The organism is Cyanobacterium sp. T60_A2020_053, from assembly GCA_015272165.1.
In the GTDB taxonomy this organism is placed as follows: Bacteria; Cyanobacteriota; Cyanobacteriia; order Cyanobacteriales; family Cyanobacteriaceae; genus Cyanobacterium.
The window spans coordinates 1-41,728 of the sequence record JACYMF010000092.1; the positions used below are offsets into that span (position 1 = coordinate 1).

35 protein-coding genes and 2 pseudogenes are annotated in these 41,728 nt (G+C 36.2%); 19 read left to right on the forward strand and 18 right to left on the reverse strand.

Annotated features, from left to right (window positions below; all coding sequences use genetic code 11):
• Positions 1 to 19: 19 nt before the first annotated feature.
• Complete coding sequence (locus tag IGQ45_12625; protein ID MBF2058025.1) at positions 20 to 235, reverse strand: hypothetical protein; 216 nt, start codon at positions 233 to 235, stop codon at positions 20 to 22.
• Between IGQ45_12625 and aroA the strand changes: the two genes are divergently transcribed.
• Positions 215 to 1,537 (forward strand): 3-phosphoshikimate 1-carboxyvinyltransferase, encoded by a 1,323-nt coding sequence (gene aroA, locus IGQ45_12630; GenBank protein ID MBF2058026.1) that lies wholly within the window; start codon positions 215 to 217, stop codon positions 1,535 to 1,537. The genes IGQ45_12625 and aroA overlap by 21 nt on opposite strands.
• 90 nt (positions 1,538 to 1,627) lie before the next feature.
• Here aroA and IGQ45_12635 read toward each other — a convergent pair whose 3' ends face one another.
• Together IGQ45_12635 and IGQ45_12640 are read right to left on the reverse strand one after the other, a co-directional pair.
• A complete protein-coding gene (locus IGQ45_12635) occupies positions 1,628 to 2,755 on the reverse strand; it encodes a class I SAM-dependent methyltransferase (GenBank protein MBF2058027.1) in 1,128 nt (375 codons plus the stop codon).
• 186 nt (positions 2,756 to 2,941) lie between these two features.
• Entirely contained in the window at positions 2,942 to 3,127 is a 186-nt protein-coding gene (locus IGQ45_12640) for a cation transporter (GenBank protein ID MBF2058028.1), read from the reverse strand.
• A 218-nt stretch (positions 3,128 to 3,345) separates the two neighbouring features.
• Here IGQ45_12640 and IGQ45_12645 point away from each other — a divergent pair, with 218 nt between their 5' ends.
• Positions 3,346 to 4,809 (forward strand): amidophosphoribosyltransferase, encoded by a 1,464-nt coding sequence (locus IGQ45_12645; GenBank protein MBF2058029.1) that lies wholly within the window; start codon positions 3,346 to 3,348, stop codon positions 4,807 to 4,809.
• 89 nt (positions 4,810 to 4,898) lie between these two features.
• On the opposite strand, the gene IGQ45_12650 is transcribed toward IGQ45_12645, so the two are convergent.
• Positions 4,899 to 5,174, reverse strand: coding sequence for a 4a-hydroxytetrahydrobiopterin dehydratase (locus IGQ45_12650; protein MBF2058030.1), 276 nt, complete (start codon positions 5,172 to 5,174; stop codon positions 4,899 to 4,901).
• Between the two features lie 576 nt (positions 5,175 to 5,750).
• On the opposite strand from IGQ45_12650, the pseudogene IGQ45_12655 reads away from it, so the two are divergent.
• From IGQ45_12655 to IGQ45_12665, 3 genes and pseudogenes are all read left to right on the forward strand, one after another.
• Positions 5,751 to 5,885: pseudogene (locus IGQ45_12655) on the forward strand (DUF2887 domain-containing protein).
• Between the two features lie 392 nt (positions 5,886 to 6,277).
• Positions 6,278 to 7,015 (forward strand): annotated as a pseudogene (locus tag IGQ45_12660) (DUF2887 domain-containing protein).
• Positions 7,016 to 7,102: 87 nt separating this feature from the next.
• Complete coding sequence (locus IGQ45_12665; GenBank protein MBF2058031.1) at positions 7,103 to 8,704, forward strand: peptide chain release factor 3; 1,602 nt, start codon at positions 7,103 to 7,105, stop codon at positions 8,702 to 8,704.
• A 519-nt stretch (positions 8,705 to 9,223) separates the two neighbouring features.
• On the opposite strand, the gene IGQ45_12670 is transcribed toward IGQ45_12665, so the two are convergent.
• Positions 9,224 to 9,754 carry a tetratricopeptide repeat protein gene (locus tag IGQ45_12670; GenBank protein MBF2058032.1) on the reverse strand — a complete coding sequence of 177 codons (531 nt, stop codon included), beginning with the start codon at positions 9,752 to 9,754 and terminating at the stop codon, positions 9,224 to 9,226.
• Between the two features lie 137 nt (positions 9,755 to 9,891).
• On the opposite strand from IGQ45_12670, the gene IGQ45_12675 reads away from it, so the two are divergent.
• Positions 9,892 to 10,797 (forward strand): TIGR04168 family protein, encoded by a 906-nt coding sequence (locus tag IGQ45_12675; GenBank protein ID MBF2058033.1) that lies wholly within the window; start codon positions 9,892 to 9,894, stop codon positions 10,795 to 10,797.
• A gap of 7 nt (positions 10,798 to 10,804) precedes the next feature.
• Here IGQ45_12675 and IGQ45_12680 read toward each other — a convergent pair whose 3' ends face one another.
• A complete protein-coding gene (locus tag IGQ45_12680) occupies positions 10,805 to 12,682 on the reverse strand; it encodes an EAL domain-containing protein (GenBank protein MBF2058034.1) in 1,878 nt (625 codons plus the stop codon).
• Between the two features lie 719 nt (positions 12,683 to 13,401).
• On the opposite strand from IGQ45_12680, the gene IGQ45_12685 reads away from it, so the two are divergent.
• Together IGQ45_12685 and IGQ45_12690 are read left to right on the forward strand one after the other, a co-directional pair.
• Entirely contained in the window at positions 13,402 to 14,805 is a 1,404-nt protein-coding gene (locus IGQ45_12685; protein ID MBF2058035.1) for a GAF domain-containing sensor histidine kinase, read from the forward strand.
• A gap of 507 nt (positions 14,806 to 15,312) precedes the next feature.
• On the forward strand, positions 15,313 to 17,379 hold the full coding sequence (locus IGQ45_12690) for a flotillin family protein (protein MBF2058036.1): 2,067 nt from the start codon (positions 15,313 to 15,315) through the stop codon (positions 17,377 to 17,379).
• Positions 17,380 to 17,511: 132 nt separating this feature from the next.
• Here IGQ45_12690 and IGQ45_12695 read toward each other — a convergent pair whose 3' ends face one another.
• Positions 17,512 to 18,462, reverse strand: a complete 951-nt coding sequence (locus IGQ45_12695) for an undecaprenyl-diphosphate phosphatase (GenBank protein MBF2058037.1) — start codon at positions 18,460 to 18,462, stop codon at positions 17,512 to 17,514.
• Between the two features lie 195 nt (positions 18,463 to 18,657).
• On the opposite strand from IGQ45_12695, the gene IGQ45_12700 reads away from it, so the two are divergent.
• From IGQ45_12700 to IGQ45_12720, 5 genes are all read left to right on the forward strand, one after another.
• Positions 18,658 to 19,053 (forward strand): acyl-CoA thioesterase, encoded by a 396-nt coding sequence (locus IGQ45_12700; GenBank protein ID MBF2058038.1) that lies wholly within the window; start codon positions 18,658 to 18,660, stop codon positions 19,051 to 19,053.
• 298 nt (positions 19,054 to 19,351) lie between these two features.
• On the forward strand, positions 19,352 to 20,533 hold the full coding sequence (locus tag IGQ45_12705; GenBank protein MBF2058039.1) for an aspartate aminotransferase: 1,182 nt from the start codon (positions 19,352 to 19,354) through the stop codon (positions 20,531 to 20,533).
• A 31-nt stretch (positions 20,534 to 20,564) separates the two neighbouring features.
• Positions 20,565 to 20,765, forward strand: coding sequence for a hypothetical protein (locus IGQ45_12710; GenBank protein MBF2058040.1), 201 nt, complete (start codon positions 20,565 to 20,567; stop codon positions 20,763 to 20,765).
• Between the two features lie 37 nt (positions 20,766 to 20,802).
• Entirely contained in the window at positions 20,803 to 22,017 is a 1,215-nt protein-coding gene (gene tnpB / locus IGQ45_12715; GenBank protein MBF2058041.1) for an IS200/IS605 family element transposase accessory protein TnpB, read from the forward strand.
• A gap of 53 nt (positions 22,018 to 22,070) precedes the next feature.
• A complete protein-coding gene (locus tag IGQ45_12720) occupies positions 22,071 to 22,643 on the forward strand; it encodes a Uma2 family endonuclease (GenBank protein ID MBF2058042.1) in 573 nt (190 codons plus the stop codon).
• A gap of 141 nt (positions 22,644 to 22,784) precedes the next feature.
• Here IGQ45_12720 and IGQ45_12725 read toward each other — a convergent pair whose 3' ends face one another.
• Complete coding sequence (locus tag IGQ45_12725; GenBank protein MBF2058043.1) at positions 22,785 to 23,693, reverse strand: protoheme IX farnesyltransferase; 909 nt, start codon at positions 23,691 to 23,693, stop codon at positions 22,785 to 22,787.
• Positions 23,694 to 24,105: 412 nt separating this feature from the next.
• Between IGQ45_12725 and IGQ45_12730 the strand changes: the two genes are divergently transcribed.
• From IGQ45_12730 to IGQ45_12740, 3 genes are all read left to right on the forward strand, one after another.
• The gene (locus IGQ45_12730) at positions 24,106 to 25,767 is read left to right on the forward strand and encodes an RluA family pseudouridine synthase (protein ID MBF2058044.1); all 1,662 of its coding nucleotides are present in this window, start codon (positions 24,106 to 24,108) and stop codon (positions 25,765 to 25,767) included.
• Between the two features lie 173 nt (positions 25,768 to 25,940).
• Positions 25,941 to 28,409 carry a CBS domain-containing protein gene (locus IGQ45_12735; protein MBF2058045.1) on the forward strand — a complete coding sequence of 823 codons (2,469 nt, stop codon included), beginning with the start codon at positions 25,941 to 25,943 and terminating at the stop codon, positions 28,407 to 28,409.
• Between the two features lie 120 nt (positions 28,410 to 28,529).
• On the forward strand, positions 28,530 to 29,222 hold the full coding sequence (locus tag IGQ45_12740; GenBank protein MBF2058046.1) for a hypothetical protein: 693 nt from the start codon (positions 28,530 to 28,532) through the stop codon (positions 29,220 to 29,222).
• A gap of 361 nt (positions 29,223 to 29,583) precedes the next feature.
• Here the strand turns inward: IGQ45_12740 and IGQ45_12745 are convergent, their stop codons facing one another.
• Entirely contained in the window at positions 29,584 to 30,906 is a 1,323-nt protein-coding gene (locus IGQ45_12745) for a serine/threonine protein kinase (protein ID MBF2058047.1), read from the reverse strand.
• Between the two features lie 444 nt (positions 30,907 to 31,350).
• Between IGQ45_12745 and IGQ45_12750 the strand changes: the two genes are divergently transcribed.
• On the forward strand, positions 31,351 to 31,983 hold the full coding sequence (locus IGQ45_12750) for a DUF3038 domain-containing protein (protein ID MBF2058048.1): 633 nt from the start codon (positions 31,351 to 31,353) through the stop codon (positions 31,981 to 31,983).
• 38 nt (positions 31,984 to 32,021) lie between these two features.
• Here IGQ45_12750 and IGQ45_12755 read toward each other — a convergent pair whose 3' ends face one another.
• The 8 genes from IGQ45_12755 to ribE all read right to left on the reverse strand — a co-directional run bounded on the left by IGQ45_12755 (position 32,022) and on the right by ribE (position 38,321).
• The gene (locus IGQ45_12755) at positions 32,022 to 32,366 is read right to left on the reverse strand and encodes a hypothetical protein (GenBank protein ID MBF2058049.1); all 345 of its coding nucleotides are present in this window, start codon (positions 32,364 to 32,366) and stop codon (positions 32,022 to 32,024) included.
• A 579-nt stretch (positions 32,367 to 32,945) separates the two neighbouring features.
• Positions 32,946 to 33,458, reverse strand: coding sequence for a hypothetical protein (locus tag IGQ45_12760; protein ID MBF2058050.1), 513 nt, complete (start codon positions 33,456 to 33,458; stop codon positions 32,946 to 32,948).
• Positions 33,459 to 33,504: 46 nt separating this feature from the next.
• Entirely contained in the window at positions 33,505 to 33,990 is a 486-nt protein-coding gene (locus tag IGQ45_12765; GenBank protein MBF2058051.1) for an allophycocyanin, read from the reverse strand.
• A 366-nt stretch (positions 33,991 to 34,356) separates the two neighbouring features.
• Positions 34,357 to 34,674 (reverse strand): 2Fe-2S iron-sulfur cluster binding domain-containing protein, encoded by a 318-nt coding sequence (locus IGQ45_12770; protein ID MBF2058052.1) that lies wholly within the window; start codon positions 34,672 to 34,674, stop codon positions 34,357 to 34,359.
• Between the two features lie 658 nt (positions 34,675 to 35,332).
• The gene (nadA, locus tag IGQ45_12775) at positions 35,333 to 36,295 is read right to left on the reverse strand and encodes a quinolinate synthase NadA (GenBank protein MBF2058053.1); all 963 of its coding nucleotides are present in this window, start codon (positions 36,293 to 36,295) and stop codon (positions 35,333 to 35,335) included.
• A gap of 128 nt (positions 36,296 to 36,423) precedes the next feature.
• Complete coding sequence (gene msrA, locus IGQ45_12780) at positions 36,424 to 37,017, reverse strand: peptide-methionine (S)-S-oxide reductase MsrA (protein ID MBF2058054.1); 594 nt, start codon at positions 37,015 to 37,017, stop codon at positions 36,424 to 36,426.
• On the reverse strand, positions 37,014 to 37,505 hold the full coding sequence (gene msrB, locus IGQ45_12785) for a peptide-methionine (R)-S-oxide reductase MsrB (GenBank protein MBF2058055.1): 492 nt from the start codon (positions 37,503 to 37,505) through the stop codon (positions 37,014 to 37,016). The genes msrA and msrB overlap by 4 nt, the downstream gene beginning before the upstream one ends.
• 126 nt (positions 37,506 to 37,631) lie before the next feature.
• On the reverse strand, positions 37,632 to 38,321 hold the full coding sequence (gene ribE, locus IGQ45_12790) for a riboflavin synthase (GenBank protein ID MBF2058056.1): 690 nt from the start codon (positions 38,319 to 38,321) through the stop codon (positions 37,632 to 37,634).
• 115 nt (positions 38,322 to 38,436) lie between these two features.
• Between ribE and ureE the strand changes: the two genes are divergently transcribed.
• The gene (gene ureE / locus IGQ45_12795) at positions 38,437 to 38,901 is read left to right on the forward strand and encodes an urease accessory protein UreE (protein ID MBF2058057.1); all 465 of its coding nucleotides are present in this window, start codon (positions 38,437 to 38,439) and stop codon (positions 38,899 to 38,901) included.
• Positions 38,902 to 39,160: 259 nt separating this feature from the next.
• Here the strand turns inward: ureE and murA are convergent, their stop codons facing one another.
• Positions 39,161 to 40,486, reverse strand: a complete 1,326-nt coding sequence (gene murA / locus IGQ45_12800) for a UDP-N-acetylglucosamine 1-carboxyvinyltransferase (GenBank protein ID MBF2058058.1) — start codon at positions 40,484 to 40,486, stop codon at positions 39,161 to 39,163.
• A 490-nt stretch (positions 40,487 to 40,976) separates the two neighbouring features.
• On the opposite strand from murA, the gene IGQ45_12805 reads away from it, so the two are divergent.
• Entirely contained in the window at positions 40,977 to 41,627 is a 651-nt protein-coding gene (locus IGQ45_12805; GenBank protein ID MBF2058059.1) for an HAD hydrolase-like protein, read from the forward strand.
• The last annotated feature ends 101 nt before the right edge of the window (positions 41,628 to 41,728 follow it).

Sequence of the window (41,728 nt, forward strand, 5' to 3'; positions counted from 1 at the left end):
GTGAACCAAGAATCCCCCACTATAACCCGTAGGGTTTAGTGGTGGGAGTGTCAAATTCATTAGAAATTTTTACTAATCCTTTATCTCCAAAATAGCGCCCTCCACCCTTCAAAATCATAGCTACTGTAGAATAGCTGTTTTTTTTGATAAAATTATCTTGAGTTGAAATAATTTTGGTATAATAATCAGCGCCCTCCACCGTATAAATAAAGCTATGATTAGTACCAACACTCAAGATCAATTAATTATTAACCCTCGTAATCCTCATCTGCGAGGGAAAATTACCGTGCCGGGGGATAAATCTATTTCCCATCGTGCCTTGATGTTGGGTGCTATAGCAGAGGGCATAACCACCATTGAAGGGTTATTATTGGGAGAAGATCCTCAAAGCACAGCTAAATGTTTTCAAGGTATGGGTGCCAAAATCTCTCCTCTCAATACCGAAAAAGTCACCGTTGAGGGCATAGGTACAAATGGACTACAAGAGCCAATCAATGTTCTGGATGCAGGAAACTCAGGCACTACCATGCGTTTAATGTTGGGATTATTAGCATCTCAACCGGACAAATTTTTTACCATTACAGGAGATGATTCCTTGCGTAGTCGCCCCATGTCGAGGGTAATTAAGCCTTTACAGCAAATGGGCGCGGTGATTTATGGTCGTCAAAATAATCAAAATGCACCGTTGGCGGTGATGGGGCAAAATTTACAACCCATACATTATCATTCTCCCATCCCCAGCGCCCAAGTCAAATCCTGTGTTTTATTAGCAGGTTTGATGAGTGAGGGCTTGACAACGGTGACAGAACCTGCACTATCACGAGATCACAGCGAAAGAATGTTACGCGCTTTTGGAGCTAATTTGACCATCAATCCTGATACCCATAGCGTCACCATTGAAGGTAAAACGCCCTTGCGTGGGCAACGGGTAATTGTGCCGGGTGATATTAGTTCGGCGGCTTTTTGGTTGGTGGCGGGCGCTATTATTCCTGATTCTGAGTTACTCATCGAAAATGTGGGAGTTAATCCCACTCGCACGGGTATTTTAGAAGCGTTACACATGATGGGCGCTGATATTACCCTCGAAAATAGGCGAGAAATGGCAGGTGAACCGGTGGCGGATTTACGGGTGAAATCCAGTCAGCTCAAAGGTTGTACCATCGAGGGCGACATCATTCCCCGTTTGATTGATGAGATTCCTATTTTAGCGGTAGCCAGTTGTTTTGCTGAGGGCATAACTATTATTAAAGATGCGGAAGAATTGCGCGTCAAAGAAAGTGATCGTTTAGCGGTGATGGCTTTAGAATTGGGCAAGATGGGCGCTAAAATTACGGAATTTGCCGATGGTATGGAAATTGTTGGTAAGGCTAGTTTGAAGGGCGCTGAATGTGATAGTTTTACGGATCATCGTATCGCCATGAGTCTTGCCATCGCAGGGTTGGGGGCTAGGGGGGAAACCGTGATTAATCGTGCTTCAGCCGCTTCCATTTCTTACCCTGCATTTGTTGATACTTTAAAACAAATCATCAACAATTGATAATTGATAATGAAAAACTACTAATTATCTCCCCCTTCTCCTCTGCTTCCCTTTCCTCCCCTGCTTCCCTTTCCTTCCCTTCCCCCCTGCCTAGTGAGAAAAAGAGGAGTAACTCATTTCTTGGGGAGTAAGATTTTTACTTTGTAGCAATACCCCAAAACCGCCTAAGCCTTCGGGATTAATCAATTCATGGAGTTGATTGCGACGATGCCAAATATCAGCGATGGATAAGTCGGGATTTTCTGACAGCGCCCTCAACCTCTCCCCTAATCCCAACGCCATCAAAAAAAGTGCTTGGGAAGTAAAACCAAGATTTTCTAAACCCTTTTTTGTGCCTGTAATTTCTAGGGCAGTGAAATTTACATGGGCAGTAATATCTTGTTTGCCAATATTGACATAAGGATTATTGTGGTGGCGATGCTGATAATAACATTTTAATGTCCCCTGACTGCGTTGGGGATGATAATATTTGGGGGCATGATAGCCATAATCAATGGTTAAAACATAACCTTTCTTTAGTTTTTGACTGATTTTGGTGACGAGGTGGAGGGCGCTGAGATTTACTTCCGTTTCATATCCTTCTGGGTAAGATTCATCTGTTAAATTAATTTTATTTTCTGCGAAATACTCTTTTATTTCTACGGTAGAAATGTGTTCGATTTCTTCTTTTATTTGGTTATCTTGATAAGTAACAAAAATTTCTTTTAATTGACCATCTTTTTTTACCACTTTATGAACAGGTAAAGCATCAAATAATTCGTTACTAAAAAAGCAACCTATGATGGAATTATCTTCTACATCTTCCCACGTCAACCAGCGCACTCCACCATGAGTAATATTTTCCTGTTGTCGCTTAATTAAAACGTTTGATTTTTCAATGATAATATAATTAATTAAACTGTAAATTGTTGGATATTTAGCTTGTAAATAATTTAAAATATTTTGAGCTAAATTGCCATTTCCAGCGCCCATCTCCACTATAGTAAACGGTTGATTAAACAGTTCAATCCACTGCTTAAACTGTTCAGCGATTAACTCCGCAAAATCATCAGCCACAGAAGCGGAAGTGAAAAAATCCCCTTGACTACCGATGTTAAAATCACGAGAATTATAATAACCATATTCAGGGTCATATAAACACATTTCCATATATTCAGCAAATGGTGAAGGGCGCTGGTTTATGGTAGCTAAAATTTTACTATATAAATTATCCGACATAGAAAAAGCATTACTGAATAGGTGGCTTAATGTAGGAAAAAAGAAACCAAATTATTGACTAAAATTAAGTCTTATCACAAATCCACTTGATCATTTACAGATTAGCATTTTAGTTCAATTTATTGAATGATCGGACTATTTGTCCCGTGTAATTCATTCCATGGTGGGTAAATTACAGCCTCTTCTTTAACAAGTATGACCACAGTTGATGATAGCATTTTTGATTTCACTTTCGACAGCGCCCGTCACCACTGACACAGTTTTATCAGCAACATTAACAGTAACTTCCGCTTGGGCATCAACATTTTTAATGGCTTTGGTGATTGTTTCGCCACATACTTCACACGCAATACTAGGAACTTTAATAATCATCAAATTTACCTTAATCGTTTTAGGGAAAGTATATCAAAGTAATGGTCAAAAGGGCAAAGGGCAATGGAGGGAAAAAGTGAAGCAGGGGAGATCATAATTTATAATTCATAACGAGAGTTTAAGAAATTATTAACAATGATTACGAAAGAATGTTAAAATACACTTGCCTTTGGTAATTATTGTGCAACAATCCCTAATCGTTAGCCCTGACAGAAAAAATGACTTCAACCCATCACCAATCAACCTCCTCAGAATTATTCAGCCACGATAAACCAGAGGAAGCCTGTGGCGTATTTGGTATCTATGCACCAAATGAAACAGTCGCCAAACTAACTTACTTTGGACTCTATGCGCTTCAACATCGAGGGCAAGAATCCGCAGGAATTGCCACTTTTGATGGAAATAACTGCTACTCTTATAAAGATATGGGCTTGGTGTCTCAGGTGTTTAGCGAATCTATTTTAGCTAATTTAACGGGTCAAATTGCTGTAGGTCATACTCGTTATTCTACCACTGGTTCTAGCTTACAGGCTAACGCTCAACCTGCTGTCATTGATACTCGTTTAGGGAAACTAGCCTTAGCACACAACGGTAATTTAGTCAACACTGTTGATTTAAGGGCAGAATTAATCAATCGTAATTGTAAATTCATTACCACCACTGACTCGGAAATGATTGCCATTATGATCGGTAATGAAGTGGATCAGGGCAAAGGATGGCTAGAGGCAGCCATCAGTTCTTTTCAATGGTGTAAAGGCGCTTATAGTTTAGTTATTGGCACTCCTGACGGGATTATGGGGGCGCGTGACCCGAATGGTATTCGCCCTTTGGTCATTGGTTGTTTGAATGAGGAGACGGGCGCCCTCCGTTATGTGTTGGCTTCGGAGACTTGCGCTTTGGATATTATCGGCGCTGAATATCTGCGCGATGTAGAACCGGGTGAAGTAGTTTGGATTAATGATACTGGTTTATCTTCCTTCCATTGGGCAAAACCAGATCAAAAATTATGCGTATTTGAAATGATTTATTTTGCTCGTCCTGACAGTATCATGAGCAATGAAAGTTTATACGCCTACCGTTTACGATTAGGAGAGCAATTAGCCAAAGAATCCTTAGTGGATGTAGATTTTGTTATGGGTGTGCCAGATTCTGGTATTCCTGCCGCCATCGGTTACTCTCGCCATAGTGGCATTACTTATCAAGAAGGCTTGATCAAAAATCGCTACGTTGGCAGAACTTTTATTCAGCCCACCCAACACATGAGAGAACATGGTATCAAAATGAAATTAAATCCTCTCAAGGATGTATTAGAAAATAAAAGAATTTTAATCATCGATGATTCTATCGTCAGAGGTACAACTAGCCGAAACATAGTTAAAGCGTTAAGGGATGCGGGCGCTACGGAAGTGCATATGCGTATTTCTTCTCCTCCTGTGACTCATCCTTGTTTTTATGGTATTGATACCGATAGCCAAGACCAATTAATCGGTGCGAAGATGTCTGTAGAAGGAATTAGACAACAAATCGGCGTTGATACCCTTGCCTATCTTTCCGAAGAAGGAATGTTAAAAGTAACAAAAGAAAATCCTGCTCATTTCTGTACAGCTTGTTTTAATGGCAATTACCCTATTACGATTCCCGATGAAGTCAAAAAAGCTAAATTAGTTTTGGAAAGTGTCTAAATAGGGTTTGATAAAAAATAGCCTTTTTTTAACTGTATATCGGGCTTCTAGCCCGAATGAAGATTGTATCCCGGCATTTCGCAACAACTTTAATATAGTGTTTCGATGGAGTGCGCTAAGTCAAAGTCTTTTTGGGTGATACCACCTTCATCATGGGTAGTGAGATGAATGGTAACTCGATTGTAAGAAATATAAATGTCGGGATGGTGGAGGGCGCCCTCCGCTGGTGCCACTAAACGATCAACAAAATCAATAGCTTCTGGAAAATTTTTAAACTCAAAAGTGCGGGTAATGTGATTACCGTTAGTCATCCAGTTAGATAGATTAGCTAACTTCTGTCTGATTTCTACTTCGTTTAAAACCATAAAATCCTCTGTTTTTTTGCTTATGGTTTCATTGTACCTTTATTTTTAAGAGGGAAACTGAATTAAAATTTCTGACGTTGCTAAATTTAGATATGATTTTTCATTGAGATGGGGAATAGTTATCGTGTTTTTACTGCTATATGCTTATAGTAATTCAAAAATATTTCATACTATTATTAAGCAACACTTTACTTTTTATTTGTTAAAAGCGCCCTTCTGATACGTTTATGCAGAATAAAACGGCATATACCGTAATAAACTGCAATAGCATTTGAGTAAAATACTCAAAAGGAGGTATCCCTCAAAGCCTTAAAAAATATTTTTAAGACACTTATGTTATCTGATTTAACAGACTGCTTCACCCACGGAAGCGTTAATAGTATTACTATCCTATTTTTGTAAGGTACTTCCCCAAAAGGGGCAACCAAAATCTCCCTTTATCGTACATCAAATATTACTTTTCTGAAACCGAAATCGAATACTTTCACAAACTTTTTATTTATTTGTCCTTTTATGTCATTTTAGATCCGTTTATATAGAAAATCTAAGATTTAGTAAATCTCTCTATGAAATGCCATGAAAACTGACAAGCTATTTTACCGCATCTTTTTAAACCAACCCTCTTTAATTTCCGAATTATTACCAGAGATTCCCACTGAGTGCCAATTTGACTATAGTGCGCCCGTCGTCAAGGAAAAGGAATTTCGTTTAGCTTCTTCGGCTCTGTTGCCCCACACTGTATTTTTCAACAAAAACACCCACAAAATCAGTGTGGGATGAATTGCCGTCCAGATTTATGATATAATTCTATTAATCGGTGCTAGAGAGATGTAGCCGTAGTCGGCGAACTCCCCGTTGTAGAAAGGCTAGAGACTACCTATCAATTAATTAATTGATAGCCCCAATGCTTCACTGTTCCTCTTGTAAGCAATAAGCGTAAATGAACAAAGGCGGGTGAAAAACTAAAAAATTAAAAGACCTTCGGAACGAGGGATAAAGCCTACCGCCTGAAAGTAAGACTCGTTACTTCTCGGAGTAAAAAGCATTTCTTTGGGTAGGAAGCCTACACCATAATCTTTGATTTGGTGTATGGTAGTTCACATGGATTATTAACTCCCCTAGAGAATGATAATTTACCATTAATATTTTTAGAAGCACAAATGCAAAAAGATACCGATTTTTATAGTCGATATTTTGGGGCAATTTTTATTTATCTCCATCAATATAAAATAGTCAGAGATTGGCGAGGATTATTGATTTTAAATAATCGTAATCAAAATCTAGGTGCAGAATTGCCTTATAAAAACTTATTAGATAGCCAAGTACAAAGATTATTTTTATCAGACTTATTAACATCGGAAAATATCACGGGTAATTTAGCCATATTAAAATTAATTATCACCCCAGAAAATCAAGCTGTATCGGAAGCTCAAAAAATATTAGCAAATACAGAAAACCGAGAAGATTTTAACCTAAAATTAGATTTAGTAGAAGCTATACTGGTAAATAAATTCCCAAAATTGAGCATAGAGGAAATACAAAAGATGATCAACTTGAGAGAAGCAGACATTACCCAAACTCGTTTTTATCAAGAAGTTTTAGAAATCGGGCGCGGTGAAGGGCGCACGGAAGGGCGCACGGAAGGAGTGCAAGAAGGCAGACAATTAGGGGAGGCAAATATTATCATTCGTTTGTTAAATCGCCGTTGTGGTATTCTTAGCAGTTATTTAGAAGAAAAAGTACGAAGTCTTCCGTTGAGTCAATTAGATTTATTAGGAGAAGCCTTACTCGATTTTCAAAATATTGGTGACTTGGAAAACTGGATAATGAATAATGAATAATTAATAATGGACAAATATAAGGATATGTTATGCTAGTAAAGCCGAAATATTAATAATTACAGACTAAATAAATAGAGTCATATTATAATGTCCTTAACTATAGAACAAGAATTATTACAAGCCGTGAGTAAACGGCGCAATTTTGCCATTATTTCTCACCCTGACGCAGGAAAAACTACCCTCACGGAAAAGTTACTACTCTACGGGGGTGCTATTCACGAAGCTGGGGCTGTGAAAGCCAAACGAGAACAACGTAAGGTTACATCCGACTGGATGGAAATGGAAAAGCAAAGAGGTATTTCTATTACCTCTACTGTACTACAATTTGCTTACAAAGATTATCAAATCAACTTATTAGATACTCCGGGCCACCAAGATTTCAGTGAAGACACCTATCGCACCCTAGCGGCGGCGGATAATGCTGTAATGTTAATTGATGCAGCCAAAGGTTTAGAGCCTCAAACCCGTAAATTATTTGAGGTGTGCCAGTTGCGTTCTTTACCTATCTTTACATTTATTAATAAAATGGATCGCTCGGGTCGTGAACCGTTAGAGTTATTAGATGAAATTGAACAGGAATTAGGCTTAAAAACTTTTGCGGTTAATTATCCTGTGGGCATGGGCGATTATTTTAAAGGGGTTTTTAGTCGTCGTCAAAATGCTTACCATTTATTTGATCGAGTGGTGCATGGTAGCCAAGAAGCGCCCGAAATGATTATCCCCTATGGTGATGATAGTATCAAAAAATATTTGGATGAGCAGTTATATCAACAAACTTTAGAAGAATTAGAGTTAATTAAAGAGGTTGCCTCAGAATTTGACCTTGAGGCGATTCGGGCAGGGAAAATGACCCCAGTATTTTTCGGTAGTGCCATGACTAATTTTGGAGTGCGCTTATTTCTCGATGCGTTTTTAGAGTATGCTTTGCCTCCTACCCCCAGAAATTCCAGTTTAGGGGCGTTAGAGCCTACTTACCCTGATTTTAGTGGTTTTGTGTTTAAGTTACAGGCAAATATGGACGCTAGACACCGAGACAGGGTGGCATTTGTCAGGGTTTGTACTGGTAAATTTGAAAAGGATATGTCGGTAAATCATGCGCGCACCGGGAAAAGTATCCGTTTATCTCGTCCGCAAAAGTTGTTTGCCCAAGGGCGAGAATCCATTGAGGAAGCCTATCCGGGCGATGTTATCGGCTTAAATAATCCGGGGATGTTTGCCATCGGTGATACTATCTATTTGGGTAAGAAAATTGAATATGACGGCATTCCTAGTTTTTCCCCTGAGTTATTTGCTTTTCTCAAAAATCCTAATCCTTCCAAGTTTAAGCAATTCCAAAAAGGGGTGCAAGAGTTACAGGAGGAGGGCGCTGTGCAAATTATGTATTCTGTCGATGAGTTTATCAGAGACCCGATTTTGGCGGCTGTAGGACAGTTGCAATTTGAAGTAGTACAACATCGTTTAGAAAATGAGTATAATGTGGAATCTCGTTTAGAACCTATGGCTTACGGTGTCGCGCGCTGGGTGGTTGACGGCTGGGAAGCATTAGAGAAAGTCGGGCGCTTGTTTAACACCATGACGGTTAAGGATGTGCTAGGGCGCCCGGTGCTGTTATTTAAAAATGAATGGAATATCACCCAAGTACAAGGAGACCATCCTGATTTAAAATTGAGTAAAATTGCCTTGCATTAGTGGCAAACTTATAAATTTTTTGCTATATTAGATATATCCCCAATCCCACCCCAACCCCAGCCCTCTTCCTTCGGGAAGGGGGCTCCCTTTTTGCTCAGGGCGTTTTCAACTTCAGGTACAAAATTTATTTGTTTAGCAGAGGAAGCAAGGGAGAAAGGGGAGATTTTTTACTATTAATTAGGGGTTGGTGAAAAAGTATTTTGGTGAGGGGAGGTGTCAGGTTTGGGGTTTCAGGTATCAGGTGAAATACTTATAAATTAAAGAATTAAGCCAAGTAGTTATTTTTCATAAATTGCTCATTTGTATCAATAATTTTGGCTCTCCTACAGTAGTTATAACAAATTAATAAAAAATAATTAATATAAACTTTAATCAGTATGGCTTTGAGTGTTTTAAAAATGCAATTATTATAAGTCAACAGTTTAAATTTAACCTAATACCTGCTACCTGATACCTGAAACCTTTATTTCACCTAACACCCGATACCTGACACCTTTACAGCGCCCTCCACCCTCATATTTAATTAGTAGGAGAAAACCTCTTAGCTAAAGACTCCACTCTCTTTTGAGCAATAATATTTTTATCATCAAAAACTAAAGTTTGTTTATAAACTTCTAAGGCTTGAGCCGTTAATTGTTTCTTCTCATAAACATTACCTAAATTATTCAAAGCGATAGTATATTCAGGATATAACTTGATTGCTTCCTTATAGTTACGAATAGCAATATCATATTGTTCTTGAGAAAAATAAGCGAAACCCATAGCATTATAAATTAGAGCTTTATTTTCTAAGCTAAGATCATTATCTGCTTTAAGCGCTTTTTGTAATAATTGAACAGCTTGAACAAATAACTTTTTATCCAAATAAATACTACCTAATTCATAGTATTCTTGAGCAGTACCTTTTTCTGTGGTTAACTTTTTTTGTAGATTGGAAAAACGACTTTCTATTTTTCTCGTTTTAAGCACTTGTCGAAATAAAAATATCGCCACCACAACGAGTATTCCTAAAAGGATAGAGATATAAGTTAAAGGGAGATTATCAGTCATAAATTATTTTAATTAATGGATTTACTATCATTCAAGGGTTATCGATCTATTTTTCCACATCCTCCGCTCATTGTACAAAAATAAGGTCATCTCAGGAAAAAATCAGTAACAATATTAAGAAAGATAAAGTTAACAGAATGAAAGAAACAATGAAAATCGCTGTGGTGGGAGATGTTCATGATCAATGGTCTGAAAAAGATGAAGAAGCCTTACAATATTTAGGGGTGGATTTAGTGCTATTTGTGGGGGATTTTGGTAACGAATCCATCGAAATCGTCAGTAAAATATCTCGCTTATCTTTACCCAAGGCAGTGATATTAGGTAATCATGATGCTTGGTATAGTGCCACTTCTTGGGGGCGCAAAAAATCACCCTACGATCATAGTAAAGAAAATCGAGTACAACAACAATTAGATTTATTAGGAAATGCTCATGTTGGTTACGGTAAACTAGATTTTCCTGAATTGGGTATATCAGTAGTCGGTAGTCGCCCTTTTAGTTGGGGTGGCTCAAAATGGAAATGTCAAGAGTTTTATCAACAACGATATGGAGTGAGTAGTTTTGAGGAATCCACTGCCAAAATTCTACAGCAAGTAAGTAAAACTACTCAACATAACTTAATATTTGTGGGACATAATGGCCCTTTTGGTTTGGGTAGTAATCCAGAGGATACCTGTGGCAAGGATTGGCAACCTTTGGGAGGCGATTTTGGCGATCCTGATTTTCAACAAGCAATCACTTTAAGTCGTAGTATGGATAAAAGAGTTAGTTTAGTTACTTTTGGGCATATGCACCACCGTTTACGACACACCAAAGAGAGATTAAGGACAATTATCAATCAAGATAACCATAATACTATTTATCTTAATGCAGCCCATACTCCGAGGGTACAGGAAATTTTAGGACAAAAAGCTCGTAATTTTTCCCTAGTTTCACTTTTTCAAGGTGACATTACGGAAATTAGTTTGGTGTGGGTGAGTGAAAAACTAGAAATTTTGACCAGCGCCCTCCTCCTTAGCAATCACCCTTCTGTTATGGCTTAAAATAGTTCTACTCTGCCCTTTTTTGGGCAAATCCTGACTCTCTCTCGTTGTCAATTAACCATTTAGTGAAGGCTTGATAATCCATGGGTTTCGCCCAGTAGTATCCTTGTCCGCTATGACAATTCATTTTTACTAAAAAGTTTTTCTGAATTTCATTTTCAACTCCCTCACAAACAGCATCTAATTCCAAATCATGACACAAATTCAATACAGCTTGAACAAATTGAGCATTGCGGTTATGTTGTAAATCATCCATAAAACTTTTATCTATTTTTAATTGATCGATAGGAAAATTTTTTAATCTAGCTAAAGAAGAATAGCCCGTGCCAAAATCATCAATGGAAATATGAACCCCTAAAAGTCTAATTTTTTGTAAAATATCAGTAGTTTCACTAATATGATTATTAATCACAGTTTCAGTAATTTCTAAACGTAAATTTTGAGGTAATAACTCAGTTATTGCTAACACTTCTTTAACCTGAGTAAAAATCATATCTTGTTGAAATTGTTGCCCAGCAACATTAACACTCATGGTAACTGATGAGCTAATAAGCCCTTGATTTTGCCAATGTTTCAGTTGTTGACAAGCCTTTTTTAAAATGAGACAACCCAGCGCACTCATCAATCCTACTGACTCAGCAAGGGGTAAAAATTGACTAGGAGTAAGTAGTCCTTTTTGGGTATGATGCCACCTAACTAGAGATTCAATACTTGCTAATTTTTTTGTTCGTAAATTAATAATTGGTTGAAAATATAGCTCTAATTTTTCTTGTTTAATAGCTTCCCTTAATTCTTTTTCTAATTGTCGTTTATTAATTACATCAAGATACATTTGATGGTCAAAAACTTGATAACCTGACTTAGTATTATGTTTAATGGTATACATGGCAATATCAGCATCTCGCAATAAATCTAAAGATGATTGATAAGTTTTATTGGTACTTTGATCTTTATTTAAGACAATGCCAATGGAAGCGCCAGTGATAAACTCTTGTTGATTAATATAAAAAGGTGTTTTGACTTTTTGATGAATGCGACGGGCAATATTTTTCGCTTCTGCCACCGACTCGATGGAAGGCAATAAAATGGCAAATTCATCTCCACCTAACCTTGCCACTAAATCACCATTACGCAAACACAACTTAAAACGTTGGGCAATTTCTTGTAAAAATAAATCTCCAGCTAAATGTCCTAAAGTATCGTTGAGGGTTTTAAAATTATCAATGTCGATTAATAATACAGCAAAAGTTTGTTGAGGGTTTTCTTGTGCTTCAGTTAGTAAATCATTGAGAGATTGAAGAAATAAACTACGGTTAGGTAAATCTGTTAAGCTGTCGTAATTAGAGGCTTTGATTAATTTCTCTTCAGCTTGATGTCTGGCGGTAATATCTTGTATTACAGAGACAAAATAACTAGAGTTATTCTCTTTATCTTTGACTAAAGTCATGGTAATACCTAGCCATTTAGTCTCACCATTTTTGGTAAAACAGCGCCCTTCAACCGTAGGCAAAGAATGATTAAGGGCGACACTGGTGTTGAGGTGCGCTTGAATTGCTTCGATGTCGTCAGCACAAATAAAATTAAAATAATTTTGATTGATTAATTCTGCTTCTGAGTAATCTAAAATATCACAAACCGTTTGATTAACCTTCCAAATATTCCCTTGTGTATCTTGAAGTAAAATACCTACGGCAACTTGATTAAAAATGCCTTGTAAAAGTTCTTCTCTCTCTTGAATATTATGGGTCATTTTTCGCAATACCTGAGACATAATTAATCTTTCATCGGGGAATAAATCCTGAGTCATTAACATCGGTTGTTGACTATAATCCCCGTCACCCACCGCTATAGCGTAATCTTTCAGCGCCCTTATCCTTGCGGTCAAAACATGGCTAAACCAATATAGTATAGCTAATATAAAGGGGTAAGATAATAAAAATGAGCAGATCATCCGCAAAGCAATACCTTTTTGAAGTTGACGGATGTAGCTACCCTCAATGTCACCCCCCAACCCAGCGACAATGACTCCCTCACGATTATAAAGAGATTTACTAAATCTTAGATTTTCTATATAAACGGATCTAAAATGACATAAAAGGACAAATAAATAAAAAGTTTGTGAAAGTATTCGATTTCGGTTTCAGAAAAGTAATATTTGATGTACGATAAAGGGAGATTTTGGTTGCCCCTTTTGGGGAAGTACCTTACAAAAATAGGATAGTAATACTATTAACGCTTCCGTGGGTGAAGCAGTCTGTTAAATCAGATAACATAAGTGTCTTAAAAATAGTGGCTGGAATTTTTCCCTTCAGTATAGCAAAGGATAATGAACAACAGACAATTGACAATGGATCATATATTATTGACAATAGATGACAAATGATTATAAATATTTTAAGATAACTTCTCCATGGTATTTATTTAATAATTTAGTAACTGGAATTGAATATAAAAAAAATTGACAATGAAAGTTAATTTTGAGTAGAATAAACTCAAAGGAGTTAATTTTATCAGTCATACTTAAGTATGGTTAACGGTGATTTTTTTCTCAACAATTAATGACTATTTTCTTAAATTTACCACTACCTAAAAATTTATATGGGGATGCTAACACCTTTATTCTGTGATTGGTGTAACGAAACCACTGACACCAGAGAAAATCGTAGTCGCTTAATGCTTAAGCGATTAAAACTAGATCAAGGTAATGTCATTCCCGTTTTTGAAGAAGCGACTCAAACAATTGCTAATTTCGCTCATGCGCCCGTCGCCATTTTAGGGATAATTCGGAATGGAGAATATCATTTTTTATCAGCATTTGGCTTAATGAATTTTGGTTTAAATACTGATTTTGTGTGCAGTCGAAAACTCTCTACAGTTGATACTTTTGCTTTCCATGTTATTACGGCGAAACAAACTCTAGCAATATCGAATACCCTCGCCGATAGTTTTTTTTGTCACCATTTATTAGTACAAAAATATCAAATTAGAGCTTATTTAGGTACACCGTTGATGGGCGCTGAGGGAGAATGTGTGGGATGTTTAGAAATATTTGATTTACAAGAGAGAGAATTTACTGCCCAAGACATCGAATTTGTAGAACTTAGCGCCCGTTGGTGTATGGCAGAATATGAGAGAGGATTATTAAAAGAGGCAAAATCTAATCTTTTCATTGATGATAATAAATTACCAGAAATTAATGTAAATCAAGTCTCTTCATCTACAGAAAATATCAGTGATTATTCGATACTTCATCCTAAAAATTTAACATTAAAATTACTCAATAAATTACTACAAAAAACTACCATTCCTCTCACTTCAATTATTGGTATGTCTAGCGTTTTAAAACAAGGTATTTACGGCAAAATCAACCCCAAACAATTGGAATATCTTAACATTATTTATGATAGTGGACAGGAAATAACCACCCTCTTAGATGAACTTGTTAGTTTAGGGGCGCTGGAAGATAATAAAAATTTTGAACCTACTTCTGTGGATGTAGAAATTCTCGGACAACAAATCATTTCTTCACTGCAAATGATGATACAAAGCAGAGAATGCACCCTGAGATTATCATTAGAGCCGGGTGCCAAATTTTGGTATTTAGACAGAGAAAAATTCAAACAAACTCTTTACTATTTATTAACAACTATTATTGAAAATGTTAGATCAGGAAGCGAATTAAATATTCATATCTCACAAAAAAAACCACCTTTAAATATCAATATTTTTGTCAAGCATCCATGGTTAGGAGATGGTATTCCCTACGAAAAAATCGAAACTTATATCAAAGCAATTAAGCAATATTATCAAATGGATTTAGCTTATGTTTCTCAGGAAGAAATAGACGCTTATTTAAGAAGTCTCAGTAAATATAGTTATGATCTAACCACCTTATTATTTACTTGTTATTTAATTGAATTACAGCAAGGAGAAATTAAATTACAAGGCACACCAGAATTAGGTTATCGATTTTTGCTACATTTACCGTCAAAAATTGGTCAAGAATAGTTATTAAGTATCCAATCATTAAATAATTAATTAACAATTATCATAACTCCCATAAGATTGCTATACTTATTATTAGGAATATTTTATTCTAATTTTCTTGGTTATCTTACTGGGAAGATAATATAGCAATTATTGTGAAGATTAGGCACAACATAATCCTCCTAAATCCTCCTTAAAAAGAGGAGTTGAGAATAATGAATATACCTCACTATCATGAAAAATGCTATAAATTACATCTGTAAAGAGATGTTAAGTTAAATGACAATTGTTAATTTGTAATATTTTAATTTTTGCTTTGTTTCTATCTTTATTAAAGCGATAAAATTATGTTTATTCCTAATAAAATCCCTAAATGAATTATTATTCTAATCCTTCATTAAACAAAAGGAAATATACTACATTTTCCTATTAAAAAAGGAAAACTAATTATAATTTATCACTAATAATTTAAGACGATTGTAATCACCTTATTACTAAAAAATATCCAAAAATCAAGAGGGCAAAACTATGAAATTTTGGTTAAACTTCATTCAGCAATTACCTACCATTGAGTTAGATAAATTAGAATTACAAAAGCCTCAATATTTATCATCATCAAATAATCAAACCACTGCAACAATTCCTATTAATACCGCTCCTACTTTAGCACAGTTAAATATTGGTAATGTGACCTTTTTTGGTGGTTTAATTGCTTTCTTGGTAATGCTCGGTTTAGTAGCAATTTGGGGTTATACCAGAGTTTATACTATTACACCGAATAATGAAGCATTTGTGCGTACTGGTGGCATATTCGCTAAGGATAAAAAGGTTATATTGAATGGAGGTTGTATGGTTATACCGGGCTTCCACGAATTAACAAGAGTGCCTTTGCGTGAAATTTCCATCGATGTTGTCAGACAGGGCAATTTAGCGGTAAGAACAAGAGATTATTTACGCGCTAATATGAGAGTGACATTTTATGTTTGCATTAGTGCAGATAAAGATGCGGTTTTAACAGCGGCCCAAAGATTATCAAAACAAGGAAAAATTTCTGAAGTTGACATCAAGGATGCCTTGGAGAAGCGCGCTGATGATGCCATTCGTGCGGCGGCAAAAAAGAAAAGTATTGCAGAAATTGATTCAGATAAGTTGGGTTTTGCTGATGAAGTTTTAAACCTAATTCAACAAGATTTAAGAAAAGTTGGTTTAACCCTAAATAATATCGCTATTTCTGAAATTGAAGAAAGTGATACTTATGATGAAAATAACTTTTTTGATGCCCAAGGGGTAAGATTGCGCACGGAAACAATTCAAAAATCTATTAAGCAAAAATTAGATGTTGAGTTAGAAACAAAACGAGAAAAAAGAGAGATTGAATTAAACACTCAAGTGGCTATTGAGCAACAAGAATTAGACGCTGAAAAACAATCTTTAAATATTAATAAAGAGAAGGAAGAAGCTAAGTTAACAAAAATGAAAGAAATTGAATTTCTCAAAGCACAAAGAGAAAGGGAAATTCAAGAATCGAGGGATCAAGAACAAGCGAAAATTGAGCGTAATAAAATTTTACAACAACAGGCTATTGAAGAAGAAAGAATCAAGCAACAATTAGCGGTACAACAAAGCCAAATTAACGCTAATATTTCGTTGGAAGAGGATAATAAAAAATTCCGAGTGGCACAAACTCTACAAGAGCAAGAAGCAGAAGTGGCTGAAATCAATCGTCAGCGCACGGTGGAAGCCTCTCGACTATTGGCACAAATTGCAGTAGCGGAAGCGGACCAAAAATCAAAAATCGCTCAACAAGAGGCATCTATTGCTATTACGAATAAGGAGAAAGAAAGATTTTCTGCCGAGGCTCAAAAAGCACAAGCGGAAGAAGGGGTAAAAACTGCCCGTCAGGTAGAAAATGCGGAAAGAGAAAAACAATTATCTTTAATTGTGGCGGAAAGAGAAGCACAGGAAAAACGTATTACCGATCAAAACGTGATTGAAATTGATGTTTTTCGTCGTCGCCGTCAAGCCGAAATTGCTCGTCAAGCGGCGCTGTTGGAGGCTGAATCTATTCGCACTTTAGCCGACGCACAAAAGTATAAATTGATAGCGGAGGCTGAGGGGAAACGGGCGCTGGTTGAGGCTGAAAATGCTCTTAGTAACGCTAATCGTACCGCAGAGATCATAAAGTTCATTTTCCCCGAAATAGCTCCCAAATTGCCTGAAATAATCCAATCCCTAGCACCCCAGCCCGGTATTTTAGGGGATGCAAGGATTTACTCTTTTCCAGGCGCCCTCCGCAATAATGGAGAGAGTAACGGTAATGATATTAATAAATTGTTGTTTTCTACCAGTGGTTTATCTTTGTTAAATACTTTATTGGATGAGGGTAAACTAGGTAATTTATTAGGTCAAATTAAGGGGTTGTTAAATACTGAAAATCAATCCAGCGCCCTCCCCCTTACAAATATTTCTGACACTGTGGATTATCAAGAAGAAATTAATGATAATGAGGAAGAAAATATCAGTAATGATGATGATTTGGATTACTCTCCTTGGGTATCTGATACAACTATTTCAAAACAAGATCAATCAATGTGATCAGACTCTAATCAATTAGACTTCTGGAAAAAATAGCATCTTTCACCGTATTTCGGACTTTTAGACCCAATACGGTGTATTTCTATTCAACTGTCAGTAATATGCCAATCCAAAAGAATTAATTGCTCATTTTTATTGAAAACCCAACACCCCTAAAATTATCATGCCGAATAGAAGACGATACCAAACAAAAACCCAAGTTTTATGTTTTTGTAAATAACGAATTAACCACACAATGGCAAGATAGGAAAAAATTCCCGAAGAAATTGTACCAATTACGATTGGCATTAGAGATTCAGGTGTAAAATCAGCGCTGATAACGTCTTTTAATTCCACTAATCCAGCAATAGTGATAGCAGGAATACCCAAGAGAAAGGAGAAGCGCGCTGCGGTAGAACGTTCTAAATTAATAAATAGCCCTGATGTAATAGTTGAGCCAGACCTTGAAACTCCCGGAATTAAAGCTAGAGTTTGAGCTAATCCCATCAAAACCCCGTCTTGAATGGTGAGAGTATTAAAATCACGCTTGGCTTTACCCCATTTTTCAGCGATTGCTAATAGTATTGACATCACGATAGAAGCAATGGCAATAGCAACTAAACTTCTCAAAGAAGAGTTATCAAAATCGGGGATAAAAATTTTAATGGCAATTCCTGCGATACAAATGGGAATTGTACCAATAATAATTCCCATGCCCATTTTAAACTCTTGGGAGTCATATTTTTTGGTTTGCACGGCTTGTAACATTCCCAATGCTACATTTTTGAGGTCTTGCCAAAAATACCAAATTACCGCCACAATACTACCAAGTTGAATCACTGCCGTAAATGTTACTCCCGGGTCTCCCCATCCTAACGCAACGGGTACGACTTTAAGGTGGGCGCTACTACTAATAGGCAAAAATTCCGTCATTCCCTGCACAAATCCTAAAAATACCGCTTGAAAAAAATTCAAGTCTTGAGATGTCGATTGAATTGGTATATCTTGAGCATGGGCGAAAGAATTAGTTAAAATGACGATCATTAATCCGCCACAAATTCCTGTAATGTAAGTTAATAACGATGATTTAGATTGATTGAACATTTTTGAGGTGTTAGTTACTAGATGTTAGATATTCGCCCTCTTTTGTCACAGGGTTTTTTTGCAGTCAGATTTTAATTTATCTCAAAACTATGATTAATGAAAATTTCAGCAACTTTTTTTTCGTTAGAAAATCTTTCTTGGTTAATTAGACCATTATTTTGGTTAGAAAATACTCGACCATATCTTTTGAAAACTATGATATTTGCTTACCAGCGCCCGATACACTTTGCCGACACAGATAGTGCCGGAGTTGTATATTTTGCAAGATTATTGTCCATCTGTCATGAAGCCTACGAAAATTATTTAACAAAAAAGGGAATTAATTTACGGGAATTTTTTAATAATAATCATACTGCTATTCCCATTATTCATGCTGAAATTGATTTTTTTTATCCTGTTTTTTGTGGTGACATAGTTATAATCAATTCAAAAATAACGAAGATTAATGATAAAGTATTTCAAATTGATTACCTTATCAAAAAAGAAGAAGAAAATATCGGTAAAGGTATGACAAAACATATTTGTATTAATCCGCAAACCAGAAAAACTAAACCTTTTCCGGCTCATTTCTCTGAGCAATTTTTTCATTAGTCTTTTTCAAAAAAAAAGGATTTTTTTATATTATTTTTGCTTTCTATTTAATTGGGTAAACCACACCTTTCAATGGTGAGGGGTGCATCGCCCGATCTTTATAATAAGAATTGTGGTTCATTAATCTGAAAACTGCTGTAAAGTATTAATTTTTTTTCTACACATCAAAGTATTATATAAAAATTTCCTTTTTTAACCACTCATCATCTTTTCATCACCGTCTAAATCTAAGTATAATAATAGACTATGCTTATCGCCAGAACGGTAAGTTTAGTAATGTTAGTGTAAAATAATCTTTATGGAAACAAATTGGATTCATCGTGCTGACCGTTTAAATGCTTTACCCCCTTATGTTTTCGCCCGTTTGGATGAGTTGAAAGCCAAAGCCAGAGAACAAGGTTTGGATTTGATTGATTTAGGCATGGGTAATCCAGACGGTTTCGCACCTGAACCAATTATCGAATCGGCTAAACAGGCTTTATCTGTTAGTCATTATCACGGTTATCCTCCTTTTGAAGGTACGGCAAATTTTCGCACCGCCATTGCTAATTGGTATCAACGCCGTTACAACGTTGAATTAAGCCCAGATAATGAAGCGTTACCCTTATTAGGCTCCAAGGAAGGTTTGTCTCATCTCGCCTTAGCTTATGTTAATCCGGGGGATACTGTTATTGTACCGAGTCCAGCTTATCCCGCGCACTACCGAGGCCCTGCCATTGCTGGGGCTAATATTTATGCCCCTCGTTTAACGGCGGAAAATAACTGGTTAATTGATTTTAGTGCCATTCCTGAAGATGTGGCACGGCGCACGAAAATTATTTATTTTAATTATCCGAATAATCCCACCACTGCCACCGCCCCAAGGGCTTTTTATGAAGAAGCGGTGGCATGGGCGCAACATTATGAAGTTATGTTAGTTCATGATTTAGCTTATGCTGAGTTAGCTTTTGAGGGATATGAGCCCACCAGTTTGCTAGAGGTGAAGGGCGCTAAGGAAATTGGTGTGGAATTTCATACTCTCTCGAAAACCTATAATATGGCAGGTTGGCGCGTGGGTTTTGTGGTAGGCAATAGCGACATTATTCAAGGATTACGCACCCTAAAAACTAACTTAGACTATGGTATTTTTAGTGTGATTCAGGCGGCGGCACAAACAGCTTTAGAATTACCAGATAATTATATCCATGAAGTGCAAAAACGTTATCAAACCCGACGAGATTTTTTCATCAAGGGTATTAAGGAATTAGGTTGGGATGTAAAACCATCTCAAGCCACCATGTATTTATGGATTCCCACTCCCCGTGATTCTAATTCTACGGATTTTGCCCTTGATTTATTGCAAAAAACGGGCGTAGTTGTCACTCCGGGTAATGCTTTTGGGGATGGGGGTGAAGGATATGTACGAGTTAGTTTGATTGCTGATTGTCAGCGTCTTGGTGAGGCTTTAAATCGGTGGAAGGGCGCTGGTATTCATTTTTAATTTCGGCATTGCATTTAAGTTGTGAAGACAAATGGACAATGAACCATGGAAAAGATCGGGCGATGCACCCCTCCGCCGTATTCATATCAATAAAAATATTTTAACAAAAATGTTGCTGAAATTCTCCCGTCAAAATTTTCCTTTTAAAAAACACCCATTAAATTTGACGGGAGATGAAAAGCAACCAGCCAATAATACATCCCTAGGATTCAACACAAATAACAAAATTTAGGTCATAATATATTTATCGTAAACCAACATAACGTGAAATGCTCAAGGCAGTAAAGGTTCAGCTATATCCTAATCATAAACAAGCGGAAAAGCTATCACAAGTGATGGGTTCTGCTAGATGGTTTTGGAATTATGCTCTGAATCTATGCAATGAGACTTATAAACAAACTGGTAAAGGCTTAGGGCGAACGGCAATCAATAAAGAATTACCATTACTCAAAAAAGCAGAAGAAACAGCGTGGCTTGGAGATTGTTACTCTCAGGTTTTGCAATCAGTAACTCTCAATCTCACAAAAGCGTTTATGAACTTTTTTGATAAACGAGCCAAATACCCTCGATTCAAGTCTTATCACGGCAAACAGTCTTGTCAATATCCACAAAATGTCAAGATAGTTGATGGTTGTCTGAAAATTCCTCAGTTGGGATTAGTAAAAGCATCAATTCATCGGATATTTGACGGAGAAATCAAAACTGTAACCGTAAGTAAAACACCCACTGGTAAATACTTTGCTTCTATTCTTTTTGATACTAAACAAGATTTTCCCGAAGTAATAATCACGGGGAAAGTTTGCGGTATCGACTTAGGAATAAAAGATTTTGCTATTGTCCACGATGGCGATAAAACCAGTAGATATAACAATCCTAGACAAATAAAAAAACATGAAAAAAACTTAGCCCGTAAGCAACAAAAATTAGCCCGTAAGAAAAAAGGTTCTCAAAATAGAGAGAAAGCACGAAAGCTAGTAGCTAAAGTACACGAACGCACAAGTAATGCCCGTCATGACTTCCTTCATAAACTTTCCAGAAAGATTGTGAATAATAATCAAGTGGTAGTCGTAGAGAAACTGAATATCAAGGGTATGGTTCGTAATCACTGTTTAGCGAAAGCAATATCTGATGTTGGTTGGGGAACTTTTATCAATTTCTTAGACTATAAACTCAAAGAAAAAGGTGGGTTATTGGTCGAGATTGATCGATGGTTTCCTAGTTCTAAAACTTGTTCTAATTGTCTCTATCAAATGTCAGAAATGCCGTTGGATGTGAGAGAGTGGACTTGCCCTAGTTGTGGTACTCACCATGATAGAGATGAAAATGCGAGTAAGAATATTAGAGCAGAAGGCATTAGATTGATAAAGACGGATGGACTAGCCGTCTCTGCTAAGGTCAGCACAGTAAGACCAAAAGGCGGACGCAAGTCTGTGTTGAGGCATGAGCCTGTGAAGTTAGAAGCTCCCGTTACAGCGTCAGCTTAACGGTGAGTAGTCACGATAAACTAAAACTATTAGAAGATTAGTGGAAAAAGTTGATGATTATTACGGTTCAATCCACAGCGAAAACATCTTTAAGTTTAGAAGAATTTTTGCAACTGCCAGAAACAAAACCCTACAGTGAATATATCGATGGCAAAATAGAAGAAAAACCCATGCCTCAAGGACAACACAGCGTTTTACAAGGTCGTTTAGTTACCATTATCAACGAAAAGGTTTTAGCGAACAAAATTGCTTATGCCTTCCCTGAATTACGATGTACTTTTGGGGGAAAATCTTTAACTCCTGATATATCAGTATTTACTTGGCAACGTATTCCTAAAGATGAAAAAGGTAGAATTGCTAATCGCTTTCAAACTTTTCCTGACTGGGTAATTGAAATTTTATCTCCTGAACAATCAGCGAATAAAGTAATGAGAAAAATTATGTTTTGTCTTAGTCAAGGTACACAATTAGGATGGTTAATTGATACTGAAGATGAATCAGTGATGATATTTGAGCCTAATCAATTTCCAGAAATTAAAGTAGAAAAAGAGGTTTTACCTGTTTTAAATAGTATTAAAATTTTTGAATTATCCGTAGAAGAAATGTTCAGTTGGTTAGCTATTTAGTCGGTGCTGAAAAAGTGCAATCGTGAGAGCAAATTGACAATTGATGATTGAATTATAGCAGTTTCCACCCTATAGTATTTTGTGCTAAAACCCCCAATTTCAAGCAAGGGGTTTAAACCCCTTGTTAAGATGTAAAATATTCTAAATTATGCCTAAACTATCTACCACCATACCTGTACACAATAACATCATATAAAGGATCGAGTATTTAAACATAGATTTTGCTCTTTCCTTCTCCTCTGGCTGTTGTTGTAACTGCCAAGCCTTGATAATGAAGAAAGTACCTAAAACCAGCGCCCCTCCCCCATAAATCACCCCTAAACTATGGAGAGGATAGATGAAAACTAAGCTGAATACCACCGTAATGAGAGTATAGATGAAAATTTGCTTAACCGTTGTCTCAGCGCCCTTCACCACAGGCAACATTGGCACATTTACTTCCGCATAATCATCCTTAATCATTAAAGCTAAAGCCCAAAAATGAGGGGGAGTCCATAAAAAAATCAGGGTAAAAATCGCCCAAGCAGTCAAACTCAACTCTCCCGTGACTGCTGCCCAACCCACCAAAGGCGGAATCGCACCAGCCGCGCCACCAATGACGATATTTTGGGAAGTATGACGTTTTAACCAGTGGGTATAAATCAGCATATAGAAGACAATGCCTGACATTGCCAGTAAAGCCGAGAGTAAATTAACACCCCACGCCAAAATAACGAAAGATGCCAAACCCAATACCATGCCAAAAGTAATAGCATGATTCGAGTCCACTTTGCCCGAAGGTATCGGGCGCTTTCTCGTGCGCTTCATGTCGTAATCAATATCTTGATCATAAACACAGTTAAAAGTCTGTGCGGAAGCAGCCGCCAAAGTCCCTCCTAAGAGGGTTAGCATCAACAGGGAAGCATCCACAGCGCCCTCCCCAGCGATAAACATGGAAGCGGCCGTAGTGATTAACAGAAGAGGAATAATCCTCGGTTTTGTCAGGAAATAATAGCTTTTAATTACTTCCCTAAAATTTTCATGGCGAGGATTTAAACTTGTACCAATCATAATATTTATTTAAGATTTATTTGCGTTTTTTTGTGTTAAAGAAAATTGCGTTTTATTTTCAACATACTTCTATAATCTTACTACTTCATTTATCAAACTGTTCAATTTAATATGATTTGAGTCTCTATGAATAATTAATAATGAATAATTGAAGATGGATATGTAATAGTCATAAATCATTTACAGCTCATTTTAGATGAACAAACCACGTTTTTTGTTTCACGCAAAGGCGCGAAGACGCAAAGGAAATTTTTGTAACAATCTAAAGTTTGGTTTAAAGAAATGAAAATTACACTAGGAGATACAAATTATTAGACAAAATATCGAAGATATTACTACTTTTGCCGGTTGCCTCTTACCTTCTATGATAAAATAATCCTTATTACTTTTAGCTCATTTTCATAATAAATAAATGACTGATTTTTCTCTCAAAACTATATTTCATCCTCTAGCAGATTTTGTAACTAAAGAAGAATTATGGATACTAAATACAGTTACTTATTGGTATGAGGGAATTTCACCGCAAACAGGAGAATTATTAAGATTACCTCGTACTACTTTAGTGGAAAAAGTTGCTTATAAATTGATGGATAATTTAGCTAATAATAATTTTTATAGTAGTGAAAGTAAAATGTATGGCGTGTTATTAGTAGAAAATTTACAGGGAGAAAAAGGAATAATTAAAGCATTTTCAGGATTATGGCAAGGGAATGAACATCTTCAGGGATGGGCGACACAAATTCCAGGGCGTAATAAGCTAATTTTAGCAGAAAAATATACTCTCGAAAAGTTAGATACAATTAAACAAGAAATTATCTCTTTACAGACTTTAGCGGTTAGGAATGAGTATCAAGAGTTAGTAACAGCATTTGAACATAAATGGCAAAATATCAAAACTTTACATCGCCAGAATAAACAACAAAGAAATCAGCAAAGAGAATTTTTTAAGCATAGTTTGAAGGGCGCTGATTTACAAGTTAAATTAGCACAATTAGAGCAAGAAAGTCGCCAAGATGATTGGCAACAGCGCAAGTTTAAACGTTTACGTCAAGATACTTTACAACCTTTATTGGATGCGGTGACGGGCGCTGATAATAAAATCCAAGCATTGAAAAAAGAGCGTAAAAATCTTTCTCGACAATTACAGCTACAGATGGAGGGCGCTTATAGTTTAACTAATTTTGCTGGAGAAACTTTAACTTTATCAGAAGTAGTTAATAAATCATTTATTCCGACAGGTACAGGAGATTGTAGCGCCCCTAAACTGTTACATTATTCTGCAACTAACGGCTTAAAACCTTTGGCTATGGCTGAATTTTGGTGGGGAAAAACTTCTCCTAATGGAGAAAAAAAATCGGGAGAATTTTATCCTGCTTGTATGGAAAGATGTCAACCTATTATGGGCTTTTTATTATCAGGTTTATCCACTGGGATAATTTCCCATAATATTGATCAACTTGAGATTATTTATGAAGATGAATATTTAATTATTGTTAATAAACCTCATGGCTTGTTATCTGTGCCAGGGAGAGGGATTGAAAAATTTGATAGTGCAGAATCTCGTTTAAAAACATCTTTAAAAGATGGCAAAAATATTAAAGCAGTGCATCGTTTAGATCAAGATACATCGGGTTTATTGATCTTAGTAAAAAGTAATAATATTTATACCGAAATAGCTCAACAATTTGCAAAAAAAGAAGTTAAAAAAATTTATGAAGCGATTTTAATAGGCATGGTAAAAGATGATGAAGGGGTGATAAATTTACCATTATGGGGTAATCCAGAAAAGCGCCCTTCACAACAAGTAAACTATGATCATGGTAAACCATCAATTACCCATTATCGAGTTTTGAAAAGGGAAAAAAATCAGACAAGAATTGAATTTTTGCCCATAACCGGGCGCACTCATCAATTACGGGTACATTCGGCTACTGGTTTAAATTGCCCCATTAAAGGCGATAATCTATATAATGATAATCATGATGGGAGATTGTGTCTTCACGCCAGAAAAATTACATTTTGCCATCCTGTCACTAAGGAAAAGTTATTATTTACAACAATGACTCCTTTTTAGGGAAAATATAGGACTCTTTTACTTTGAGTATGTAAATTTTTAGTTAAGGTAGGCAACAGGCAATAGAGAATTATTAAATGATAATTTATAAACTTTTAAATTTTATTTTGCTATAAATGCTTTTGAGTAAGAGTTGTAAGGGTTATTTTTTGTTAATTTATGATAACTAAGGAATGGATATAATTTTATGTCATCAAACTGCTGATTTTGACGCTTTGGGCGCTTCAGTTGGTTTAACCATATTACATCCGGGGGCAAAATTTGTTTTAGTGGGTAGCGCCCATCCCTCTGTTAAAAATTTTCTGGCATTACACCGAGACGAATTGCCCTTAATAGAGTTTCGCAGTGTTAACCCCAAGCTAATTCGCCGTATTTTTATTGTTGACACCCAAAAAAAGGCGCGTTTGGGTAAAGCTCAAGAATGGTTAGAATTACCGCAGTTAGAATCTATTACGGTATATGATCATCACCCTGAAAACGATCCTGATTTACCGACTACTTTTAAATTTATCGAAAATGTGGGGTCAAGTTCAACTATTATCACAGAATTGTTACAAAAAGAAAATATTACCCCGAATCCTATACAAGCAACGGTAATGGCTTTAGGGATTCATGTGGATACTGGCTCATTGACTTTTGAGCAGTCCTGCGCCCGTGATGCCCTTGCCCTCGCTTGGTTGATGGGGAAGGGCGCTAATATTGCCCTCATCGCTGAATATGTCGAACCGAGTTTATCCCCTCAACTACCAGCGCCCGTTACCGCCACCGATTTAATGTCGTCACCGGTGCGCACTATTCCCCCTGATACCAGTATTGAGGAAGCGCAACGGATTTTATTAAGATATGGGCATTCAGGATTATTGGTAATGACGGGAAAAGAATTAACGGGGATAATTTCTCGGCGCGATATTGACATCGCTTTACATCACGGTTTCGCCCATGCGCCCGTCAAAGGTTACATGAGTAAAAATTTACTTACTATCACCACTGACACACCGTTATCGGCAATAGAATCTTTGATGGTTAATAATGATATTGGCAGATTGCCAGTATTAAAACAAGGGGAGTTGGTGGGTATTGTCACCCGTAGCGATATTTTATATCATCTTCGACTGAATGATTATGATCAATTCTCTCGCCAAGGCGCAAAGGCGCAAAGTTTTACAGATACTTTAGTTTCTTGTTTATTGCCTTCTTTTCAACAAAAATTAAATCCTCATTTGTGGGAATTGTTGCAAAAAATCGCCCATTATGCCCAACAACAGGGATGGCATTTGTATTTGGTGGGGGGCGCTGTGCGTGATTTATTATTAAGTGAGGATCAAACTACCGTAAACTTACAAGATATTGATTTAGTGGTGGATGGTTTCCATGGCAGTCACACTTCTGAAGCGGGAGTAATTTTAGCGAAAGCCTTGCAAAAGGATTATCCAGAAGCGCGCCTCAGCGTTCATGGAGAGTTCCAAACAGCAGCGCTATTATGGCATAAGGATGATAATTTTGGTTCATTGTGGCTGGATATTGCCACGGCGCGCACGGAATTTTATCCTTATCCAGCATCTAATCCGCAGGTGGAAGCTAGTAGTATTCGTCAGGATTTATACCGCCGTGATTTTTCTATGAATGCTTTGGCGTTGCGTTTAACTAATCCTCGTCAGGGAGAGTTGTTAGACTTTTTTGGTGGTGTCAGGGATTTGAAAAAGAGATTAATCCGTGTACTTCATGCTAACAGTTTTATTGAAGACCCCACGAGAATTTTTCGGGGAGTGCGCTTTGCGGCGCGCCTCAACTTTACCTTAGAATCTCAAACGGTGGATTATATCAAGTATGCTGTCAATAGTGGCGTATTTGAGCGCATTTCTCTGCAACAAACTTCTATCCCGGCTTTAACTACTCGTTTACGCACAGAATTAATCTACATTCTTCAAGCGGATTATTGGCAATCGGCGTTACGTTTATTGTCGGATTTGGGGGCGCTTTCTTGTTTGCATCCTCAATGCGTTTTAACTCCTTCTCTGTGGTGGCAATTAAGATGTGGAGGGCGCTGGTTACGTTTTTATCAACTGTTACCGCAACGGCAAAAATATGCGGTTTGGTTGATGCGCTTGGAGTTAATTTTAAGCGGTTTAAGTCGTGATGATGGGGTGAAAGTTGCTCAAAATTTAGACCTTCCTCAAGATACTATTAATCGTCTAAAATACTTAGCACAAAATCAGAAAAATGTCAATATTTTTTTAAGTAAAAATATTAATCGTAATGGAAAAATGTCACGCAAAGGCGCAAAGGCGCAAAGTTTTATTTTAAGTGATTCTCCTGATTTGATGTTCAAGAGTTCAGAGGTTTATCTAGGTGCCTTGAAGGTAAGTGAGGTTGTCCAAGAGTTAAGTAAGTATCAGTCGGCTACGTTGATTTTAATTGCCGTTAAAAGTGATAAATATATTCGTAAAGTTATTTGGCAATATCTGTTTAATTGGAGTCAATTAGAACCTATTATTAATGGTAATGATTTAAAGGATTTGGGTTATAAGCCGAGCCCCATTTTTAAGCAAATTCTCACGGAAGTACAGGGTTTATTTTTAGACGGAGAAATACAAGAAAGGGGGAGGGCGCTGGATTTTGTGCAAGAGAATTATCTTTTATAGTGTGGTGGTGGGCGCTGGGAGTGAAATAGACAATAAATTAAAAAGTTTAATTTATTAAACGAAAAATCAATAGCCGTGAAATTTATTACACGGCGATATTAAACGATAGTCTATGAATAAATGATTAACAAAAAATATTTAATTTATCTTGATCTTTGCTGTTTAAATCGTCCTTTTGATGATCAAACACAAACGAGGATCAAACGAGAATCAGAAGCAGTTATAGAAATTATTAATTATTGTAAATTAGGACAATGGGAGTTGGTTAATAGTGCTGTTTTAGAGTTAGAAATTAGCAAAATGTCTGATTCTCTTAAAAAAGATAATATCAAACAATATTTATTCTTAGCAAAGCGTAAAATATTAGTAACAGAAAATATTCTCAACAAAGCCGAAGAATTAACTTTGTTAGGTATTAAAAAGTTTGATGCTTTACATTTAGCTTGTGCTGAAAATAATGTTGATATTTTTCTGACGACAGATGATCGTTTATTGAATAAATGTGTATCTTATAATAGAGCAATTAATGTTAAAGTTTCTAATCCCGTTTCATGGTTAATTGATGTTAGTAATATTGGAGTTTTAAAAATGACCCCTGTTGAATTACAAAGAAAAGGTTTTCAAGTTTTGGTAGATAGTTTAGGAATTGCCGATGCTATTCGTTTTATTAAATTATATGACAATGGTAGTGGCGACTATACAAAAGAACGTCATCAATGGTTAGATAAATTTAGTATGGATGATATTGTCAATGATCTCCAAAAATTTAATGATCAAAATAGTATTGATATTGAAAAAAAAGATTTAACGTAAATATGGGTGAAGGGCGCACGGGTGTGGTGGAGGGTGCTGGATTTTGTGAGGGAAAATTATCCTTTATAACCATACTTTAAAAAAAATATGCAAACATAGCATCAAATAGAATTAGTTCAATATATTTAAGTGAGGAGTCTTAAAATCAATAAAACTCCTGCGATTCAACAAAAATTTATTAATGGTAATAAGTACTGATGCAAAATTAATTGTATGTTTCAGTAATTATTACACTTAAAGAATTAACTAAGCTGTGTTTTTTAATGCAAAAGAAATAGGATTATATAATCAAAGAAAAACTCTTAAATTTTTGTCAAATTCTTTTCTTTCTCTCCCCTTTTTCCCCTTCTCCCATGAAAGGCTAATTCAAAAACTCAGGGACACAAAAAACTCCGGGGGGGCAATCTTCAGGGGGATTGTTTAAATCATTAGTCCATTTATCGACCATAGCTTGAGCCTCCTCATAAAAAGGATTATCGTCAGGGATACCATTAGCAATGCGAATAGCTTCTACTAAATCGGAAGAATCCGCTTTTTGACTAGCATACTGCATACGACACTTTCCTAAATATTCATTTTTTTCCTTGGGAATGGTTTTCATCGCTTTCATGGAAGTAGCAGTTTCGATACATTTTTCAAAATCTTGATTGACTAAGTGGCTTTCTAAAGTGTTAAGAAATTCTTGTTTTTCCTGATTTCTGGCGTAAACCAGCGCCCCTCCCCCCCCCAAAACAATTAAAGAAACCAGAGTTAAACTAATGGGAAGAACATTTTTATTAAAAGGAGAATAGCTCCGATTAACTAAAGTTGCCTCTTGATTACGGTGTAACACATCTTGGGCGGAGGGCGCTGATATGGGTTGCGACTCGACTAATTCACGCCACGATAAATATTTCTGTAAGTCAGCTAACGCTAAATCCGCACTTTTGTAACGTTTAGTATAATTAGAGCGAGTCATCATACCGAGAATATGACGCAAAGAAGGATGAATTTCTCCAAATTGACTCCAGAGAATTTCCCCCGTGTCCTCATCTTCTCTAACATTAATAGGATTAACCCCTGTTAATGCTTGAATCGCAATCATGCCCAACGCATATATATCACTGTTACGGCGAGGGCGCCCTCTGGCTTGTTCTGTGGGCATATAGCCATGGGTGCCAACCGCCACTGTGCGATTAATTACATGACTTTGATCAATGTCGAAATTTTTTACCGCACCAAAATCGATTAAAACCAATTTGCGATCACCATCACGACGAATTAAATTATCTGGTTTTATATCTCGATGTATTACTCCTAAACTATGGATATAATTTAAAATTTCTAAGCCTTCTTGTAATAAAGAAAGGACTTGAGGCTCGGGCCACGGGCGCCCTTCACCCAACTCATGACTGAGAGTATGCCCAACAATATACTCTTGTACAAGATAAAACTCTTCATTAATTACAAAATCATCAATGAGACGGGGTATTTGAGAATGATTTAATTTCTTTAAAATGTCAATTTCTTCTCGAAATAAACGTGTCATCACCTCCACCTTATCAGCATCGGCATTAAGTCTTTTTACCACACAATAGCTACTACTTTGCTGATCTTTTGCCAAATAAACTGTCCCGAAACCCCCTTCTCCTAGTTTTTTGATAATTTCATAACGGGAGTGTAACAGGGATGAATGCTGATTCATCTGAAATAACCCGATGGATAATTGATTAAACTAAATCATAGCTAAAACTGCCTTAAGAATTTCACTTCTACAGACTTTCTTATTATAACCCCATTAATATCAATTTTTTTGGTTCTTCTACCATAGTTAGAAGAGATTAATCTTCAAGGGGAAGGAAAAGAGAAAAGAGAATTTTAGTAGGGACATTCAACGGATATTTGAGCTCAAGTTAGTTTAAGAATAGTCTTCAAATACTTTAGAAATATCCAATAAATAATATTCTATTACCGTTAGTATTTCCTGCTTCTAGGTCGATTTTTAGAGAAGTTTTTTAAATACTATCTTGACAATTTACCTTTGTCTTTTGCCCCTTGTCCTTTGCTCTTTTGATGGTATTCTGGTGACATTATGATAAAATAGACGGAACCCAAAAATTCCAAAAAAGTCTTTATTAAACATATCCAGATGACTCAATCTGTCTCAGTGACATCTACTTCTCCACCAGTGAAGGAAAACAGTATTCCCCCCATTCTCAGCGCCCTCAGCGATGTATCATTACCATCAACACGAGGAATGATGAAACTGCAACAACACTTAGACTTACTGCTGTTGGCAATGGAAGCACTACAGTTGGGAGCATCAGAATATATGTTAGCAACGGCGCACGAATTAGGATTACAATCCATCATTAAAAATCGACTTTCCCTATGGCGTTTACGTTGTAGTAACCCTTGGCGACAATGCTATAACCGAGAAAATTTAACTATGAATGAGGCTAAAGCCTTAGTGTTAATTACGGGTTATTCCGCAAAAAAATTAATGGTGACATTAAGACAGCTACTTTTAGCGGTGCAACAAATGACGGATAAGGAAATGCCCTTGGAAAATAATTTCCGTCTCTCGGAATATTTTACTCGTTTTCGCTCCCATTTCTTAGGGCGTATGAATCCTCGTCGTGCTAAAGTGTCTGTATATCAAAATAATCCAGAAGAATTAAATTTGTTAGCTCTTTCCTTGTTGGAAGAATTATTATTTTGTACTGGCACTAAGGGCATGGAGAGACTATGGATTAGTTTATTTGATGGGGAAGTAGATTAAACTTCCCCACTTTCCACTCCCTACCTTTTCAGCAAAAACTAATTGGGTGCAGAGATATTATTAGATGGTAAGCCTGAAGTCTGAGGGGATGAAAGTTGTTGCCATTTATGGGCATAGCGGAGGGTATAGCCAAACCCCAAACCACCAAAACTAAATATGGTTATGGTAATTACCATTATTTTTAGCCATAGGGGATAATGTTGCCTGTTGTCCGAGATTGATTTTATCTGTTGAGGGTGCTTTTTTTTATTGCTAGACTGTTTATTTTCTACAGATTTTTGATTAATTTTTTTATTAACTATTTTAGTTGATGTTAAGCGCCCTTCCTCTAGGTTTGGAGATTTAGTCAAGGATGAAGGGCGCTGTCCATAAGATTTAGTCATAAATTTAGCTTACCATTTCGGATTTTGAATATACAACAAGGAAGCATTAATTAATAATATCTTCTGATAAGATAGATAATGACTCCCAATTAAGATTATTAAATCTTTAATTTGTCAAATTTTGATACATTATACTGTTATATAACGTTTTTTGGAGATCAGAAAAAAACTTTTCGGCGTTGCTGATTTTGAATATGATTCATATTTAGGTAGTGCTAAAAAAGTATTTTTGTGAGGAGAGGTATCAGGTTTCGGGTGTCGCGGTGAAATGGTTATAAATTAAAGAGTTAACCCAGATAGTCATTTTTCATAAATTGCTCATTTGTATCAATCATTTTTGATTAGTGGAGCAGAAATACAGATTTTTTGGCGAAAAAAGATTATTTTTAGCACTTTTTTAGAGTTTGATTATGCTTAAAACCTTTGTTTTAAAAGGATTTTAATTTATTCAGCAAACCCTATTTATTGGATATTCCTGAATTATTAAACAGTAAGTATTCCAGATTGTTGAGTTTTTATTTTCATACCTTGATTCGGCAACGGCTTCTTTTCCTCTCACATAACCACTTCAGCTTTTCATCAACCCCCAATGATTAAGCCATGGGATAGCATTCCAGCAGTATAAAAAACTATTGCTAATGTTATGGTAATACTGACAATTTGCCAAACATTAACTTTTTTTTTCTTTAAATCGAAGCGAAAAAGGATAGTTGAGGATGTCACCACCAAAATGTCGGCAAAGTAGTCGAAATAGTACAGCATAAAAACCAGTGATAATGACCAGAATAGAATCACTATAAATCCTTTAACATCAGAGTTAATGCTTTCTTCAAAAATAAAAGTCACAATGGAGAGAGGATGTACAAAAATTAGGGACACAGTGATAATTACCCCTAGAGTTAATATTTTAACCAGTAATATTGACCCACCGTAATTTAATTCTAAACTAAAATAGTCCAGTGTTTCGGCAAGGGCGCTGGTTAGTATTTCAGTTCTTTCTGCGGTATTCCAACCTACTGCCCAGTAAATACAGCAGTAAAGTAGAGAGGATAACCAAAGTTTTTTTTCTACCCAAGAAATTTTATTTTCCATACTTGATGGGAGAGGAGGAGGGCACCCTCCTCCTTTCATCTATAAATTAAGACATATATTGAGCCATATAATCAAAATAGGGTGCAGCTTCTTCTGCTTCTTCCTTAGTGAGTAAACCTAAAGATGCCTCTTTTAAGCAACGAATAGACTCCACCATACCTTGTAAAGGCACACCAAGGGAATTATACATTTCCTTTACCCCAATTAAGCCAATGGTTTCAATAGGTTGTTTATCCCCAGCTAAAATTCCGTAAGTAGCCAAGCGAAGATACCAACCAAAATCCCTTAAACACTGATTATACTGTTTTTGTCCCGAAGCATTACCTCCTGAAGCACGGTAGTCAGGGCGCTTTCTAAATAATTCTCGACTAGCCTTTTCAATAATTTTCTTCTCATTTTCTGCTAAAGTTTCGACAATTTTTAACCTTAACATTCCTGAGTCTAAAAAACTTTTAATTCCTTGTAACTCACCGCTACTAGGGTAACGCAGTTCATCATCTGCTTTGAGAATAACTTGACTTACTATGCTCATCTTTATAAATATGGGTATTATTTTTTCTAATTTAAAAAAGAGTATGATTAAATTAAAATCACACAATCCCCCTGTGTTTCATCTGTTATTACTCAATCAGACTACAATCCACAGTAACACTTGACTTTATCTAAGTGTGAGAAATTGTTATCTATTCTAGCTTAATTTGGTGGCTTGATTCCCTTTAAGATTTGTTACGATAGCAAAAGGGCAAAAGTAAATTCAGAGATAGGTTGAATGACTATATTTCTTTGCCCACGTCTTAAAAGACGGAGTTTTAAACTCCTGATTATTCCATAATCTCACTAGCTAATTACTTCAACAAAATTAGATCAGGAAAATCAAATAACATCTTAACTTGTTACGCTAAAAATCTAGTAAACTATCCTCTTGATGAGTCAGAATTTCACAATCAGACTTAACAAAAGTACGACAGGTTAACAAAAATCCGGCTTCCTCTTCTTCCGGTTTGAGGAAGGTATGATCGTGAATGATTGAACCTTTAACTAATTTAGCTGTACAGGTAACACATATTCCTGTATTACAGGAAAGCGGTAAGTCAATACCATTTTCCATTGCCACGTCGCTAATGTATTCATCCTCTCCAATTCTCATGGTTTTTTTGCTACCATCAGGCAAAACCAGAGTCAGCCTGTGGGTACGTTTAGCCAAAGATGCCGTCATAATTTTCTCCTTTAATTGCATTTATTAGAAAGAATTTGTTACTTTCCTAAATTTCTTTTGTTATATTGCAATCAAAATAATAAATCACTACTATTAAAATTTTTCTAAATATATTAAATTAGATTTTTTATATCTATTTTTTCTAAAAAATCTAATATTTAAAATAATATTTAGCAAAAAAGTGTTAAATATTAAATTTTTTGATTTGATAATAGTGACCATGCCTATTTGATATATATAGACTATAAACATATTATTTTTGATACAAAAAGAAACATAGTAAAATATAAATTTTATATTACAATTTGTTTTTAGTTGTTTATAACAATAACTTAATATTAGATTTTAAATAAGAATATTTTAGTTTTCTTAACACAAAAATGATTAGAAGTTAATAATTTTAAACATAAATAAGTAATAATGAATAATTATTGGGAAAACTTAATTCTAAGTAAGTAAGCAAAATTAATGGCACATTTTATTAATCTTAAAGTGACGATAACAAGAGGTTTAAATAAGCTAAGACGCATTTAATCTTCCTTTTTTAAGTTCTGAATCCCTTGCTATAAAAGGCTCTATATTGCCAGATAGGTGCGTCTTAGCTTACCTTAATTCAGCAATGCCAATTTCTGGTTCAAAATCTCCGTTTGATTGGAGATTAGGACATTTCCAGCATTCTTTGAATGGGTTTCAGCGCCCTCCGACTAATATCAAGAGGAATTTCAATGGCGGGAGTTTGGTTTTTTAAGGCTAAATAAACTTTTTCTAAGGTATTTAACCTCATGTAAGGGCATTCATTACAATGACAATTTGAGGTGGAGGGCGCTGGAATAAATAATTTATCGGGGGTTTGTTTCTGCATCTGGTGAATGATACCCGGTTCAGTGGCAATGATAAATTTATTACTAGCGCTATGGTAGGAATATTTTAATAATGCGGTAGTTGAGCCGATAAAATCAGCGTGATTTAGTACAGGGGTTTCACATTCAGGATGAGCAAGAATTTCTGCTTCGGGGTGTTGCATTTTTAGTTCAATGATTCTTTTTTCCGAAAAAGTTTCATGGACAATACAACTACCATCCCATAATAATAAATCTCGCCCTGTTTGTTGCATGACATAGCGCCCGAGGTTTTTATCAGGCGCAAAAATAATGGGGGAGTGCGCTGGGATTTGTTCGACAATTTTCACGGCATTAGAACTGGTGCAAATAATATCACTCAGTGCCTTAATTTCTGCAGTACAATTAATATAAGAAATAACGATATGATCGGGATGTTGTGCTTTAAATTTAGCGAAGGCATCAGGAGGGCAACTGTCGGCAAGAGAACATCCAGCCTCCAAATCAGGCAACAAAACTAATTTATCAGGGTTGAGAATTTTAGCAGTTTCCGCCATAAAATGTACCCCTGCAAATAAAATCACATCTGCGGAGGTATTGGCGGCTTGTTGAGATAAGCCTAAAGAGTCACCAATATAATCGGCAATATCTTGAATGTCTCCTTCTTGATAGTAATGGGCAAGGATAACGGCGTTTAATTCTTGTTTTAATTCATTGATGGCACTAAAAAGATCATCAGGAATATTATTTTCAATCTGCTTCGGGGGGGAGGTGATAAACATAATAAAATCTAACTTCGGGGGAGAATTGTGATCATAAGTTCATCCATTGTAACTAAAAGTCGCGCTGTGAATAATGAATAATTATCTTCCCTTTGCCCTTTTTATCGGCGCGCCACCTCACAAAACTATTAATGACTGGATTTTTTGCCCCAAATTTCTGTTAATCGTTTATCTCTACCACAACCAAAACGATAATATTTATAGAGTAAAGCACTTTTAATGTAATAGTTTTGATGATACTCTTCCGCAGGATAAAACTTTTCTGCTGGGGTTATTTCAGTAAAAATAGTCGTTTTTAATTGTTTTTTCACATCTTGCTTAGTTTTTTCTGCTAGTTCCTTTTGTTGATCGTTATGATAAAAAATACCGCTACGATATTGAGTGCCTACATCGCAAAATTGACGATTTTTAACGGTAGGGTCAATATTACGCCAAAATACTTCTAATAGCTTTTGATAGCTTACTTTTTTAGGGTTATACTCAATTTGTACCGCTTCAGTATGACCTGTTATACCTCGACTCACTTCATGATAGGTAGGGTTAGGAAAATCTCCCCCTGTATAACCGGAAGTGGTAGAAATGACCCCGTCTAGTTCGTCAAAAGGTTGCTCCATACACCAAAAACAACCTCCAGCAAAGGTGGCTTTAGCTATGGTTTGAGCGTTAACAGCGCCCGTCACACTGAGCCAAAAAGTCAAGGAAATAATTAATAATCTTTTCATGTTTGAGGAATGAATTTTAATGCTACACCGTTATTACAATAACGTTTCCCTGTGGGTTTAGGACCATCGCTAAACACATGACCGTGATGACCACCGCAACGGGCGCAATGATACTCCGTACGAGGTAAAATGAGCTTGTAATCCATTTTTGTTTCCAGCATACCGGGAATATAATCAAAAAAACTAGGCCACCCCGTACCACTATCATATTTCATAGATGATTCAAAAAGAGGTAAATCACAGGCAACGCAAACATAAGTACCAGTTCTTTTTTCTTTATTAAGAGGGCTGGTAAAAGGGCGTTCTGTGCCTTCTTCTCGTAAAATGTTATACTGTGCTGGGGTTAGTTTTTTCTGCCATTGTTCATCGGTGATGTTTATTCTCGTAATATCGCTAGTGGCTTGACTGTTTTGGTCTTTTTGGCGAAAAATGCCGAAAACTAGGGCAAGGGCGCCGATACTGGTACTAAAAAAAGTTTTTCTTTTCATGTCTCTAGCTTGTCGACGGAACTAATACGATTATATTATCCATTTATGAATTATGAATTATGAATTATGAATTAATAGATCGGCAAAGAATTAATTATCAATTGTCCATTATCCATTGTCAATTATTCAATAGCCATTTTCGAGGAGAAATTCAAGGGTGACAGGCGCACTCCCCGTGGTTTGATGCCCTAAACGATGACTAATTAAACGATCGACATATTTTCCTAATATATCCCCTTCTAAGTTAACCCAATCACCACTTTTGAGGAGAGATAAATTGGTTTCAGCGTAGGTATGGGGAATGACTGCCACGGTAAACCAGCGCCCTTCGCCGTCACATTCAGCGATGGTTAAACTAATACCATTCACCGCAATACTAGCTTTAGAAACGATGTAGGGCGCTAGATATTCTTGCCATTGACTGGTTAAGGTAGGGGGAGAGGTAAACTTCATTACCCATGATTGCTGATCTTGTCTTGATTCTACCAGACTACCAACACCATCCACATGACCACTGACAAAATGTCCACCGATTTTACTGCCTACGCGCAAAGATGTTTCCAGATTAACCGGTAGTAGGTGGAGGGCGCTATTACCAAGGGAAGTGCGCTGGAGAGTTTCAGGAGATGCCGTTGCCACAAAACCATCATTATTGATTTTTTCTACCGTCAAACAAACCCCATCCACTGCGACACTATCACCAATTTCTAAATCTGTTTTGATAATATGACGATAATTTTGCTCAATGACAACATTGAATAAGTCATTTCCTAACGGCATAACTTTGCCCATTCCTTGTATTAATCCTGTAAACATAATGGTATTTTTCTTTTTTTCATTGTATTTCGAGCTTATAACCCGATCATAGAAGATATATATTATCAATTAGTATGCTAAATTAATCATTTAAAAAAGCAGAGAATTACTAAACATGATCATTTTAAATAAAATCATTGACCAGATACCAACTGAAGGCATTAATTTAACCGTTGCTTTAACTGCTGATGAACGACAAAAACCTAAGCAGAAATTAACTAAAGAAAATGTAACCATCAAACTAGATTTAGCAAGGGGAATGGTGATACAGGAAGGAGATATATTGAGCGATGAAATGGAAACTTTTTTAGTACAAATTACAGCTCAACCAGAAAAAGTAATGACAATAATTAGTAATGACAAGTTAGACTTAATGAAGGCTTGTTATCATCTCGGAAATCGACATATTAGCTTAGAAATTAATGATAGATATTTGCGTTTTTCGGCTGATCATGTTTTACAATCTATGTTAATGAAATTAGGTTTAAATGTAATAGAAGAAACAGCGCCTTTTTATCCGGTGACGGGCGCTGATCATCATCACTCCTCACTAGGGTTTGCTGAAAAATTGCAATCGTGAGGTGAAGGGAAAAGGACAAAGGGCAAGGGGCAAAGGTGTTAAGCAGAATGAAACCCAGAAAAAGTGCCAAAAATAGTCTTTTTTCTCTAAAAATACTGTATTTTTTCCATCCCAATCAAAAATTATTGATACAAGTGAACAATTTATGAAAAATAACTATTTGGCTTAATTCTTTAATCTATAAGCATTTCACCTGAAACCTGACACCCGAAGCCTGACACCTCCCCTCACCAAAATACTTTGTCAGCAATCCCTATTTCTAAACATCAATACAAGGATAATCGTGAATACGGCGAATTTTCGCTCCCAGAGACTGTAATTTTTGCTCAATATTCTCATAACCTCGGTCAAGATGCTGTAAACCTTGTACAATGGTTGTACCTTCAGCCGCTAATCCAGCAATGACAAGGGCTGCAGAAGCTCTCAAATCCGTAGCCATCACAGGCGCACCAGAAAGACGAGGCACACCACGCACCATAGCACAATTTCCCTTAACTTTAATATCAGCGCCCATCCTCTGTAATTCAGCCACATGACGAAGACGATTTTCAAAAACTGTTTCAGTGACTAAACTATTACCCTCACTGACAGTTAATAAAGCCATTAATTGTGCTTGCATATCCGTAGGAAAACCGGGATAAGGTAAAGTTTCAATATCAGTAGCGCGCAACTCTCCGGGGATAATCGTTAAGCTATTAACTGATTCTTTAAAGAAGCGACAACCAATCTCCTCCAATTTAGCAATAACAGGAATCAAATGATCCTCATTAATATGAGTTACAGTAATTTTTGAGCCTGTAATAGCGCCCGCCACCAAGAAAGTTCCAGCTTCGATACGGTCTGGTATGATGGCATAATCGGTAGAATGAAGACTTTTAACCCCTTCAATGATGATAGTATTAGTACCAGCGCCCTTCACCCTAGCTCCCATACTATTACAAAAATTAGCTAAATCGATAATTTCAGGTTCTTTAGCCGCATTTTGAATAATGGTTTCCCCTTCAGCAAGAGTAGCCGCCATCAAAATCGTTTCCGTAGCGCCGACACTAGGATAATCAAGAAAAATATTTGCCCCTTGTAAGCGTTTTTTGTTACCCTTAACGGAAGCGTGGATAACCCCATGATCATTAATTACCTCAGCGCCCATCGCCTGTAACCCATGTAAATGAAGCTCTACAGGGCGCGAACCAATGGCACAACCGCCGGGTAAAGGTACTTGAGCCACCCCTAAACGTGCTAGGATAGGACCGATGACAAAAAACGAAGCGCGTAATTGAGATACTAATTCGTAGGGCGCTTGTGCCATTTTTAGATTAGAATTATCAAACTCCCAACTGTCACCATCAATTTTAGTTTTTACTCCCAACGCTTCTAACACTAAGCCCATACATTCAATGTCTCGTAAACAAGGAACATTGGTTAAACGACAACCATTTTCAGCTAGAATAGTACCAGCCATAATGGCTAAAGCGGAATTTTTCGCACCACTAATCTTCACCGCACCTCCCAAGGGATTTCTACCGATAATTTCTAATACCGATTGATGATTAGTTTCCGATGCCTTCACCGCCGATGTTTGTTCTATTTGAGTGTTAATAACCTTATCCTCCTGCTTCTTGCGCAAATCTAAAATTTTTCGATAATACGCTATGATTTTACCTGATAAATTCTGAAATGTTACTTTTTTCTTAAAATTTCCTTAAATTTTCTGTATAGTTTCCGCATCTATACGCAAATTTTGCAAAATAACTAAGTAGGGCTTGAGGAAACAATGGACAATTGATAATTTACGCATCAACAATTACAGCAGTTTTCATTTCCTTAAACCACACTTTGGATTACTACAAATATTATCTTTGCGTCTTTGCGCCTTTGCGAGACACAAAAAACGTGGTTTATTCATTTGAAATGCGCTGTAAGCATTAAAACTTCATAACTCATAATTCATAAGTCATAATTCATAATTCATAATTCATAACTCATAATTTATAAGTGACGGTAAATGTGTAACAATAAGTAATGAGAGAAAGACGTAAAAAATATTAAATTATTCTTAGGAAAAAAAGAGAGATGAAATGTTAAAACGAGTAATTATTTTTGATTTTGATGGTACTATTGCCGATAGTTTGAGCGCCCTTGTGACCATTGCTAATAACTTGGCGTTAGAATTTGGTTATCCTCAAGTCGATGAAGAGGAAATATTGAGGTTGAGTAAATTAAGTTCCAGCGATATTGTCCAACAATCTCCAGTTCCTTTCCATAAAATTCCGTTTGTGTTAAGGCGAATAAAAAAAGAATTAAATAAAAATATTGCTGATTTACAACCCTTTGCTGGGATGGTGAGGGCGCTGGTAAGTCTTAAAGAAGAAGGTTATATTTTAGGGATTATCACTTCTAATTTAGAAGAAAATGTCTGTCAATTTCTTCATAATAATGATCTACAATCTTGCTTTGATTTTATTTATTCAGGCACAACTTTATTTGGTAAACACAAAATCATTAATAAAGCCATTAAAAAACATAACTTACAATCTAAAGATATTATTTATGTTGGCGACGAAACCAGAGATATTGAAGCGGCACAAAAAAGTAAAATCAAAGTCATAGCTGTTACTTGGGGTTTTAATTCTCCCTTAGTTTTAGCAAAATATGAACCAGATTTTATGGTAACTAAACCTGAAGAATTAACCAATATTTTGATTCATAAAACATTAAAAGTTATTTAATTTTATCTTGAAATGTGAGTGAAAGACCCCCGTTGAATTTCTCAACAAAAAAAATACCCACTGAAATCAACGGGGGATGTAAACGAACCAACAAAAAAATC

Bases quoted from the DNA above. Each gene is read 5' to 3' on its own strand.
- aroA (MBF2058026.1), top strand. From the start codon at position 215: ATGATTAGTACCAACACTCAAGATCAATTAATTATTAACCCTCGTAAT.
- IGQ45_12635 (MBF2058027.1), bottom strand. From the start codon at position 2,755: ATGTCGGATAATTTATATAGTAAAATTTTAGCTACCATAAACCAGCGC.
- IGQ45_12640 (MBF2058028.1), bottom strand. From the start codon at position 3,127: ATGATTATTAAAGTTCCTAGTATTGCGTGTGAAGTATGTGGCGAAACA.
- IGQ45_12645 (MBF2058029.1), top strand. From the start codon at position 3,346: ATGACTTCAACCCATCACCAATCAACCTCCTCAGAATTATTCAGCCAC.
- IGQ45_12650 (MBF2058030.1), bottom strand. From the start codon at position 5,174: ATGGTTTTAAACGAAGTAGAAATCAGACAGAAGTTAGCTAATCTATCT.
- IGQ45_12665 (MBF2058031.1), top strand. From the start codon at position 7,103: ATGTCCTTAACTATAGAACAAGAATTATTACAAGCCGTGAGTAAACGG.
- IGQ45_12670 (MBF2058032.1), bottom strand. From the start codon at position 9,754: ATGACTGATAATCTCCCTTTAACTTATATCTCTATCCTTTTAGGAATA.
- IGQ45_12675 (MBF2058033.1), top strand. From the start codon at position 9,892: ATGAAAGAAACAATGAAAATCGCTGTGGTGGGAGATGTTCATGATCAA.
- IGQ45_12685 (MBF2058035.1), top strand. From the start codon at position 13,402: ATGCTAACACCTTTATTCTGTGATTGGTGTAACGAAACCACTGACACC.
- IGQ45_12690 (MBF2058036.1), top strand. From the start codon at position 15,313: ATGAAATTTTGGTTAAACTTCATTCAGCAATTACCTACCATTGAGTTA.
- IGQ45_12695 (MBF2058037.1), bottom strand. From the start codon at position 18,462: ATGTTCAATCAATCTAAATCATCGTTATTAACTTACATTACAGGAATT.
- IGQ45_12700 (MBF2058038.1), top strand. From the start codon at position 18,658: ATGATATTTGCTTACCAGCGCCCGATACACTTTGCCGACACAGATAGT.
- IGQ45_12705 (MBF2058039.1), top strand. From the start codon at position 19,352: ATGGAAACAAATTGGATTCATCGTGCTGACCGTTTAAATGCTTTACCC.
- IGQ45_12710 (MBF2058040.1), top strand. From the start codon at position 20,565: ATGGACAATGAACCATGGAAAAGATCGGGCGATGCACCCCTCCGCCGT.
- tnpB (MBF2058041.1), top strand. From the start codon at position 20,803: ATGCTCAAGGCAGTAAAGGTTCAGCTATATCCTAATCATAAACAAGCG.
- IGQ45_12720 (MBF2058042.1), top strand. From the start codon at position 22,071: ATGATTATTACGGTTCAATCCACAGCGAAAACATCTTTAAGTTTAGAA.
- IGQ45_12725 (MBF2058043.1), bottom strand. From the start codon at position 23,693: ATGATTGGTACAAGTTTAAATCCTCGCCATGAAAATTTTAGGGAAGTA.
- IGQ45_12730 (MBF2058044.1), top strand. From the start codon at position 24,106: ATGACTGATTTTTCTCTCAAAACTATATTTCATCCTCTAGCAGATTTT.
- IGQ45_12735 (MBF2058045.1), top strand. From the start codon at position 25,941: ATGGATATAATTTTATGTCATCAAACTGCTGATTTTGACGCTTTGGGC.
- IGQ45_12740 (MBF2058046.1), top strand. From the start codon at position 28,530: ATGATTAACAAAAAATATTTAATTTATCTTGATCTTTGCTGTTTAAAT.
- IGQ45_12745 (MBF2058047.1), bottom strand. From the start codon at position 30,906: ATGAATCAGCATTCATCCCTGTTACACTCCCGTTATGAAATTATCAAA.
- IGQ45_12750 (MBF2058048.1), top strand. From the start codon at position 31,351: ATGACTCAATCTGTCTCAGTGACATCTACTTCTCCACCAGTGAAGGAA.
- IGQ45_12755 (MBF2058049.1), bottom strand. From the start codon at position 32,366: ATGACTAAATCTTATGGACAGCGCCCTTCATCCTTGACTAAATCTCCA.
- IGQ45_12760 (MBF2058050.1), bottom strand. From the start codon at position 33,458: ATGGAAAATAAAATTTCTTGGGTAGAAAAAAAACTTTGGTTATCCTCT.
- IGQ45_12765 (MBF2058051.1), bottom strand. From the start codon at position 33,990: ATGAGCATAGTAAGTCAAGTTATTCTCAAAGCAGATGATGAACTGCGT.
- IGQ45_12770 (MBF2058052.1), bottom strand. From the start codon at position 34,674: ATGACGGCATCTTTGGCTAAACGTACCCACAGGCTGACTCTGGTTTTG.
- nadA (MBF2058053.1), bottom strand. From the start codon at position 36,295: ATGTTTATCACCTCCCCCCCGAAGCAGATTGAAAATAATATTCCTGAT.
- msrA (MBF2058054.1), bottom strand. From the start codon at position 37,017: ATGAAAAGATTATTAATTATTTCCTTGACTTTTTGGCTCAGTGTGACG.
- msrB (MBF2058055.1), bottom strand. From the start codon at position 37,505: ATGAAAAGAAAAACTTTTTTTAGTACCAGTATCGGCGCCCTTGCCCTA.
- ribE (MBF2058056.1), bottom strand. From the start codon at position 38,321: ATGTTTACAGGATTAATACAAGGAATGGGCAAAGTTATGCCGTTAGGA.
- ureE (MBF2058057.1), top strand. From the start codon at position 38,437: ATGATCATTTTAAATAAAATCATTGACCAGATACCAACTGAAGGCATT.
- IGQ45_12805 (MBF2058059.1), top strand. From the start codon at position 40,977: ATGTTAAAACGAGTAATTATTTTTGATTTTGATGGTACTATTGCCGAT.